General features: G+C 45.0%; 42 protein-coding genes, 1 pseudogene and 1 riboswitch (1 of these 44 running past the window's edge). Of the genes and pseudogenes, 19 read left to right on the top strand and 24 right to left on the bottom strand.

The features are described from left to right. Positions 1–680, bottom strand: partial view of a glutamine--fructose-6-phosphate transaminase (isomerizing) gene (gene glmS, locus R7Q38_RS17270; RefSeq protein WP_005379702.1) — the 5' portion only. Its footprint begins 1,153 nt before the window's first position; 680 of the gene's 1,833 nt are visible here — the first part of the coding sequence; its start codon is at positions 678–680; its stop codon lies off the left edge, out of view. A gap of 110 nt (positions 681–790) precedes the next feature. Then, positions 791–1,552, bottom strand: a complete 762-nt coding sequence (locus R7Q38_RS17275) for a DeoR/GlpR family DNA-binding transcription regulator (protein WP_005379701.1) — start codon at positions 1,550–1,552, stop codon at positions 791–793. Between the two features lie 433 nt (positions 1,553–1,985). Between R7Q38_RS17275 and pykF the strand changes: the two genes are divergently transcribed. Next, on the top strand, positions 1,986–3,398 hold the full coding sequence (gene pykF / locus R7Q38_RS17280) for a pyruvate kinase PykF (RefSeq protein WP_005392243.1): 1,413 nt from the start codon (positions 1,986–1,988) through the stop codon (positions 3,396–3,398). A gap of 157 nt (positions 3,399–3,555) precedes the next feature. Continuing rightward, positions 3,556–4,242 (top strand): GntR family transcriptional regulator, encoded by a 687-nt coding sequence (locus R7Q38_RS17285; protein WP_080659233.1) that lies wholly within the window; start codon positions 3,556–3,558, stop codon positions 4,240–4,242. Between the two features lie 55 nt (positions 4,243–4,297). On the opposite strand, the gene R7Q38_RS17290 is transcribed toward R7Q38_RS17285, so the two are convergent. The 8 genes from R7Q38_RS17290 to R7Q38_RS17325 form a co-directional block, all read right to left on the bottom strand. After that, complete coding sequence (locus R7Q38_RS17290) at positions 4,298–6,178, bottom strand: GGDEF domain-containing protein (RefSeq protein ID WP_206953635.1); 1,881 nt, start codon at positions 6,176–6,178, stop codon at positions 4,298–4,300. Between the two features lie 110 nt (positions 6,179–6,288). Then, positions 6,289–6,783 carry an acetolactate synthase small subunit gene (gene ilvN, locus R7Q38_RS17295; RefSeq protein WP_005379697.1) on the bottom strand — a complete coding sequence of 165 codons (495 nt, stop codon included), beginning with the start codon at positions 6,781–6,783 and terminating at the stop codon, positions 6,289–6,291. Between the two features lies 1 nt (position 6,784). Next, entirely contained in the window at positions 6,785–8,509 is a 1,725-nt protein-coding gene (locus tag R7Q38_RS17300) for an acetolactate synthase 3 large subunit (RefSeq protein ID WP_005379695.1), read from the bottom strand. Between the two features lie 449 nt (positions 8,510–8,958). Further along, positions 8,959–10,767, bottom strand: coding sequence for an AMP-dependent synthetase/ligase (locus R7Q38_RS17305; RefSeq protein ID WP_033906039.1), 1,809 nt, complete (start codon positions 10,765–10,767; stop codon positions 8,959–8,961). 293 nt (positions 10,768–11,060) lie between these two features. Continuing rightward, positions 11,061–12,020: a LysR family transcriptional regulator CalR gene (gene calR / locus R7Q38_RS17310; RefSeq protein ID WP_005379693.1), complete on the bottom strand. Its 960-nt coding sequence runs from the start codon at positions 12,018–12,020 to the stop codon at positions 11,061–11,063. 555 nt (positions 12,021–12,575) lie between these two features. Further along, positions 12,576–13,622: an MJ1255/VC2487 family glycosyltransferase gene (locus tag R7Q38_RS17315; protein WP_005379691.1), complete on the bottom strand. Its 1,047-nt coding sequence runs from the start codon at positions 13,620–13,622 to the stop codon at positions 12,576–12,578. A 3-nt stretch (positions 13,623–13,625) separates the two neighbouring features. After that, entirely contained in the window at positions 13,626–14,174 is a 549-nt protein-coding gene (locus tag R7Q38_RS17320; protein WP_033906038.1) for a phosphatase PAP2 family protein, read from the bottom strand. Between the two features lie 152 nt (positions 14,175–14,326). Further along, positions 14,327–15,124, bottom strand: coding sequence for an SH3 domain-containing protein (locus R7Q38_RS17325; protein ID WP_239938868.1), 798 nt, complete (start codon positions 15,122–15,124; stop codon positions 14,327–14,329). A 519-nt stretch (positions 15,125–15,643) separates the two neighbouring features. On the opposite strand from R7Q38_RS17325, the gene leuA reads away from it, so the two are divergent. The 5 genes from leuA (at position 15,644) to R7Q38_RS17350 (ending at position 21,608) form a co-directional block, all read left to right on the top strand. Then, complete coding sequence (leuA, locus tag R7Q38_RS17330) at positions 15,644–17,191, top strand: 2-isopropylmalate synthase (RefSeq protein ID WP_005379685.1); 1,548 nt, start codon at positions 15,644–15,646, stop codon at positions 17,189–17,191. An 82-nt stretch (positions 17,192–17,273) separates the two neighbouring features. After that, positions 17,274–18,365, top strand: coding sequence for a 3-isopropylmalate dehydrogenase (gene leuB / locus R7Q38_RS17335; RefSeq protein WP_005383068.1), 1,092 nt, complete (start codon positions 17,274–17,276; stop codon positions 18,363–18,365). A 110-nt stretch (positions 18,366–18,475) separates the two neighbouring features. Next, positions 18,476–19,876 (top strand): 3-isopropylmalate dehydratase large subunit, encoded by a 1,401-nt coding sequence (leuC, locus tag R7Q38_RS17340; RefSeq protein WP_167415662.1) that lies wholly within the window; start codon positions 18,476–18,478, stop codon positions 19,874–19,876. 11 nt (positions 19,877–19,887) lie between these two features. After that, entirely contained in the window at positions 19,888–20,490 is a 603-nt protein-coding gene (gene leuD, locus R7Q38_RS17345) for a 3-isopropylmalate dehydratase small subunit (RefSeq protein WP_042522424.1), read from the top strand. A 335-nt stretch (positions 20,491–20,825) separates the two neighbouring features. Then, the gene (locus R7Q38_RS17350; protein WP_318114303.1) at positions 20,826–21,608 is read left to right on the top strand and encodes a DUF547 domain-containing protein; all 783 of its coding nucleotides are present in this window, start codon (positions 20,826–20,828) and stop codon (positions 21,606–21,608) included. Between the two features lie 138 nt (positions 21,609–21,746). Here R7Q38_RS17350 and djlA read toward each other — a convergent pair whose 3' ends face one another. After that, entirely contained in the window at positions 21,747–22,601 is an 855-nt protein-coding gene (djlA, locus tag R7Q38_RS17355; protein ID WP_005383076.1) for a co-chaperone DjlA, read from the bottom strand. A gap of 266 nt (positions 22,602–22,867) precedes the next feature. Here djlA and lptD point away from each other — a divergent pair, with 266 nt between their 5' ends. The 6 genes from lptD (at position 22,868) to apaH (ending at position 29,628) form a co-directional block, all read left to right on the top strand. Then, the gene (lptD, locus tag R7Q38_RS17360; protein WP_239938866.1) at positions 22,868–25,213 is read left to right on the top strand and encodes an LPS assembly protein LptD; all 2,346 of its coding nucleotides are present in this window, start codon (positions 22,868–22,870) and stop codon (positions 25,211–25,213) included. 59 nt (positions 25,214–25,272) lie between these two features. Further along, positions 25,273–26,556 (top strand): peptidylprolyl isomerase SurA, encoded by a 1,284-nt coding sequence (gene surA / locus R7Q38_RS17365; protein WP_053306855.1) that lies wholly within the window; start codon positions 25,273–25,275, stop codon positions 26,554–26,556. Next, positions 26,546–27,544, top strand: a complete 999-nt coding sequence (gene pdxA / locus R7Q38_RS17370) for a 4-hydroxythreonine-4-phosphate dehydrogenase PdxA (protein WP_053306854.1) — start codon at positions 26,546–26,548, stop codon at positions 27,542–27,544. The genes surA and pdxA overlap by 11 nt, the downstream gene beginning before the upstream one ends. After that, positions 27,541–28,350 carry a 16S rRNA (adenine(1518)-N(6)/adenine(1519)-N(6))-dimethyltransferase RsmA gene (gene rsmA, locus R7Q38_RS17375; protein ID WP_005379669.1) on the top strand — a complete coding sequence of 270 codons (810 nt, stop codon included), beginning with the start codon at positions 27,541–27,543 and terminating at the stop codon, positions 28,348–28,350. Before pdxA ends, rsmA begins: the two co-directional genes overlap by 4 nt. 75 nt (positions 28,351–28,425) lie before the next feature. Continuing rightward, positions 28,426–28,806: a Co2+/Mg2+ efflux protein ApaG gene (gene apaG, locus R7Q38_RS17380; RefSeq protein ID WP_005379668.1), complete on the top strand. Its 381-nt coding sequence runs from the start codon at positions 28,426–28,428 to the stop codon at positions 28,804–28,806. A gap of 15 nt (positions 28,807–28,821) precedes the next feature. Beyond that, positions 28,822–29,628, top strand: coding sequence for a bis(5'-nucleosyl)-tetraphosphatase (symmetrical) ApaH (gene apaH, locus R7Q38_RS17385; protein ID WP_053306853.1), 807 nt, complete (start codon positions 28,822–28,824; stop codon positions 29,626–29,628). A gap of 257 nt (positions 29,629–29,885) precedes the next feature. Here apaH and folA read toward each other — a convergent pair whose 3' ends face one another. The 6 genes from folA to rplU form a co-directional block, all read right to left on the bottom strand. Beyond that, on the bottom strand, positions 29,886–30,365 hold the full coding sequence (folA, locus tag R7Q38_RS17390) for a type 3 dihydrofolate reductase (RefSeq protein WP_132936736.1): 480 nt from the start codon (positions 30,363–30,365) through the stop codon (positions 29,886–29,888). A gap of 9 nt (positions 30,366–30,374) precedes the next feature. Further along, the gene (locus tag R7Q38_RS17395; RefSeq protein WP_053306852.1) at positions 30,375–30,848 is read right to left on the bottom strand and encodes a threonine/serine exporter family protein; all 474 of its coding nucleotides are present in this window, start codon (positions 30,846–30,848) and stop codon (positions 30,375–30,377) included. Continuing rightward, entirely contained in the window at positions 30,848–31,648 is an 801-nt protein-coding gene (locus R7Q38_RS17400) for a threonine/serine exporter family protein (protein ID WP_005383089.1), read from the bottom strand. Before R7Q38_RS17400 ends, R7Q38_RS17395 begins: the two co-directional genes overlap by 1 nt. A gap of 195 nt (positions 31,649–31,843) precedes the next feature. Continuing rightward, entirely contained in the window at positions 31,844–33,019 is a 1,176-nt protein-coding gene (gene cgtA, locus R7Q38_RS17405) for an Obg family GTPase CgtA (protein WP_005383091.1), read from the bottom strand. Positions 33,020–33,231: 212 nt separating this feature from the next. Beyond that, complete coding sequence (gene rpmA, locus R7Q38_RS17410) at positions 33,232–33,489, bottom strand: 50S ribosomal protein L27 (protein WP_005383095.1); 258 nt, start codon at positions 33,487–33,489, stop codon at positions 33,232–33,234. A gap of 20 nt (positions 33,490–33,509) precedes the next feature. After that, a complete protein-coding gene (gene rplU / locus R7Q38_RS17415; RefSeq protein ID WP_005383096.1) occupies positions 33,510–33,821 on the bottom strand; it encodes a 50S ribosomal protein L21 in 312 nt (103 codons plus the stop codon). Positions 33,822–34,077: 256 nt separating this feature from the next. Between rplU and ispB the strand changes: the two genes are divergently transcribed. Beyond that, positions 34,078–35,049 (top strand): octaprenyl diphosphate synthase, encoded by a 972-nt coding sequence (gene ispB / locus R7Q38_RS17420; RefSeq protein ID WP_005383097.1) that lies wholly within the window; start codon positions 34,078–34,080, stop codon positions 35,047–35,049. Positions 35,050–35,142: 93 nt separating this feature from the next. Here ispB and R7Q38_RS17425 read toward each other — a convergent pair whose 3' ends face one another. Both R7Q38_RS17425 and mdh read right to left on the bottom strand, forming a co-directional pair. Then, positions 35,143–35,334 carry a hypothetical protein gene (locus R7Q38_RS17425; protein ID WP_005379661.1) on the bottom strand — a complete coding sequence of 64 codons (192 nt, stop codon included), beginning with the start codon at positions 35,332–35,334 and terminating at the stop codon, positions 35,143–35,145. Between the two features lie 113 nt (positions 35,335–35,447). Beyond that, the gene (mdh, locus tag R7Q38_RS17430; RefSeq protein WP_005379660.1) at positions 35,448–36,383 is read right to left on the bottom strand and encodes a malate dehydrogenase; all 936 of its coding nucleotides are present in this window, start codon (positions 36,381–36,383) and stop codon (positions 35,448–35,450) included. A 359-nt stretch (positions 36,384–36,742) separates the two neighbouring features. Here mdh and argR point away from each other — a divergent pair, with 359 nt between their 5' ends. The 4 genes from argR (at position 36,743) to R7Q38_RS17450 (ending at position 41,941) form a co-directional block, all read left to right on the top strand. Further along, entirely contained in the window at positions 36,743–37,213 is a 471-nt protein-coding gene (argR, locus tag R7Q38_RS17435; protein WP_005379659.1) for a transcriptional regulator ArgR, read from the top strand. 405 nt (positions 37,214–37,618) lie between these two features. Beyond that, positions 37,619–38,587 carry a TAXI family TRAP transporter solute-binding subunit gene (locus tag R7Q38_RS17440; RefSeq protein WP_005379657.1) on the top strand — a complete coding sequence of 323 codons (969 nt, stop codon included), beginning with the start codon at positions 37,619–37,621 and terminating at the stop codon, positions 38,585–38,587. 291 nt (positions 38,588–38,878) lie between these two features. Further along, entirely contained in the window at positions 38,879–41,458 is a 2,580-nt protein-coding gene (locus R7Q38_RS17445) for a TRAP transporter permease (RefSeq protein WP_005383099.1), read from the top strand. A 45-nt stretch (positions 41,459–41,503) separates the two neighbouring features. Beyond that, a complete protein-coding gene (locus R7Q38_RS17450) occupies positions 41,504–41,941 on the top strand; it encodes a universal stress protein (RefSeq protein WP_005379654.1) in 438 nt (145 codons plus the stop codon). Between the two features lie 63 nt (positions 41,942–42,004). Here the strand turns inward: R7Q38_RS17450 and R7Q38_RS17455 are convergent, their stop codons facing one another. Beyond that, the gene (locus tag R7Q38_RS17455) at positions 42,005–43,081 is read right to left on the bottom strand and encodes an alkene reductase (RefSeq protein ID WP_186584484.1); all 1,077 of its coding nucleotides are present in this window, start codon (positions 43,079–43,081) and stop codon (positions 42,005–42,007) included. 92 nt (positions 43,082–43,173) lie between these two features. Between R7Q38_RS17455 and R7Q38_RS17460 the strand changes: the two genes are divergently transcribed. Further along, positions 43,174–44,121, top strand: a complete 948-nt coding sequence (locus R7Q38_RS17460) for a LysR family transcriptional regulator (RefSeq protein ID WP_005379650.1) — start codon at positions 43,174–43,176, stop codon at positions 44,119–44,121. An 18-nt stretch (positions 44,122–44,139) separates the two neighbouring features. Here the strand turns inward: R7Q38_RS17460 and thiQ are convergent, their stop codons facing one another. The 4 genes and pseudogenes from thiQ to R7Q38_RS17480 form a co-directional block, all read right to left on the bottom strand. Next, on the bottom strand, positions 44,140–44,844 hold the full coding sequence (gene thiQ, locus R7Q38_RS17465) for a thiamine ABC transporter ATP-binding protein (RefSeq protein ID WP_005379648.1): 705 nt from the start codon (positions 44,842–44,844) through the stop codon (positions 44,140–44,142). Continuing rightward, positions 44,844–46,430, bottom strand: a complete 1,587-nt coding sequence (gene thiP / locus R7Q38_RS17470; protein ID WP_017820277.1) for a thiamine/thiamine pyrophosphate ABC transporter permease ThiP — start codon at positions 46,428–46,430, stop codon at positions 44,844–44,846. Before thiP ends, thiQ begins: the two co-directional genes overlap by 1 nt. A gap of 41 nt (positions 46,431–46,471) precedes the next feature. Beyond that, positions 46,472–47,464, bottom strand: coding sequence for a thiamine ABC transporter substrate binding subunit (gene thiB, locus R7Q38_RS17475; protein WP_104978741.1), 993 nt, complete (start codon positions 47,462–47,464; stop codon positions 46,472–46,474). Positions 47,465–47,536: 72 nt separating this feature from the next. Then, positions 47,537–47,673: riboswitch (TPP riboswitch) on the bottom strand. 37 nt (positions 47,674–47,710) lie between these two features. Next, positions 47,711–47,809: pseudogene (locus R7Q38_RS17480) on the bottom strand (aromatic acid decarboxylase); the annotation flags it as partial.

The following is a 47,809-nucleotide window of genomic DNA, read 5'->3' on the forward strand; positions in this document are numbered from 1 at the left end:
CCCGTTGCATCAAACACAGTGACTTCACGGCGAGTAATTTCTGCTACGTCACCTTCTTCTAGGTACATGAAACGGCGCGTAACGTTAAGTAATGCAAGTTGGTCAGACGCTAGGAAGTTTTCACCTACACCAAAACCGATCACGATCGGGCTGCCTGAACGCGCTACTACGATGCGTGAAGGATCTTTGCGATCCAACGCTACCGTGCCGTATGCGCCTTCAAGTTGTTTTGCTGTTTTTTGTACCGCTTCTAATAGCGTTTCTGAAGTACGAAGTTCCCACTCAACCATATGTGCGATAACTTCTGTATCCGTTTGCGATTCAAACACGTAGCCACGAGATTGAAGCAGCTCACGCAGCTCTTCATGGTTTTCGATGATGCCGTTATGGACCACTGCGATATCACCAGACATGTGTGGGTGAGCGTTGATTTCAGAAGGTTCACCGTGCGTCGCCCAACGAGTGTGCGCAATACCAGTTCCGCCGATCACTTTTGCTTCTTCTACTGCATCAGCCAATTCTTGTACTTTACCCAAGCGACGAACGCGCGTTAGGTTTGATTCGCCATCAACAACCGCAACGCCAGCAGAGTCGTAACCGCGGTACTCTAAGCGGCGTAGACCTTCAACCAAAATTTCTGCAACATCTCGTTGTGCTACTGCACCTACGATTCCACACATGTGTTTATCTCCGTTTGTAGTTTTGTCCTTCCCTAGCCATGATTTCAAATAGAGGCAGCAAGCAAAGGCCTTTATCCAGAGGGAAGTGAAATATGAAACTGATTACATTATTAGGCGCAAATGACTTTCACGCCATGTTGTTCAATCTGTACTTTATGCTCTGCTTGGATATCTGCATCGGTCACCAACACATCAACTTGATGCCAAGCGAGCTCTAAGTTTGGGATCTTACGGCCGATTTTTTCGGACTCGATCATTACGATCACTTCACGTGACGCTTCTGCCATTACCTTACTTAAGCCAACCAATTCATTAAATGTCGTGGTTCCACGCTCGAGATCGATGCCATCCGCACCGATGAATAGTTGGTCAAAGTCGTAAGCTCGTAATACAGATTCGGCTACTTTGCCTTGAAAGGACTCTGAGTGCGTATCCCAAGTACCGCCAGTCATCAGCAGTGTCGGTTCGCTCTCTAATTCATTAAGAGCGTTAGCAACATGCAACGAGTTGGTCATGACCACTAAGCCACGTTTATCATTCAACTGTTGAATCAGCGCGGCAGTCGTGCTGCCACTGTCGATCACGATGCGATTATGATCGCGAATCAATGATGCTGCTGCTTTTGCTAAGCTTAACTTTCGAGTCGAAACATTAGCGCCCAATTCTTCGTGAATGACTTCCTTTGGGATAGCAATCGCACCGCCATAGCGGCGTAGAAGTTGGCCGTTTTTCTCTAAAGAAGCTAAATCCTTTCTAATCGTGACCTCTGAGGTTTCGAATTTCTGAGCAAGTTCATCAACGCTGACTTCTCCTAGTTCAGAAACCAAGTTAGAAATGGCGTGTCTTCTTAATTGAGTGTTTCGTTTCGACATTTAAGTTTTTATTTTAAGTTTCGATGTGAAACTTATTATAGTCAAACCGAAACTTTCAAGTCCATTTATTTCGATCCAAAAAATTAATATTTCTCGATAAAACCTTGTCCTAAGACAATTCTTAAACAGTGATATTGGATTCATTCAGTGGTAGAATTCGCCACCGAAAAGAAAAAAAATTACAGAATTGAAGGCTATTTTTTTGCAACTTTCTGCATATAAAGTGGGATTAGTCACAAAAAGGTAACCAAAATCGCCGATCTTTTAGTCATAAAATGACTAAACTTGGTGAAAGACTTTCAGAATCTGAAGTTCTAATAATGAGACGAAAAATCGGTGGGTGACAGGTACTAAATGTCATCAAAAACGTCCTGACTTCAGAGTAAATAACCGACTTTCAAATTGTAACTATACTTACCGGAGAGTATCTTCCATGAAAAAGACCAAAATCGTATGTACGATTGGCCCTAAAACAGAATCTGTAGAGAAGCTAACTGAACTAGTTAACGCAGGCATGAACGTAATGCGCCTTAACTTCTCTCACGGTGACTACGAAGAACACGGCACTCGTATCGCGAACTTCCGTAAAGTAATGGAAGCTACTGGCAAACCACTAGCAATTCTTCTAGATACTAAAGGTCCAGAAATCCGCACTATCAAGCTAGAAGGCGGTAACGATGTTGATCTAGTAGCAGGTCAAGAATTCACTTTCACAACTGACACTTCAGTTGTAGGTAACAAAGATAAAGTTGCAGTAACTTACGCTGGTTTCGCAGCAGACCTAAACGTAGGTAACACTATCCTAGTAGACGACGGTCTAATCGAGATGGAAGTTATCTCTAAGACTGAAACTGAAGTTAAATGTAAAGTTCTTAACAACGGTGCACTAGGCGAAAACAAAGGTGTTAACCTTCCTGGCGTTTCTGTAAACCTACCTGCACTATCTGAAAAAGATAAGAACGACCTTAAATTTGGTTGTGAGCAAGGCGTTGACTTCGTAGCAGCTTCTTTCATCCGTAAAGCGTCTGACGTTCAAGAAATCCGTGAAGTACTTGCTGCAAACGGCGGCGAGAACATCCACATCATCTCTAAGATCGAAAACCAAGAAGGTGTTGATAACTTCGATGAGATCCTAGAACTTTCTGACGGCATCATGGTTGCTCGTGGCGACCTAGGTGTTGAAATCCCAGCTGAAGAAGTAATCTTCGCTCAGAAAATGATGATCGAGAAGTGTAACCGTGCACGTAAGATGGTTATCACAGCAACTCAAATGCTTGATTCTATGATCAACAACCCACGTCCTACTCGTGCGGAAGCAGGCGACGTTGCTAACGCGGTAATGGACGGTACTGACGCAGTAATGCTTTCTGGTGAAACGGCGAAAGGTAAATACCCTGTTGAAGCGGTAACTATCATGGCTCAAATCGCGAACCGTACTGACTCAGCGCTAAAAGCTGAACTAGGTTCTCGTCTAGACAGCCCACGCCTACGCATCACTGAAGCAGTATGTAAAGGTGCAGTAGACACAGCTGAGAAACTAGCTGCTCCACTTATCGTTGTTGCAACTGAAGGCGGTAAGTCTGCACGTTCAGTACGTAAGTACTTCCCAACTGCAAACATTCTAGCGCTAACAACTAACAAGAAAACTGCTGCACAGCTAGTTCTAACTAAAGGTGTTACTCCTGTAGTTGTTGATTCAATCGAAAGCACTGACGCATTCTACGTAGCGGGTAAAGAACTTGCTCTAGAATCAGGTCTAGGTAACAAAGGCGATATCGTTGTTATGGTTTCTGGCGCTCTAGTTGCTTCAGGTACTACGAACACAGCTTCTGTACACGTACTATAAGACTGAACTTTTAACACTTCAGTTTCTTGAGAAGGAGGGCTTATGCCCTCCTTTTTTATATGGCTTTCTTGCTCTCATAATAGGCTAATTGTATTATTCACCTCTATCAGAATTTCGTACTGTTTAATTTTATCGTCACGATTAAAGTTTCTATGAGGTGTATGTGTCTAGTCCCACTCTTACCGACAAAGTATTAAGAATGATCCGTCAGGATATTCTCGATGGCGAGCTTAAACCAGGTCAAAAACTCGTGGTTGCCGAACTCAAAGAGAAGTACAACGTAGGAGCGTCACCCATTCGAGAAGCATTGGTGCAATTATCTTGGAGCAAATACGTCAAACTCGAGCCGCAAAAAGGCTGCTGGGTTGCACCTGTATGTAAAGATGAGTTACATGACTTGTACGAAAGCCTGCAAATGGTCTCCGCATGCTTACTCAGTAAGGCAATTATGATTGGCGATGAAAAATGGGAACTGGATGTACTAACTGCTTATCACAAGTTATCCCGAGTAAAACCTGGCGAAAGCTTTTGTTGGAGGGAATGGGAAGAGCGCCAAAATCAGTTTCTTACTGCGCTGTTTGAAGGTGCTGGCTCTGTCAATATGTTTGGGTTTTTCCGCGATCTACTCACGCAAATTAAACGCTACCAATACTTCGCGATGCAGATTTTAGGCACAGGGAACCCTGGGCACTGTAATCTCGATGAGCAAGAAATACTGATGAAGGCATCGCTAGACAAAAAGAGTCAGGATGCTTTAGGTTATCTAGAGCGTTATTTGAGACAGTCAATACAGTGTATCGAAGCCGCCATCGACAACCAATGTCGCATACTGGCTAGCGAATAACGCTGAGACTAAAAAGCGGGGGTCTATCCCCCGTTTTTTCGTTTTTGTAAAAGCACTAAGCAATATCATCATAACTATGACATAGCGATACGCAGTTACGCCCTGCACTTTTTGACTCATACAAAGCAATATCAGCACATTTATACGTTCTTGTACGATCAGAGGTTAAATCACTATACCCAGCACTTACAGTAATGCCTCTATCACTACGCATTTGAACCGCGACACGTAGCCTGTTCAATACAATTTCAGCCTCTTCTAGTGTTGTATGCGGCATAATCACTGCAAATTCCTCACCACCGACACGAGATACAAAGTCTGTGCTGCGGACTTCTTCTAGGAGGGTTTCTGCGACACTACAAATCACCTTGTCTCCTTCGTCGTGGCCAAGCTCGTCATTAATACGTTTAAAGTGGTCAATATCAAACAACGCCAAACAAGCAGGAGGGCTATCAGGATAGCGTTCAATAATCCCCGCATATTGCGCCAATTGCTCTTCAAATTTTCGGCGGTTCCACAACCCCGTCAAGCCATCTTTTTCGCTTAGGTTTCGTAATTTTTCTTCTAACTCTTTTTGCCCAGAGATATCCACCAGCGACGTAATGTAATAACTCACTTTACCTGATTTGGTTAAATTCGCCTGAATACGCATTATTGCAGTAAAGACTTGATTAAACTTAGTTCGACAACGAATCTCCCCTTCCCATACGTGTTCACTCTTCAGTGTTTTCCAGATACTCAGGTTTGCTTCGAGATCTTCAGGTAGAAAAATTAAATGATGTGCACTCCAACCTTGGGCATGCTTGGTTGAGTAACCCATCATGTTTTCAAACTCTTGATTAACCATGATGATTCTATGTGAAGCATCCGAGATCATCACCGCAGTCATACCATCAAGAGCAGCTCGAGCCAACTTCGATTCCATACTATGACGCCGATAATGCAGAGCAAGGGCTGCCGTCGGCAAAGTGAAGCCGAGCACCAAACTTAGAACAAAAAACGCTTCTTGGATTAAGTCATCAATATCCCTCTGAGCTCGGGATAATAACTGCTCATTGGTAAGATCAATAACCAGATGAAGAGGTTCGCTAGAAACAAACTGGATGGTGCGATACGCGACCAAATTCGAACCATTGTAAGCATAGCCCGAATCTTTTGAATTTAAACTACGCCAAATGTTTGGGTACATCCGGCCAAAATTAAATTGAGAGCGAGCGGGAATTATATGGCCATACAAACGAGCTGATTTAGGGCTATCAATGTAAAATCCGTCACTCTTAATCAGCTCAATATGGAAATCAAGCACTGACGAATAGTTGAGTCGAGAGGATAAATAGTCAATATCAACATTAAGCACAAGATACCCTTCGCGCTTTCCGTTAAGCGAAATAGGCATCAAAATACGCAGTGACGGGCTATAGGGATAGACTAACTCGCCATACTCTCGTTCTAAACCTATCCCCCACGAAGCGATTTCGCCATCGTCTAAGTTCTTAGCGAATTGAAAGTAATCTCGCTCTGACTTATTTTGCAATTTGATCGCGGGCAACGCAGCGCCTGTTTCAATCTCATAATTAATCCTCACTTTTTCTCGACCAGAAACATCAAGAAAGCGAATTTGCTTATACAACTTTTGATTGATTGCGACCGAGATCCACATGTCTTCTAAGATGGAACGGTTCACCCGGTTAGGTTGGCGCAGATATTCATACAGACTTTGGCTGTGACCAAGTAGGTCACTGATCGTTTCGATTTGATCCTGAATATTGCTGTATTCACGGCCAGTATAGGCCAATTGATGTAACGCTTCTTGAGCGGTGTTCTCAACATTGTTTTCTAACAACGTCAGATATTTCTGATAGTAGTAAGCGGCAGTGAGTGCACTAAAAAATAGTGCTGTCGCCAATAAGGTGCCGACTCGCTTAGGTACTTTCACACGTCTAATGCCTATCATGCTTACTAAAACGACAATTATATCATTAATTGTTATTTTCTAAACAAAAAAGCCACTTAGATTAAGTGGCTTTTCTATATGCAATCAGAGAGTTAAGGTTTGAGGGCTCGCTCTCCTCGCGCAATGCCAACGACACCACTGCGAGCAACTTCGACAACTTCGGTCACTTCGGATATCGCTTGAATGAAGGCATCTAGCTTTTCACTCGTACCCGCAAGTTGTACGGTGTATTGGGAAGCCGTGACATCCACGATCTGGCCACGGAAGATGTCTGCCGTCCGCTTCACTTCTGCTCGCGCAAAACCACTGGCTTTCACTTTCACCATCATCAGTTCACGCTCAATGTGCTCATACTCGGTGACTTCTTGTACTTTCAGCACATCGATCAGTTTGTGTAACTGCTTCTGAATTTGTTCCAACTGCATCTCATCAGATGTCGTGGTAATGTTCATTCGCGACAGGGTTTCATCATCAGTCGGTGATACCGTCAAAGATTCAATGTTGTAACCACGTTGAGAGAACAAACCAACAACACGAGACAACGCACCCGGTTGGTTTTCCAATAGCAATGAAATAATGTGTCTCATATTAAGTTCTCTCCGTTTTGCTTAGCCACATTTTATCCATACCCTCACCTTTGATTTGCATCGGGTATACGTGTTCGGTTTCGTCTACGTTGATGTCCACAAACACCAGACGATCTTTCATATCCAACGCTTTTTGTAGCCCTTCTTCGAGCTGATCAGGCGTTTCGATACGAATACCGACGTGACCATAAGCTTCTGCAATCGCTGCAAAGTCAGGAACAGAACTCATGTAAGAATTAGAGTGACGACCTTGATAAATAATGTCTTGCCACTGTTTTACCATGCCTAAGAATCGGTTGTTCAGGTTGATGATCTTCACCGGAATGTCGTATTGCATGGCTGTCGACAATTCTTGAATATTCATCTGAATACTGCCGTCACCAGTCACAACCACGACCTCTTCTTGTGGCATGGCAAACTTCACGCCCATGCCAGCCGGAAGACCAAATCCCATGGTGCCAAGACCACCAGAGTTTATCCAACGGCGCGGCTTATTGAATGGGTAGTACAGCGCCGCAAACATCTGATGCTGGCCCACATCAGACGCCACATATGCGTCACCATTAGTTAGCTTGTGCAGCGTTTCAATTACTTGCTGTGGCTTGATTCGTTCTGGAGACGTTTCATAAGACAAGCAGTTGCGGTCACGCCATACTTGAATGTCGTCCCACCATGCGGTGATAGCATCTTGATCATTTCCACTACCTTGCTCTGCAAGCAGCCCGAGCATGGTTGTCAGCACTTTTTCCGCAGAACCTACGATCGGCAAATCCACTTTCACGTTTTTCGAGATCGATGACGGATCGATATCAATATGCATCACTTTTGCGTTTGGGCAGTACTTTTCAAGGTTGTTGGTTGTACGGTCATCAAAACGCACACCGATACCAAAAATAAGATCCGCTTCATGCATTGCCATATTAGCTTCGTAAGTGCCGTGCATACCCAACATGCCCAGTGAGTTTTTATGTGTACCCGGGAATGCCCCCAAGCCCATCAAAGTACTCACAACGGGTAGGTTCAGTTTGTCGGAAAGCTCTAAAATATGTTCATGGGCGCCAGAAATCACCGCACCACCACCGATATAAAGCACTGGTTTTTTCGCTTCTAATAGCGATTTAAGCGCTTTTTTAATCTGGCCTTTATGGCCCGAAGTTGTCGGCTTGTAAGAGCGCATTGAAAGCGTTTCTGGATATTGATAAGGCAGTTTGATTTGCGGGTTCATTACATCTTTTGGCAAATCAATCACAACTGGACCAGGTCGACCTGTAGTCGCGATATAAAACGCTTTTTTGATTGTTTCAGGAATATCTTCCGCTTTTTTTACTAAAAAGCTGTGTTTGACCACTGGGCGGGAGACACCGACGATGTCACACTCTTGGAAAGCATCATTACCAATTAGGCTATTCGGTACGTTACCCGAGATAACGATCATTGGGATAGAGTCCATATAAGCCGTGGCAATACCAGTAATGGTATTGGTCGCGCCCGGCCCCGAGCACACAAGTACGACACCCGGTTTACCGGTAGCTCGAGCGTAACCATCTGCCATATGAGTGGCGGCTTGCTCATGCCTTACAAGTACGTGTTTGATTTGATCGGTTTTGGCATGCAGTGCATCGTAGATATCCAAAACAGAGCCACCTGGGTAGCCAAAGATCTGCTCTACGTGCTCTTCTATCAGAGATTGAACCACCATCTCTGCGCCTGACAACATTGCTGTCATAATTGCTCTCCTTAGCCAGTTTCCTCACCGTAAGGTCAACGGATTGGTCTGGTTTTACATAGTCTAGGTCTTATTCGTAGCCTAATCGAAATACTTCCACGTTTTCGGCTATGTCTTGCGTTCGTCATAACATCCCGCAAGGTTACCCAACAAATGTAACGTTTTATTATCAAAGGGTCTAATGAGAGATTGATCTACTTTTTAAACAAGATACTAGTAATTAGAATGTTAGTAGGAATAGCAGCCACACATCTCCTATTTCACAGTACAACCTAAAAAGTTAACGCTCAAAAAAAGAACATTATTTCATAAGCTTTTAGCTATAGGGTGCGAAATAGCGTTATTTGACGAGAAAAACAGAAAAAATCAATACAAACAAAAATCCCCAGCAATGCGCGATCACATCACTGGGGATTTTTTCATCAATATAAAATCTAAGTCAGCTTAAGTTACTTTTTATCCGACTTTTCCTTATACATTTCTTCAATTTCATCTTGGTATTTGTCATTGATGACTTTACGACGAAGTTTTTGAGTTGGCGTTAACTCACCATCATCCATAGAGAAAGCTCTTGGTAACAGTTTAAACTTCTTCACTTGTTCAAACTTTGCCAACTCTTTTTGAAGATCGTTCACACGCTTCTCAAGCATTTCGACCACCTGGTGGTGCTTAATCAACTCAACGCGATCGTGATATTTGATATTCAGCTCTTTCGCGTACTCTTCTAGCGAGTCATAACAAGGCACGATAAGCGCAGAAACAAACTTACGAGTATCCGCAATGACTGCGATTTGCTCGATGAAGTGGTCTTTACCAATCGCACCTTCAATCATTTGTGGAGCGATGTATTTACCACCTGAAGTTTTCATCAACTCTTTGATACGATCGGTGATGAACAAGTTGCCATTTTCATCAATGTAACCAGCGTCGCCCGTTTTTAGGAAACCGTGCTCATCAAAGGTCTTTTCCGTCTCTTCTGGCATTTTGTAATAGCCACGCATCACCATTGGACCACGAACCAGAATCTCGTTGTTTTCGCCGATCTTAACCTGTGCGCCAGGCATCGACATACCAATAGAGTCGGGGTTAAAACATTTATCATCCCAACACGATACTGTCGCCGTGGTTTCAGTCATGCCGTAGCCCAACTTAACGTTGATACCAATCGCATGGAAGAATCGACCGATGGTTTCATCCAACTTTGCACCGCCACAAGGCATAAAGTTGATTTGCCCGCCAAGTAGCGCACGCAGTTTGCTCAGAACCAACTTATCCGCCAAAGCGTATGACTTACGCAGCAAGAGCGATGGCTGACGTTTTTCTTGATGACAAGCGGCCATTTTTGCGCCCATGTTGACTGCCCAAGTAAACATGATCTTACGGTGAATCGGCGCGCGAGACACTTTCTCGTGAATCGCAGAGAAGATCTTCTCATAGAAACGCGGTACGGCACACATCACGGTAGGTCGCACCTGGCTCAGTGCATCACGTACTTGCATGGTGTCTTGCAAATAGCAGTTGGTCGCCCCTTTGTACAATACATAAAAGGTCCAAGCGCGCTCAAATACGTGTGACAACGGAAGGAAACATAATGACACGTCACTTTGAGAAAGGCTCAAGCGCTGATCGTGCCCTTCCAATTGCGCCGCAATGTTTGCGTAGTCCAACATAACGCCTTTTGGCTGGCCTGTTGTACCCGAGGTGTAGATGAGCGTGAGTAGATCATCTTCTTTTGCCTGATCTAAACGCGCATCCAATTCAACTTGATATGTAGTGTCGCCTTTGGCAACAAATGCTTGCCAAGAGATAACGAAATCATGATCGCCAAGTTCTATATCATCAGACATCGCAACAATGAGCTCTAACTGTTCGCACTGGTCGAAAATGCTCACTGCTGCATCAAATTGAGGCTGTTCACCAACAAACAGAACTTTGACGTCTGCATTGTTAATGATGTACGCCGACTGGGCGGCAGTATTGGTTGGGTAAATAGGTACTGTCACGCTGCGTAATTGCAGTGCTGCGATATCAGCGATCGTCCATTGCGGCATGTTGTTCGAGAAAATGCCGATCTTATCTTGGACTCCTAATCCCTGAGCCAAAAGTGCAAGTGATAAAGCATCAACTTGCTGACCAAATTGCGTCCACGTAATACCTTGCCACTCCTCACCCACTTTATGCTTGAGTGCAACGCGTGTACCACCGTTCGCAATTTGTTCACGAATACGTTTAACGATATGAAAATCTAACTTGGCCATTCTTTTACTTACCTTTTGGCTTACAGGCGTAAGCTAATTGAGCGAACAAGTGTACTCACGGCTTGCTAAAACGCAACTGACCAGTATCAAACTTATCACTAATAAGAGACAACTATCACTTATACGTCGCGAACGTACCTCAAATTGCTGAATGATTACTCTATTTAACTTACTGTTTCGATTGTTGATTACGAAAACAAAAAGCCCCGAGAGACAAAAATCGCTCGGGGACCAATGAATTGTAAAAATTGATGATTACCAATATGGTCTAATCGAGAAGACCAAACGTCATCTTATTTTGCGGCAACGACTTCACCACAAGTGATCATCAGTTGATCGCGCAGCCAAATGTGGCCTTTATCTTTTTCGCTTGATTCATGCCAGCTTAAGAAGCCGCTGATTTCTTTGTTCGCAAATGGGAAATCAAGAATTTGCAGTTGATCGCTGTTTACCGCATTTTCCGCCATCCAACGTGGTGCAATAGTCACAAGCTCAGATTGACCCACCACGTATAGTAGGTTGCTTAAACTAGAACCTTCATACGCCGCTTGGCAATCCAGTTCACGGTACGCTTGCTCTGAGAAACTACGTTGGCCATGCACTTTCGATAACTTCGCATGCTTTTCGTTAAGCAGTTGCTCAGCCGTCACACCACCTTGAATGCGTGGGTGGGTTTTTGATGCGATAACCACTAATTCATCTTTGAAGATTTCAGTGCTTGAGAAACCTTGCTCATCAAAACGAGCGTAGTCGATCACGAAATCAATTTCTTGGTAGCGCATACGCTCAGACAACAAACGGTCAAATTCTGCATCTAGGTGAAGCTGAACGTTTGGTGCTTGTTGATTCACTTTTGCCATGATCTTCGGAGCAAAACGCATGTCACAAGGGCTGCAAATCGCAAGCTTGAATAAGCGAGTCGAAGATTCTGGTTGGAATACAGAGCTAGGAAGTTCATTGCGAATCAGCTGTAGTGCTTGGCGAATAGGGCCAAACAGTTGACGTGCTCGTTGCGTAGGCTGAATACCACGGCCTTGGCGCATGAATAGCTCGTCGTTAAACATCACTTTTAAGCGTGCCACGGCGTTACTTACCGCCGGCTGAGACATGCCTAGGTTATGTGCTGCACGAGTAATATTTTGCTCTTGCATTACAGCATCAAATACAGTCAGTAGGTTTAAATCTACACCACGCAAAGTGCTTTCCATACGGTAGCTAGCAATTGCGCTCATCGCGTCTTTCTTCTCTAACATTGAGTGCGCCTCTTTTGTAATCGTCAACTTTGTTCATTAAATTCATAACGAATAGAATCCCATCTCGCACAAAAGACGGCGGCTGGATTCGAATCATTTTACGAATAGATAACCTAACTTTTTATTATATTTATCGTCCGGATACTTCCGGCTCGAACTGTACTATCAACTAATCGATTGCGGTTTCGCAACTAGATTGATATTTAATCAGTAAATTTTAGCCAATTAGGTATTTATTCTTTAAATAACAAAAGCTTGATAAAAACATAAAAAACTATAAAACACGTAAAAATGCATTCTTTGAGGACGTATTTAGCAAATTGATAGGACAGGTGGTTAACACAAGCATACATTTAGCTCAGTTATTGGTTGAGATAAGAACAACATATAGCAGCTATATCTCTGATTGAATTTTGCACTTATCAGTCAAATTATCAGCAAATACACACTGAATAGAAATGAGAGAGGAAGAATAAAAATGCAGCCTTCCAAACAGAAAGGCTGCAACAAAATCGTATCAAAAATGGAAGGAACAATGTACTTAGAACAACGTACTTAAATGTTCGACACGTAACTTGGAAAATCAACCTGCTCCCACAGTTGTCTGGATAACTCTGCTTTTGAATCCCATGCACCTTGCAGTACCCAATGAACAATAGCCTGAGCAACATCTGGGTATTTCACACTTTCGGCTTGTTGCTCCTTTAGCCACTGGCGTACTGCGGAAATGTCTAAGCTCTCCATCGACATCGCAAGCCCTAAATCTTCTAAGGTCGCAACATTGCTCTGCTGCTCGAATTGACCCGCGAGTGGCTTTAGTAACAATTTTTTCCCCAAAGACAAGGCTTCTGAAGGAAGCTCAAACCCACCATTAGCAATGACACCACTACAGCGATGCAAATGATGCTGGAAGTTGCTGTGGCATAAAGGGCGCAGTTCTATGTTTTCTACCTGCTCACATTCGATCACATCCGGGTGATAACAGATAAACGCTTGTTGATTAAAGTGGAACAATAAGTCCGAGATATCTTCAATCGATTCGAACGGTAGATACACCAACACGAAGTCGTCGTTTTCTGCTTGGCTATCGACGGTATGCACTATCGGTGGTAACAAAGGTTGATCAAAATGATGCCAATGCAAACCAAGGTGATGTTGAGAAGGCGCAAAGTATTCAATGACGGATTTATCTAACCAACTTGCTCCCTTTAGTGGCACTGGATAACGGAAAGCATTTTGGTGGCTGATACCAATAGAAGGCTTATTTTGTTGTCTCGCTGCCCACGCAGTCACAGGTTCGAAATCATTAATGATAAGATCGTAGGACGACAGATCGAGTTGCTTAACTTCTTTGAAAAACTGCACCAAATTGTTATTCAATGCTGTTTTCGCGTAGTTTACAGAGCCTTTTTCGGTAATAAAGGTGAAGCCTCGGCGAGTCTGGTAATCGCCAAATGCTTCCATTGAAAAGTATTTTTCCGGCGCTCGCCCAGAAAACAAAAAGTCGACCTCAACATCGTGCTCTTTAAACGCATGACTCATCGCCCTTGCGCGTGCAATATGTCCGTTTCCTGTCCCTTGAACACCGTACAAGATTTTCATCAATTAGCCTCCTAACATCGCAATCGCTAATCCACCACAAAGACTGCCAAGCAGTGCACCAATGATGACATCGGTAAAAAAGTGCACACCCAATAAGATTCGCGCGGTTCCAATTAAACTTGCCCAAAAGAATGCAGCAACGCCTAGGCTCGGATAGAAATGGTCAATCAGCGTCGCCATGACAAACGCAGCGGCAGTGTGTCCTGAAGGAAGACTGTAGCGATCAGAGGGGGTAATAAAAGCAGGAAGGAGTGCATTAAGCTCTTCAGGGCGACGACGCTTAAAACTATTTTTCAGCGTCCAATAAATTGGTAGCTCGATAGCAAAAGCAAGTAAACCCGCCAGTAAAAACCAGACTCCTTGCTCCTTATCTAAATACCAAGCTAATAACCCCAACACCAAGTAAAGATGCCCGTCACCACTGTGGGAAACTCCTTTACTGATATTGGCGACTTGTTGATTAAAACGGTGCTTAAGACAAACACTAGAGAGCGCTAAATCAAACTTAGCAATGGTTGCAATTGGCTGTGTAATTGTCTCTATGGTTCTCATGTGACCTTTCCTTACTTTGACAACGCCTTTTTGTGAAAAGTAGGAGGTTTAGGTGACAACAGCATGACGGGAGTTTGGACAATTAATGACAAAGGCCAAATTAAGGTGTGCCCAACGATTTATCTATTGGGCATAACCATAAAAATAGAACATTAAGAAGGGTTTGATGGTTGCGGTTGAGGGGTGTCTATATACCAGACTTTTCTCTTCTTGCGGCAGGCGCGCAAAGAGCCTGTCGTCATGTCACCATCTTTTGTTAGCTCATAGCTCAGTGAGCGGCAAGTATAGTTTCCCGACAGTTCATGCTCTATACTCGTTTTCTCCGTTTTACTCGATTTAGGCTCTAGTAGAGGGTTAGGCTGAGTAGATAAAATGTCACGATTTATCACATTGCTGCGCGCATAATCCTTATGGACATAACCTTTTATCACTCCTTTCTGTTCAACGAGAAACCAAGGTTGATCAACCACTTTTGCTAGCACATTAAAGACTTCCCCTTTCGATAATACGCCAAGCTTTGCCCCTTCAAGACTCGGTTTGGAGCGTAGGTTTAATGTGGTCTTAGAGCGGTAAGAGACATCCATAAACTCTACTGGGTTTGAGGTATCGACACCTTCAGTGGTTGGTCGGAAAACTTCCGCTTGCTGTTTCTCACTAGGCTGGACACGGATCTTCCACCAAGAATACGTTTCCGGATCTTTACCTTTAAACTTATTTCGGCTGTCAGACTCAAGGGCAACAAGCATCTGATTCAAGAACGATTCGCGTCCTTCATAACTCAAAAATCGATCCATTTGATCATTGATGACCATGACGCTCTGTGAGTGATCATTCATAACAACGGGGGAAGCCACTTCCACATAGGTCTGCGATTGAAACAGCTGACAACCCGACAAGCTGACCAGAGTAAATACTATGGCTGAACGTCCAAATTGTTTTGTTAACCTCATTCTTTCCCTAACCCTTATATTTCTTTTACCTAGTGCAACTGCACTACTATAAATGGTCATTCAAAACTTTTGCCAAACAATTCGGACCTTTGTGTGACAAGTCGCAATCCCGATGCTTGTTTTGGTAATGAAACGTCGCAAACTTGATGAGAACTTACTTCTTCTAGCACGTTTCTATCGCATCATGCCGTTTCACTTAGTGCATCATTTTTCTCAAGCAAACGAAAAGACTCATCCGATATGAATAAAAAATCGACTTTAGGGTTGACGCGCTTCATGGAGTGCGGTACTAATTTGTTAACTTAATTATGTGGAAAGCTTAACAACTATGTCAGCTCATTTTTCTATCCTGCTTAGCCTCCTCCTGATCGTGACCAGTTCGCGCGGGTAGGCTGTGGAAGAAAAATAACCACACCAATTTCTAAGAACCCGCATGAGAATGCGGGTTTTTTTATATCTAAATACTGGAAGTAAACGATTCACTTGCGCGAAAGTGCAGAAATCAGGAAGGAAGCAAACATGAACGATCAGGTCATTATATTCGACACCACATTGCGTGATGGCGAGCAAGCGTTGTCAGCAAGCTTGACGGTTAAAGAAAAACTGCAGATTGCCTATGCGCTGGAAAGACTCGGCGTTGATGTTATCGAAGCTGGCTTCCCAATCTCTTCACCAGGTGATTTCGAGTCTGTACAAACCATCGCAAAAAACATAAAAAACAGTCGAGTTTGTGCCCTTTCGCGTGCCGTTGCGAAAGACATCGATGCTGCCGCTGAAGCATTAAAAGTGGCTGACCAATTCCGTATCCACACATTTTTAGCCACTTCCACCATTCACGTAGAAGACAAACTACGCCGCAGCTACGACGATGTACTAGAAATGGCAGTCAACGCCGTTAAACATGCACGTAACTACACTGATGATGTCGAGTTTTCTTGTGAAGATGCTGGTCGAACTCCAATCGACAACCTATGTCGCATGGTAGAAGCCGCCATCAATGCAGGTGCGAGTACAATCAACATTCCAGATACCGTTGGCTACACCGTACCAAGTGAGTTTGGTGGGATTATTGAAACCCTATTTAACCGCGTTCCGAACATTGATAAAGCGATCATCTCCGTTCACTGTCACGACGATTTGGGGATGTCAGTTGCCAACTCTATTGCCGCCGTTCAAGCTGGCGCACGTCAGATAGAAGGCACGATCAATGGCATTGGAGAGCGAGCGGGTAACTGTTCACTTGAAGAGATCGCAATGATCATCAAGACGCGTCAAGAGTTTTTGGGCGTTCACACTGGCATTAAGCATGATGAAATTCACCGCACCAGTAAGTTGGTTAGCCAGCTATGCAATATGCCTATTCAAAGCAACAAAGCAATTGTGGGTGCAAATGCGTTTAGCCACTCTTCAGGCATCCACCAAGATGGCATGTTGAAGAATAAGAATACCTACGAAATCATGACCCCTGAGTCTATTGGCCTAAAAAACCAAGCTCTGAACCTAACCAGCCGCAGCGGTCGCGCTGCCGTGAAGAGCCATATGGACACCATGGGTTACAACGAAGACGAGTACAACCTAGACGCACTGTATGCGGATTTCTTGAAACTTGCTGACCGCAAAGGCCAAGTGTTCGATTACGACCTAGAAGCCCTAATGCACTTCTCGAACTTGCGTGAAGAAGATGACTTCTACAAATTGAGCTACCTAAGCGTGCAGTCTGGCAGCGTAATGGCTACCACCAGCATCAAAATGCAATGCGGTGATGAAGAAATGTGTGAAGCAGCGGTCGGTAATGGCCCAGTTGATGCGCTGTACCAATGTATCTACCGCGTGACAGGCTACGACATCGTTCTGGATAAATTCGACCTAACCGCGAAAGGTGAAGGTGAAGATGGTTTGGGTCAAGCAGACATCATTGCCAACTACAAAGGTCGCAAATACCACGGTACGGGTGTTTCCACCGACATCGTTGAGGCTTCCGGCCAAGCATTATTGCACGTTATTAACAGCATTCATCGTGCAGATAAAATCGAAGAAATGAAGCAGAAAAAGATTGCGACTGTGTAATAACAACCGGGCTACACGGCTCAGGAAAGAACACGCTCGTTGAAATAATTAAGCTCAAAATTAGAAAACTTAAAGGATTAACATGACAGACAAATCGTACAAAATTGCCGTCCTACCCGGTGACGGCATTGGCCCGGAAGTAATGGCGCAGGCACATAAAGTATTGGATGCAATCGAAAAGAAACATGGTATTGCGTTTGAGCGTGACGAGCATGATGTCGGTGGTATCGCGATCGACAATCACGGTTGCCCACTTCCAGAGAGCACAATAAAAGCATGTGAAGAGTCTGATGCAGTCCTATTCGGCTCGGTTGGCGGCCCTAAGTGGGAGCACTTACCACCAAATGACCAACCTGAACGCGGTGCCCTACTGCCACTACGCAAACACTTCCAACTGTTCTGTAACTTACGTCCAGCGCAAATTCACTCAGGTCTTGAAGCTTTCTCACCGCTACGTGCAGACATCTCGGGTCGCGGCTTTGACATCGTGGTAGTCCGTGAACTGACGGGTGGTATCTACTTCGGCCAACCGAAAGGTCGTGAAGGTGAAGGCGCAACAGAAAAAGCATTTGATACTGAGGTGTACCACCGCTTTGAGATCGAACGTATTGCAAAAATCGCTTTTGAGTCTGCTCGTCTACGTCGCAAGAAAGTGTGCTCTATCGACAAAGCGAACGTTCTACAAAGCTCTATTTTATGGCGTGAAGTAGTCGAAGAAATCGCAAAAGACTACCCAGATGTCGAGTTGTCACACATGTACATTGATAACGCGACTATGCAGCTTATCAAAGACCCTGCTCAGTTCGACGTAATGCTGTGTTCAAACATCTTCGGCGACATCATTTCTGATGAATGCGCGATGATCACAGGCTCTATGGGTATGTTGCCATCAGCAAGTCTAAACGAAAGCAAATTCGGTCTGTACGAGCCAGCAGGCGGCAGTGCACCAGATATCGCAGGTAAGAACATCGCTAACCCTGTGGCACAAATCCTATCTGCTGCACTGATGCTGCGTTATAGCCTAGGTGAGGAAACAGCGGCACAAGACATCGAAACGGCAGTTTCAAAAGCACTATCAGCGGGTGAGCTAACGGGTGACCTTGCTGGTGACAACCCTGCACTTTCGACGTCTGAGATGGGCGATAAGATCGCTGAGTACATCTTAAACTCTTAATACAAAACAGATTCATAATAAATACTAAATCCTCTATCCACCAATGACTTACCTCTAAGTCATTGGTGCTAAAACAAAGCAACAAGGATAACGAGGAAAGGAAGCAAACAATGGGCAAAACATTATACGAAAAAGTCTACGACGCACACGTTGCCGTCGCAGCAGAAGGGGAAAACCCAATCTTGTACATCGACCGTCACTTGGTACATGAAGTGACGTCTCCGCAAGCATTTGACGGCTTGCGTGAAAAAGGTCGTAAAGTGCGTCAGGTCAGCAAAACTTTTGCCACCATGGACCACAACGTTTCGACAACCACCAAAGACATCAACGCATCGGGTGAGATGGCTCGTATCCAGATGGAAACGCTATCGAAAAACTGTGAAGAGTTTGGCGTTACGCTTTACGACATCAACCACAAATACCAAGGTATTGTGCATGTTATGGGCCCAGAGCTTGGTATTACCCTACCGGGCATGACCATTGTTTGTGGTGACTCGCACACTGCTACACACGGTGCATTCGGCTCGCTAGCTTTTGGTATTGGTACATCTGAAGTTGAGCACGTATTAGCGACTCAAACGCTAAAACAAGCGCGCGCTAAAACGATGAAGATCGAAGTGAAAGGCAAAGTAGCTCCGGGCATTACTGCGAAAGACATTGTGCTAGCAATCATCGGTGAAACCACAGCAGCAGGCGGTACCGGTTACGTAGTTGAATTCTGTGGTGAAGCGATCACTGACCTTTCAATGGAAGGTCGTATGACCGTATGTAATATGGCGATTGAGTTAGGTGCAAAAGCCGGTTTGATTGCACCAGATGAAACCACATTCGAATACATTAAAGGCCGTAAATTCTCCCCTCAAGGTGCGGACTTTGATGCAGCAGTAGAATACTGGAAGACGTTAAAAACTGACGATGATGCTCAGTTTGATGCCGTAGTAACGCTGAACGGTGCAGACATCAAACCACAAGTCACTTGGGGCACAAACCCAGGTCAAGTAATCGCGGTAGACCAGCCGATCCCAGCACCAGAGAGCTTTGCGGACCCAGTAGAAAAAGCCTCGGCAGAAAAAGCATTGGCTTACATGGGTCTAGAAGCGGGCAAGTCATTGTCTGATTACAACGTCGATAAAGTCTTCGTTGGTTCTTGTACTAACTCACGTATCGAAGACATGCGCGCAGCCGCTGAAGTAGCGAAAGGTCGCAAAGTCGCGTCTCACGTTCAAGCGCTCATCGTTCCTGGCTCTGAGCAAGTAAAAGCGCAAGCAGAAGCGGAAGGTTTGGACGTGATCTTTAAAGAAGCGGGCTTTGAATGGCGCCTACCAGGTTGTTCAATGTGTCTAGCAATGAACAACGACCGTTTAGGTCCACATGAACGTTGTGCGTCTACTTCAAACCGTAACTTTGAAGGCCGCCAAGGTCGTGATGGCCGTACCCACCTAGTGAGCCCTGCGATGGCAGCGGCGGCAGCAATTGCTGGTCACTTTGTAGATATTCGTGAACTAGACTAAGGAGCAAACAAATGTCAGGCTTTAAACAACACACAGGCTTAGTTGTTCCTCTAGATGCAGCGAACGTAGATACTGATGCCATCATTCCAAAGCAGTTCCTGCAAAAGGTCTCTCGCCTAGGGTTTGGTAAGCACCTATTTCATGACTGGCGCTTCCTAGACGATGCTGGCGAACAGCCAAACCCAGAGTTCGTGATGAACGCACCTCGCTACCAAGGTGCTTCTATCTTGCTCGCGCGTGAAAACTTCGGTTGTGGTTCTTCTCGTGAGCACGCACCATGGGCACTAGCGGATTACGGCATCAAAGCGATGATCGCACCAAGCTTTGCCGATATTTTTTACGGCAACTCGATCAACAACCAAATGGTACCAGTTCGCTTGACTGAGCAAGAAGTGGATGAAATCTTCCATTTTGTTGAGGCGAATGAAGGCGCAGAAGTGGAAGTAGACCTAGAAGCGAATGTGGTTCGCGCCAACGGCAAAGAGTACAGCTTTGAAATCGATTCGTTCCGTCGTCATTGCTTGCTAAACGGTTTGGACAACATTGGTCTAACCCTTCAGCACGAAGATAAGATTGCCGAGTACGAAGCGAATATTCCAAGCTTCTTGCGTTAAGACGCGTTAGTAAATACACAAATCAAGGGCTGGCAATTGTCGGCCCTTTTAATGTTTTGGGTAACTGTTCTCATATCGCTTTGCTTACAGAATACCGAACGCCTCTGTTGAAATTCGTCATCCTGAACAGCGACGAAGGAGTGTAATTCAGGATCTACTGCCAGAGCGCACTGTGCAGATTCATACTGTCTTTACTCAAGAGTTTGTGGGTATTAGATTCCTGATATCGCTTATGCTCCTCAGAATGACGGCGAATAAAGACCACTGATTACTGAAAGAAAACAAGCACTAAACTGGTCTACACTATCAACAATATCTCATTCAAAGGTATCTCTATGAAGCGTCTGTTATTGCTGTTGTGTGCTCTGGTTTCTTTCTCGACATTTTCCGCTCCAAAATCCGACTTATGGCCATATTGGAAACAATCGAATCAAGCCAACCAAACCCAAATTTCTCATCAAGAATGGCAACAACTACTCGATACTTATTTAGTTGAACAAGGCGAGAATACCTTGTTTCGTTACAGCCAAGTCTCCTCTGTCGATAAAACCAAGCTGAAACAATACATCCAGCGTTTGGCAAAACTAGACCCTCTACAATACAGCCAAGCAGAGCAATATGCCTATTGGGTAAACCTTTACAACGCCATCACGGTAGATCTTATTTTGGATAACTATCCAGTCGAATCAATCACCAAGCTAGGTGGTTTATTTAGCTTTGGTCCTTGGGGATACGATGTGGTCGTGGTCAACGGGAAGGATCTAACTTTAAACGATATTGAACATCGAATTTTGCGTCCAATTTGGAATGACCCAAGAACGCATTACGCGGTTAACTGTGCCAGCCTAGGATGCCCTAATCTGCAATCTCAAGCATTCACTGCTGACAACACGCAAACTCTACTGGATAGTGCCGCCAAAACATTTATCAACAGCAGCAAAGGCGTATCTATCCAAGGTAACACGGCACAGCTGTCTTCTATTTATGATTGGTTTGCAACGGACTTTGGTGGAGAAAAACAAATCTTCAAACACATCGCAAAGTACGCACCGCAATACAAAAACTTCTCTGGCAAAGTGAAATACAAATACGATTGGGACTTGAATCAAGCCAACTAAACTGGGGGGATGTGAGGTCAATTAGCATTAGGGACATAATAGGCCAAAAGCTAAAGACACCGGCAACTCAAAAACTAAGACATAAAAAAGGGCACTCAGTGCCCTTTTTAAATCCAATACTTGATAGAAAACGTCCGACTACTTGAAGCCTTTAACCTTCTTAATAAGATCGTAAGCGTTTTGAATCTCTTGAGATTTCTCTTTCGCGACGTTCATCATCTCTGGTGGTAAACCTTTAGCCATCAATTTGTCCGGGTGATGCTCGTTCATCAGTTTACGATAAGCACGCTTAACGGTTTTACTGTCTGCATCTGAAGACACATCCAGAATTTTGTACGCGTCGGCCAACTGATCCGCTTGTGAAGCTTGTTGCCAGCTACCACCTGAAGATTGGCCTTGATGCTGACCATGAAAACCGCCCTGGCTTTGGAAACGAAATGCGGCTTCTTGCATTTGCAAACGACGCTCTAATTGCTCAGAAGAGAAACCCAAACCACGTGCAATCTTGTGTAGTACATTTCGTTCACTCGGGTGGATCGAGCCATCTGCAAAGGCCGCCGAGATTTGCAGCTCTAAGAAAAATTGCAACAAGTCAAAGCGACCAGCTGTCGAAATTTTCACACGAACAAGAACATCTTCTAACGGAAAGTCGCTGTCTTTACCTTCACGAAACGCGTCTTGCGCTGCGCGACGCTGTTCGCCATGCAAATTCATGCGGTCCATCATGGCAGAAGCCAGTTGGATTTCCTCTTTGGTGACTTGGCCTTTCGCTTTTGCCACATGTCCCATTACCGCAAACGCCGCTTTAAAAAACTCTTCTTGGCGCTGAGCTTGACTTGGTCCTTTTCCAAAGCCGCCAGTAGAGAACCCGGCTTGACTCAAGCGACGTGCTTTATCGAATTGATGGCCAATAAATAAGCCAAAGAGTAAACCTAGCGGCCCGCCAAGTAACAAGCCAAAAAAGGCACCCAGAATTTTGCCAAAAATATGCATTATGTGTTCTCTATCAATGAATTTTTATCGACGACGGCGGTCTTATAGTGCCGGATGCAACGATTTCCTTTATGATAATGGAATTAGTTTTATTTCGGCTAGGCCATTTCGCCTGCTTATCTTTGCAGCTATTTTGTCGTCATTATGCCACAGTGAATCAATACGCTGGGATAAATGCGACTATAGTTGATTCATTTGGCTATTACGCTAGGGTACAACAAGCCCTATAGCCATCGAGTAGTAGTGACACAGGAAAGTTCAATTCAATGCAACATTTCTCCCGCACATTTTTAGCGGCCTCTATCAGCACCGCCTTGTTTGTACCCACCACTCAAGCTGAAGCGAATATCCATGATAGTGTGCAGGAAATGCCCGCCACAGATCAATGTTTGGTCGATACAAGTGGCGAGGAGGACGCTCTTAATACCCCAGTAGTGGTAGAAGCTGACACCCTGCAAGCCATCAATGGTGACAAAGCTCAGTACTCAGGTAATGTACAAGTCACCCAAGGCCAGAAGAAAATTACCGCAGATAGCGTAACGCTGCACCAACAAGACAACGTCGTGGTTGCCGAAGGCAACGTGACTTTCAATGACGGCCAAGTCAAAGCTCGATCTGATCGTGTTACTAACGACATTAATCAAGATACGTTTTCACTTGAGAACACCGATTATCAGTTCCTTTGCCAACAAGGCCGAGGCACTGCAGCCTATATCGCTCGCACAGGTCAGTCGGTTTATGAACTCGAAGACGGCTCTATCACATCGTGCCCTCAAGGCGATAATTCATGGCGATTGGTTGCGTCAGGCATCGATGTTGACCAAGATGAAGAGACAGCGACGCTGCACCACCCTCGATTTGAAGTGTTAGATGTGCCTGTTTTCTATGTGCCGTATCTAACCATGCCAATTGGAGATACGCGTAAAACGGGTTTCCTCTTCCCTTCTTTATCGTACGGTTCTAGTGATGGTATGGAAGTCGAGGTGCCATTCTATTGGAATATTGCGCCTCAATATGACATGACACTCACCACGCTCTATATGCAGCAACGTGGTACAAAACTCGATACTGATTTCCGCTACCTAACAGATGGTTGGGGAAATGGAGAAATCAAAGGCGAATACCTCAATAGTGATCGCAAATATCTGGACGAGTCTCGTTGGGGCTACCAAGTTAAACACGACGGTATCATCAATAAACAGTGGATAGTCAAAGTCGATTACTCAAAAGTGAGTGATATTGATTACTTCCTCGATCTCGACTCCGACATTGGTAACCGTGAAGATGGTCAACTGGTTCAAGAAGGACAAGTACAATATCGTTCTGACTTCTGGGATGCCTCGTTAACCGTTCGTGACTTCCAAATCTTATTGAAAGAAGAGAACCGCCCTTATCGCCTGCTTCCTCAGTTAGACTTGAACTACTACACGCCGTTGTGGGGAGACTACCTTAACTTTGACGTGAAGAGCCAAGTCAGCCGCTTCGATACGAGCGATGCTGCGCGACCAAATGCGACCCGTGTTCACATTGAACCAGGGCTTACATTACCACTCTCAAACTCATGGGCAACGTGGACAACAGAAGCGCGTGTGCTCTCTACGTATTACTCTCAAGACTTAACGGGTTTGACTGATGTAAACTTGCAAAACCAGTTGGATGATGAAGTTTCTCGTGTTATTCCTGAGTTCCGTACGCATGCGCAACTTTACTTAGAGCGAGATACAAGCTGGATCAAGGGCTACACACAAACACTGGAGCCTCAGCTGCAGTACTTGTACGTACCTGAAGAAGATCAAACCAACATCTACAACTACGATACCACCTTGCTACAAACCGACTACTACGGGCTATTCCGCAGTCGTAAGTACAGTGGCATTGATAAAATCGCCTCGGCGAACCAGTTAAGCTACGGTGCGAGTACTCGCTTCTTTGATGATGACTATAAAGAGCGTCTTAACGTTTCATTTGGTCAGATTTACTACTTCGATAAAAAGACCAAACTGAGCAACAGCCCAAATCTTCCGGATGAGACCACCAATTACTCATCATGGGCGATTGAAGCTGATTTCAACTACAACGATTACTTGTTCTATCACGGTGGAATTCAATACGATATTGATTTGAGCTCCATGCAGTTGGCAAACAGTACCTTGGAATACCAATTCAACGGCGGCTTTATTCAGAGTAACTATCGCTACGTTACGCGTGAATACATCGAAGATACGATCATTCTCGAAAACCTAGACACAATTACTCGTAAAGGTATTTCTCAAGCAGGTATTGTAGCGGCCTACGAGTTCAACCCGAACTGGTCTGCGAGTGGTCAATACTACTACGACCTCAATGAAAATGCGGACCTAGAATGGTTAGCGAGCCTACGTTACCAATCTGACTGTTGGTACATTGGCGTCACTTACTCAAACCAATTGCTTGGTTGGGAAGACCAAGCTATCGGCAGCACCGGGGCATCACCTGAATACGAAAATAACTTCAGCGTTAACTTCGGTATTCAAGGCTTTGCGACCAACCAGCGTGAAGACACTGCTGTCAAAGAACTGGATGGTTCTGACAACGCGATTAAGTACGGCCGCCCATTCTATCTGAACAATTAATCAAAATAGGCGTCTTAAATGAATAAGACGCCTATTCAAAAATACTGACGGAATTTTAAATGAAAATTTGGAAATCAATCTTATTCACGACCCTACTCTCTTGCGGAGCGGTTGCAGCACCAGTAGAGATCGATAAGGTTGCGGTCATCGTGAACGACGGTGTAGTTCTACAAAGCGACATCGAAACAGCGATGAAAACGCTGCAAGCCAACGCACGTCAAAGTGGAAAGAGCTTACCTTCTACCAGCGTATTAAAAGAACAAGTTGTTGAAAAACTTATTATTGACACGTTGCAAGGCCAAGAAGCAGACCGTATTGGTGTGCGTATTGACGACAACCGTTTAAACCAAGCGATTGCAGAGATCGCACGTAATAATGAGCAAACAGTAGAACAACTCGCCGCTTCTGTAGAAAGTGAAGGTTTAAGTTACCCAGAATTCCGCGAACAAATTCGTAAGGAAATCGCCGCATCAGAAGCCCGCAATGCACTGGTTCGTCGCCGTATTAATATCCTTCCAGCAGAGGTAGATAGCCTTGCTGAGCAACTATCACAAGAAACCAATGCGACTGTTCAATACAAAATTGGGCACATTCAACTGCGCTTCTCTGACGATAAAGAAAAATCTGCTGTAGAAGCAGAAGCTAAAGCGCTCGCGAAAAAGCTAAACGAAGGTGCAGATTTTACGGAGATGGCCTACACCTACTCTAAAGGTCCTAAAGCTTTACAAGGTGGTGATTGGGGCTGGATGCGTAAAGAAGAGATGCCAACCATCTTTGCTGATCAGATCAAGATGCAAAACAAAGGCAGCATTATTGGTCCATTCCGTAGTGGCGTTGGTTTCCACATCCTAAAAATAGAGGATGTAAAAGGCCTAGAAACGGTTGCGGTAACGGAAGTAAATGCGCGTCATATTTTGATTAAACCAACCGTGATTCTGAGCGACGAAGGGGCGAAGAAGCAACTGAATGAATTTGTACGCCGCATCAAAGCCGGTGAAGCAACGTTCGCTCAATTGGCAACACAATACAGTCAAGATCCTGGCTCGGCAGCACAAGACGGTGAACTAGGTTATCAAACACCAGATCTTTACGTGCCAGAATTCAAGCACCAAGTAGAAACTCTGCCAGTTGGCTCAATCAGCGAACCGTTCAAAACCGTTCACGGCTGGCATATCGTTGAAGTGTTGGATCGTCGCCAAGTTGACCGTACTGACTCAGCGATGAAGAACAAAGCTTACCGTATTCTATTTAACCGTAAATTTAATGAAGAAGCGGGCGCATGGATGCAAGAGCTACGCGCAAGTGCGTTTGTTGAAATCGTGGATGACAACAATGACAACTAATACAATTCGTAGAATTGTCGTAACCGCAGGGGAACCTGCGGGTATCGGCCCAGACTTAGTGCTTGCCCTATCGAAAGAAGATTGGGCGCACCAAATTGTCGTCTGTGCCGATAAGAATATGCTGACGGAGCGAGCCAAGCAGCTTGGCATCGAAGTCCAACTGTCTGATTACAATCCAGAAGAAACACCTAAAGCACAAAAATCGGGCACGCTTATCGTTGACCATATCCAAATATCGGAACCTGCGGTCGCAGGCGAGCTCAATGAAGCGAATGGCCACTATGTATTAAAAACGCTAGAAAGAGCGGCTTTAGGCTGTATGAATGATGAATTTGATGCTATTGTCACCGGCCCTGTTCATAAGGGGGTGATTAATCGCGCAGGTGTTGCATTCAGTGGTCATACTGAATTTTTCGCCGAGAAGTCACAAACGCCGCTAGTCGTAATGATGCTAGCAACGGAAGGACTACGCGTGGCTCTGGTTACAACACATATTCCTTTAGCTTATGTGTCCAAAGCAGTCACCGAAGAGCGATTAGAAAAAATCATCGATATTCTTCATAAAGACCTTGTAGAAAAGTTTGCTATCGCACAACCAAACATCTACGTTTGCGGGCTTAACCCTCATGCTGGCGAAGATGGCTGCTTAGGTCGTGAAGAGATCGAGACCATCACTCCGACACTGGAAAAAATTCGACAAGAAAAAGGTATCAACCTGATCGGCCCTCTGCCGGCTGATACCATTTTCAATGAAAAATATTTAAATGATGCTGATGCTGTTTTAGGCATGTACCATGATCAAGTATTGCCAGTATTAAAATACAAAGGCTTTGGTCGTTCAGTAAATATTACTCTTGGTCTACCTTTTATTAGAACATCGGTGGACCACGGTACTGCATTAGATCTGGCAGGGACAGGTCAAGCGGATACAGGGAGTTTCCGAACAGCGCTCACGCATGCGATAGATTTGGTAGAGAAGAAACAATGAGAAATGATGTCCATTTAGGACACAAAGCGCGTAAACGTTTTGGTCAAAACTTCCTGAACGATCCATACATTATTGATGGAATCGTATCAGCGATTAACCCAAAACCAGGTCAAAACCTGGTTGAAATCGGTCCTGGTCTTGGTGCAATCACTGAGCCGGTAGGTCGTGAAGTGGATAAGTTCACAGTTATCGAATTAGACCGCGATCTGGCAGAACGCCTACGTACTCACCCTGAACTGGCGGATAAGTTGACCATCCATGAGGGTGACGCTATGCGTTTTGACTTCACTCAATTAGTGAAGCCAAACAACAAGCTGCGCATTTTTGGTAACTTGCCATACAACATCTCTACACCATTGATGTTCCACCTTTTTGAGTTCCATAAAGACATTCAAGACATGCACTTTATGCTGCAAAAAGAAGTGGTAAACCGCTTAGCCGCCGGCCCTGGCAGCAAAGCTTACGGCCGTTTAACGGTAATGGCTCAGTACTACTGTAAAGTAGTACCGGTACTGGAAGTACCGCCAACGGCATTCGTTCCACCACCGAAAGTGGATTCTGCCGTTGTTCGTTTAGTGCCTTACGAAGAGCTGCCATGCCCGGCGAAAGATCTGCGTTTGCTCGATCGCGTTTGTCGTGAAGGCTTTAACCAACGTCGTAAAACAGTTCGTAACTGCTACAAATCGTTGTTAAGCACAGAAGTACTAGAAGAGCTAGGTGTTAATCCAAGCATGCGTCCAGAGAACCTGACGCTAGAACAATTCGTCGCAATGGCGAACTGGCTTGCGGATAACCCGCAGCACTAAGAACTCAAACAATAAGCCAAACCCTTGTAGGTTTGGCTTATTATTATTGGGATATTACGTTTCTGAGGAGTGCACATGGACGTCATTCAACCTTGCATCAAAATTCAAGTTCACACCAAATACATCGAAGAACAGTCCAACCCAGAGCTACAACGCTACGTTTTCGCTTATATCATCACCATCAAAAACCTTAGCCAACAAACCGTACAGTTAGTGAGCCGCCGCTGGCTAATCACAGACTCGAATGGCAAGCAAATGACGGTTGAAGGTGACGGAGTGGTAGGCCAGCAGCCCTTTATTCCAAGCAATGATGAATACACGTACAGTAGCGGAACCGCGTTAGAAACCCCTGTCGGCGTTATGCAAGGACACTACAAAATGCTGGATGAGAAAGGGCAAGAGTTCATCACCGAAATCGAACCATTTCGCTTGGCTGTTCCAAATGTTTTAAATTAGTAAATTGGAGATTCAGTGGCTACCTATATTGTTGGTGACATCCAAGGCTGTTTTGATGAATTGCAGCGATTACTAGAAAAAGTATCTTTCTCTGCGAAAAAAGACCAACTTTGGCTTGCTGGTGATTTGGTCGCCAGAGGGCCTAAATCACTAGAAACGTTACGCTTTGTGAAGTCACTTGGCGCAAGCGCAATCGTGGTGCTTGGTAATCACGACCTTCACCTTCTCGCAGTGGCTCACGGGATAAAAAAGGTCAAAGACAAAGATAGAACCGCACCTATTTTCACGGCCCCTGACAAAGAGGAACTACTGACATGGCTAGCTCAGCAACCTCTATTGGCCGAGCATGACGAGTTCGTGATGTGTCACGCTGGCATATCACCGCAGTGGAATCTAAAAACAGCGAGAAAGTGTGCCCGTGAAGTTGAGCGCATCATCCAAAGTGAAGAGCTGCCTTGGCTATTAAAAAACATGTACAGCAATCAACCTGATTCCTGGGATGACTCTCTACAGGGTTTGGACCGATACCGTTATATTATCAATGCTTTTACGCGGATGCGCTTTTGTTTCCCTGATGGTCGTTTGGATATGGATTGTAAATTGCCACCGCAACAAGTTTCCGGTAACGAACTTATTCCATGGTTTGAGGTGCCTAAACGTATCCACTTAAACAAAGCGGTGCTCTTTGGGCACTGGGCTGCACTGCAAGGTTATATGAACAACGAAGTCATCGGGCTAGATACTGGCTGTGTTTGGGGCGGAAGCCTAACCATGATCCGTTGGGAAGATAAGAAAATTTTTACTCAGGATGCGTTAAGTTAAACACTGAATAACAGTCGATAATCCATAGTAGGAGGAATACCTGTCACTTAACACCTCCTGTAGGGTCATTCCAACGAGCCTTAACGAGACTAGGAATCTAATATCCTCGCGCTGCGAATAGATAGAAATACCTTTGACAACAAAGTACTCGTATAGAGGCTCCTGAACCTCGCTCGTTCGTCGCTTTTCAGGATGACGGTAGGTTGGGATGACCGCTCGCTGCTATACGAACGGCATTACCCCGTTTTAATCTCGAATTACTTCTCTAACACCGTAAAACGCATGTTGTAGGCGTTCTTCTCATCGGCTTGATACATTTCTGAGTAAGTTTCCTTAAACTCGTCTCCCCAATCTGGGAACTGAGTATCACCATCAATGGCCGCTTCAATGTGTGTTACATACAGTTTATTGGCCATAGGCAGACAAGATGCGTAAATCGCACCACCACCAATGATCATCACTTCTTCCACGTCACCAGCCACGTCCAAAGCTTGCTCAATCGATGTTACGGTAGTGACGCCTTCGATCTTTAGTGTCTCATCACGGCTGATAACAATATTCAAGCGACCAGGTAAAGGGCGACCAATAGACTCATAGGTTTTGCGTCCCATCACAACCGGTTTTCCCATGGTACAACGCTTAAACCAAGCGAAATCGGCGGGAAGATGCCAAGGCATTTGATTGTCTTTGCCAATGATGCGATTGTCGGCCATCGCGGCAATCATACTAATGATCATGTTAGGTCCTTATACAATTGGTCTGCGGCGATAGAATAACAGCCCTGGAACCGCAAGACCAACAGCTAAACCTGCAATAATAAACATGGCCTTAAGAAAGTTTTCCATACAGGTTGCGACAAGCTCGGGTGAGTAGCCAACATGATTGATTTCTACCATAGCGATCATTGCTTTGTACGCAAACACACCCGGCACCATCGGGATCAAAGCAGCCACAGTAAACACTTTTGGATGCGCGAGAAAACGGTGAGACCAGTACACACCAATCATCCCAACTAACGTCGCGGCAAAAAAGGTTGCCCACTCAATAGGAATGCCAAACTGCATCATCAAGTAGCGGCTACCATGACCAATCGCACCACCAACAGCGCAATACACTAAAGCTCTTTGTGGCACGTTAAAAACCAATGCAAATCCTACGGCGGGAATCGCCGCAAAAAACATGTCATTCAACAGGCCAAACATCAATTCAAATAAACTCATTAGATTGCCCACCCCCAAATTCCAGTTACACTCATCGCAGCAACGATCCCCAAACATGTCGCCAACGTTAGTAAACTAGCCATCACAAATCGAGCAATGCCCATATTAATGTGGCCTTTCAACATATCTGCGACAGAGTTAATGAGTGGGAAACCAGGTACAAGCATTAATACTGACGATGCCATTGCTACGGTAGGTAGATTACCGATTTGGTAAATTTCCGCCTGTGCTGAAATTAAGGTAGTCACAAAAGCGGTCGCAGCAAAGTTCAATAGAGGGTTGAAATGACGATGACCAATTTCTTGGCGAACGATCATGCCACCAGCTGAAGCTAAAAAGGTCATGATGAAGACTCCCCAATCACCACCAGCTAGATGACTGAATGCCGCACAAGACAAGCCAATCATAAACACCACCAACCAGCGGTTATAACGCTCTGGACTGATAGCGTTCAGCTTTTTCTGCGCCATGGTTGCATCGAGCAGACCACGCTCCATCATGATACAGATTCGTTGAATTTGCGTAATAACGCGCATATTGATGCCACGATCAGCGCAGCTTCGGGTGGTGGTGATGCAATGCCCATCCATTACCGTCGTCACAACCAATGCATTAGCTGATAGTGCTACCGCAACTTCATTCACCCCACAAGCTAGGCCAATACGACGCATAATATCGCTCACAAGAGTACTTTCAGCACCATGAGCAAGTAGCATTTGTCCGGCTTGGGCGACAAGACGAGAAATCGATCGTTGAGTAGATACCGCCAACTCTCTAGGCGGTATGGTTTCTAGAGTCATAAATAAGTCTAATTCCTTTTAGGGTGTTACTCATTCATACGCGCGAGGGCCAAACTAACCCTCAAAAAACACGACGTATCGGTTATTGTGCCGTAAATCACATCACCTAAATATGATTTAGATACAAAAAAAGCCGCAATAAATAATTGCGGCTTAATGAATTATAGGCAAACAGGCATTGTTTGACCGTTCTGATTAGTCACGAACGTAGACAACGTGACCGTCATCTTCTTCATCGTCCCAGTCATCCCAATCGTCGTCGTCATCTTCAGTGATAACGTCTTTACCCGCCATCGCATCTTTATGGTAATCATCCCACATGAAGTTAACTTTATCTTCTTCAGCCACTTCTTCCTCTTCGCGAGGTAGGTTATCCATAAAGTCAGCCAGTTTGTAACAAAGCTCTTTAGTACCGTTACGATTGATCGCCGAGATCTTAAAGTACTCGTCTTCCCAACCTAGTGCGTCTAAGATTTCTTGGATCTTCTCATTCGCTTCTTCTTCAGGCATTAGATCAACTTTGTTGAACACTAACCAGCGCGGCTTACTTGCCAGTTTTTCGCTGTATTGTTCTAGTTCATCAATGATCGTCAATGCATTTTGCACCGGATCGGACTGATCAATTGGCATAATATCGATCATGTGCAGCAACACTCGACAACGCTCTAAGTGCTTCAAGAATCGAATACCAAGGCCAGCGCCATCTGCTGCACCCTCGATCAAACCAGGGATGTCTGCAACAACAAAACTTTTCTCTGGTACGACACTTACGACACCCAAGCTTGGGATCAAAGTCGTGAATGGGTAATCAGCGACTTTCGGTTTTGCTGCTGATACTGCGCGGATAAAGGTTGATTTACCAGCATTAGGTAGACCAAGCATACCCACATCAGCAAGAAGCAATAGCTCAAGGCGAATTTCGCGTACTTCACCCTTTGTACCCAATGTTCTCTGACGAGGCGCGCGGTTTACTGAAGATTTGAAACGCGTGTTACCTAGACCGTGCCAACCGCCTTTTGCGATCATCACTTTCTTACCGTGCTCAGCAACTTCCGCCACGATTTCATTTGTGTGGATATCCACAGCGCGCGTACCCACAGGTACACGAAGAACGATGTCTTTACCACGCTTACCTGTACAGTTACCACCGCGACCGTTTTCACCACGCTCAGCTTCGTAGAAGCGCTGGAAACGGTAATCAATCAGGGTATTTAGGTTTTCATCGGCTTGGATATAAACATCACCACCGTCACCGCCATCACCGCCATCAGGGCCACCTTTAGTGATGAATTTTTCACGCCAGAAACTGACAACGCCACTACCGCCATCACCAGCCTGAACTTTTACTACCGCTTCATCTACGAACTTCATCTTTTACTCCGACTACTTCGTGCGTGGATTAAATCTTACTATGTCATCCGACAATTTTAGCAGATGACAGATCTAAGCTCCCAGATTCAAATCGCTTAGGATCTTAGCGAGAAACTTCGATATGTCGACTGCCACAAATAAAAAACCCCGCCGATTCGGCAGGGCTTTTGAATTCAGCTTAAAGCTATTAAGTAATTTGGTTAAAAACCTAATTACTCAGCTTCGATGCTTACAAACTTACGGTTCTTAGGACCTTTCACTTCGAACTTCACTTTACCTTCAGTAAGAGCGAATAGAGTGTGGTCTTTACCGATACCTACGTTGTTACCAGCGTGGAACTTAGTACCACGTTGACGAACGATGATGTTACCTGCAAGTACAGATTCACCACCGAAACGCTTAACACCTAGACGTTTGCTTTCTGAATCGCGGCCGTTACGAGTAGAACCACCAGCTTTTTTGTGTGCCATTGTTAAACTCTCCTAATAGATTAAGCGTTGATACCAGTGATCTTCACTTCAGTGAACCACTGACGGTGACCCTGTTGCTTACGAGAGTGCTTACGACGACGGAACTTAACGATTTTAACTTTATCGCCACGACCGTGTTGTACAACTTCAGCAACAATTTTGCCGCCCTCTACAAGAGGAGCACCAACTTTGATGTCTTCGCCGTTAGCAACAAGAAGAACTTTATCAAATTCTACAGTTGCACCAGTTTCAACGTCTAATTTCTCTAAACGAAGAGTTTGACCTTCGCTTACACGGTGTTGTTTACCACCAGATTGGAAAACAGCGTACATATTTTACTCCGCTTTTTCCGCACAGCCTTTCTTGAGGGTGTGCGCTAAACTAATCATCAATAGGGCGCAGATTCTACAGAATAGATGCTCCTATGACAAGCCATATTTTGAAAAAATTGGCGAAAAGCTAATCGCCAAAGAAAAGTGCGGCAATCATGCCCTTTAGTAATGTATTAATCAACGTTTTTTAGTGTATTATTCGACAATTATATAAATCGAATAAGCCTTGCAGGGTCTAACTTCAGCCGGATATACGATGGATTTTAAAACTATCCAAGCGCTTACTGCCGATGACATGGCAAAAGTGAATGAAACAATTCAAGCCCAACTTAATTCTGATGTCTCTTTAATCAACCAGCTCGGTTTTTATATCGTGAGTGGTGGAGGCAAACGTCTAAGACCGCTTTTAGCGATACTGTCAGCCCGTGCACTTGGTTACCAAGGCAATGGTCATACAATGGCAGCTGCGTTTATTGAGTTCATCCATACAGCGACTTTGCTGCATGATGACGTGGTAGATGAATCAGACATGCGCCGTGGTAAAGCCACTGCGAATGCAGCATTTGGCAATGCGGCTAGCGTATTAGTTGGGGACTTTATCTATACACGCTCATTTCAGATGATGACGGAACTAGGATCCATGAAGATCCTTAAACTAATGAGCAATGCCGTAAACGTGATCGCCGAAGGTGAAGTACAGCAGTTGATGAACTGTAACGACCCTGACACGACAGAAGAAAGCTACATGCAAGTCATCTACTCTAAGACTGCGCGCTTATTTGAATCCGCAACTCAAATCGGTGCAATCTTAAATGATGCTCCTGAGCATGTGGAAATCGCAATGCAAAATTACGGTAAGTATCTAGGCACTGCGTTTCAGCTCATTGATGACGTCATGGATTACACTTCTGATGGCGAAGACATGGGTAAAAATGTGGGTGATGACTTGGCCGAAGGCAAGCCAACTTTACCTCTACTCCATGCTATGCGTAATACCACACCAGAAAACGCCATCATGATTCGTGAAGCGATTGAGAAAGCGAATGGCATGGATCGCTTAGAAGAAATTCTTGCGGTCATGAAAGAAGCAGGCTCTCTGGAATACACAACGCAAAAAGCTCTAGAAGAAGCAGACAAAGCAATCGCAGAACTATCAGTGTTGCCAGAGTCTGAATACAAACAAGCGCTTGTTACTCTGGCTCATGTCGCAGTACAACGCACGAAGTAATCAATAGCTACCCATAACGCAAGACTTATAGCAAAAAGGAAGAGCATACTCTTCCTTTTTTACGTTTGATACCTAATGACGACGCCCGAGGCGCTAGTAATATCTGTCACTACCGCCATGCAGTTGTGGATCATCTTCTATTTCATCAAAGCTAACGGCGAGTTGCTGTTCAGTCCCTTGTTTGGACAACAATACCGTCTCTGCTTCATGGTCGACCACTAATATCGTACCGACGCCTTGTTGGCACTCAACAACCATGCCTTTACGGATTCGACTCGCTTCCATCATCTTCTCCTTCACTACGTGGTTTTATTCGACCATTTTTACGAAGTTGAGAAATCAAGGATCAAAAAAGCCGATCAAAATGATCGGCTTTCTTCTTATATAGGCTTTCTAGATTACTTTGCGAATTCAACACCAATGTTGATGTCGCCATTTAGTGTTTCTAGCATACCGTCTAATGCAGACTTTTCGTAATCGCTGAGTTTGCCGTAGCTTAGTACTTCTTCAACGCCTTCTTTACCCAGTTTCACAGGTTGCGCAAAGTAAGTCGCGTGTTCGCCGTCGCCTTCAACGTAAGCGCACTCAACTACGCCTTCTTCACCTTGAAGAGCACGAACCAGAGACAGACCAAAGCGACATGCAGCTTGGCCCATTGATAGTGTTGCACTACCACCACCCGCTTTCGCTTCTACAACTTCAGTACCTGCATTTTGAATACGTTTCGTTAATGCTTCTACTTCTTCAGCTGTAAACTCAACACCTTCCACTTGAGACAGTAGAGGTAAGATCGTTACGCCAGAGTGACCACCAATTACTGGCACGCGAACGTCACCTGGATCTTTGTCTTTTAGCTCAGCAACAAACGTTTCTGAACGGATAACATCCAACGTTGTTACACCAAATAGACGACGCTTATCATAAACACCCGCTTTTTTAAGAACTTCAGCAGCAATTGGCACTGTTGTATTTACAGGGTTTGTGATGATACCAACACAAGCTTTCGGACAAACAACCGCAATCTTCTCCGCTAGCGATTTAACGATACCAGCGTTTACATTAAATAGATCCGCACGATCCATACCTGGCTTACGCGCAACACCAGCAGAAATTAGCACAACATCCGCGCCTTCTAGTGCTGGAGTAGGATCTTCACCAGCGTAACCTTTGATAGAAACTGGCGTAGGGATGTGGCTAAGATCAGCGGCCACACCAGGAGTTACTGGAGCAATATCATATAGGGCTAGATCAGAACCAGCAGGAAGACGGTTCTTAAGTAGAAGGGCCAGGGCTTGACCGATGCCACCAGCGGCACCAATAACGGCTACTTTCATGTAGTTCTCCTTGAGAGTATTTCTCTTATAAACGTATTCGTAGGGTAGTTTGTAACCAACTTAAATAAAGCTATCGGAATCACAACTTGATTACAATCAATTAACGCTAGCTTTGCGACCTCGCGCAACTCGCTGTTACCGTGCTACAAATGGGGCTTGGATTATTCTTTTATTCTGTTGAAATGACAAGGAATTCAAGAAAACAGATACAGCCCTACTTCAGCGCGCTAAAGAATTCTATGTGGTATATAGTTTACAGTGACGCATCTAACATAATCCTGGGACTCTTTGGCACCGCCTGAATATATATGCGAGAATATGCAAAATTGCTGACCCGTAATAAGAGATTTGTAATGACTATGCGCAATTCAGAAAAACAAGACAACTTAGTTCGCGCCTTTAAAGCCCTGTTAAAAGAAGAAAGCTTTGGCTCACAGGGCGAGATTGTTGACGCACTCAAACAGCAAGGGTTTGAGAGTATCAACCAATCTAAAGTCTCACGTATGCTGACTAAATTTGGCGCCGTCCGTACGCGCAATGCAAAAATGGAAATGGTTTACTGTCTTCCTGCTGAGCTAGGTGTCCCAACAGTCAGCAGCTCTCTGCGTGAACTGGTACTAGACATCGATCGTAATGCAGCGTTAGTGGTAATTCACACCGGCCCAGGTGCAGCACAGTTGATTGCTCGCTTGCTTGATTCACTCGGTAAATCCGAAGGTATTCTTGGCGTTGTCGCGGGTGACGATACCATTTTCATTACGCCAACCATGGCAATTACGACTGAGCAACTCTTCAAATCAGTGTGCGAGCTGTTCGAATATACTGGTTAAGTTCTATAAAGCTTCAATCAGCTAACTCATTGTGGGTTATAAAAGAAGTCTCATTTTGTAGCCCATAATTTATGTAAATTTTTTGCTTACTCCGCTCGTTCTTTAACCACCCATTTTGTGATTAACATCACGCAATTGATCTTTTTCATTTCAGTCACTAAACGTTAATTAAGTAATTGTTATAAAAAGAATTAAATCACAAATTGAATCCTATCCCCTGATACAAAATTCAGACTTATCAACTATAACATTTAACAATTGGATAATTTTCTGCCAATTTTTTGTTATGATTCGCTCGCTTTTTCAAACGATTGGATTGAAAAAGGTGCCGTTTCCAAATAGGAAACTCCAGAAGTGATTTATGGTTATTTCCGGGTAAATAATGAATATAAGGAAGGGAAATTCATGGCATTTAACAAACTTCTCAAAGTAGGCGCTATCGCTGCAGCCGTAATGGGCGCAGGCGCAGTTAACGCTCAAGAGTTTATTACCATCGGTACTGGCTCTGTGACAGGTGTTTACTACCCAACTGGTGGTGCTATCTGTAAGTTGGTAAATAAAGGTCGTAAAGACCACAACATCCGTTGTTCAGTAGAATCGACTGGTGGCTCAATTTACAACGTTAACACTATCCGTGCAGGCGAATTAGATTTTGGTATCGTGCAATCGGATTGGCAGTACCACGGCTACAACGGTACGAGCAAGTTTGAAGAACAAGGCCCGTACAAGAAGCTACGCGCAATGTTCTCTCTTCATACAGAACCTTTCAACATCATTGCGCGTGCAGATTCAGGTATTGAAAACGTTGAAGACCTGAAAGGTAAGCGTGTAAACATCGGTAACCCAGGCTCTGGTGACCGTGCAACGATGGGCGTTGTCATGGAAGCGATGGGGTGGACAAACGACAGCTTCAAATTGGCGTCTGAGCTAAAAGGCTCTGAACGCTCTCAGGCACTTTGTGATAACAAAATTGACGCCTTCATTTACATGGTCGGCCACCCGAACGGTTCAATCAAAGAAGCAACCACATCATGCGATGCGAAGCTAGTTTCAGCAACAGGCCCTAAAATCGATAAAATTGTTGCCGACAACCCATACTACGCCTTTAGCTCAGTACCGGCTGGTATGTACCGCGGTACAGACAAAGACGTAAACAGCTTTGGTGTTGCAGCAACAATGGTAACGACCTCTGATGTTTCAGACGATGTCGCTTACAACGTGGCAAAAGCTGTGTTTGAAAACTTTGATACCTTCAAACGTCTACACCCTGCATTCGCAAACTTGAAGAAAGAAGACATGGTGAAAGCTGGTCTTTCTATTCCTCTTCACCCAGGTGCAGAAAAATACTACAAAGAAATGGGTCTAATTAAGTAATTTCCTCAGACTCTACATACAGGCAGGAAAGAATATTTTCTGCCTGTTTGAGCATACAGGTTGTAGCACGTTCTAACTGTATGCTTCACTCGCCAGTTTTCTTCTGAAAACTGCGAGCTCATACCCAAGAAAACTTAAACGCCGCCTAACAGAGTATCCAACAATCAACACTTTGAGTTCAGGCAGCAAAATACTCGAAAGCAAACTTCGCTCCATTCACTACACTGATAGAGGCGAAGTGTGGTTCTCGATAAAAATCAGACAGGACCATCAATAATAAGGAAAAAGTACATGGCGACGAATCAAGCTCCGTCACAAGATGTGCAAGAAATGGTGGCTCAGGCAGACACAGGGGCACGTAGCCCTTCGGGAATGCAAGGACGAATCCTTTGGTTTGTTCCTCTGTGTTGGTCACTATTTCAATTATGGTACGCATCCCCGTTACCATTTATTTTCAATTTTGGCGTACTGAACGACACGGAAGCGCGATCTATCCACCTTACTTTCGCGATCTTTTTGGCTTTCACTGCTTATCCAGCGATGAAGAATTCTCCTCGCGATCATATCCCTCTTGTTGATTGGATACTCGCGTTGGCTGGCAGCTTTTCAGCAGCCTATATATACCTTTTTTATACCGAGCTAGCAGGACGCTCAGGCGCACCGACAACGGTTGATATCGTCGTTGCTGTTATCGGTATGATCCTCCTTTTAGAAGCAACACGCCGAGCTCTTGGTCCACCATTGATGGTCGTGGCTGCTGTTTTCCTTACTTACACCTTTGCAGGCCCTTACATGCCTGACGTTATCGCACACAAAGGGGCAAGCTTGAACAAGGCCATGTCTCACTTGTGGCTAACAACAGAAGGCGTATTTGGGGTTGCGCTAGGTGTTTCTACCTCTTTTGTCTTCTTGTTTGTATTGTTTGGAGCAATGCTGGAACGCGCTGGTGCTGGTGCTTACTTCATTAAAGTTGCCTTCTCGTTACTTGGCCATATGAAAGGTGGTCCAGCTAAAGCGGCCGTTGTTGCATCAGGTTTATCTGGTCTGGTTTCTGGCTCTTCAATCGCAAACGTAGTAACAACTGGCACCTTTACCATTCCACTGATGAAGCGTGTTGGCTTTCCCGGCACAAAAGCGGGTGCGGTAGAGGTAGCGGCTTCAACCAATGGTCAGTTAACACCGCCAATCATGGGTGCAGCAGCATTTTTGATGGTGGAATACGTCGGTATCTCCTACGTTGAGGTGATTAAAGCCGCCCTACTTCCAGCGCTAATCTCTTATATTGCTTTAATTTACATTGTTCACCTTGAAGCGTGTAAAGCAGGCATGACAGGCCTTCCTCGTCGCCACAACCCAACACTAGTACAAAGTCTGCTGTCCTTTACTGGTACAATCTTAGGATTGTGTGTGATCAGCGCATTGGTTTACTACGGAGTGGGTTGGACAAAGGACGTCTTTGGTGATGCCGCGACACCGATTGTTACCGTCGCACTATTAATCGCGTACGTTGGGTTGGTGAAAGTATCAGCAAATCACGTGCAAGATGGCGCAATTGAGATTGATGCAGAATTAACAGAAGTACCTGATCCTGGCCCAACCGTTAAGTCAGGCTTGCACTACCTACTCCCTATCGTCGTATTGGTTTGGTGTTTGACTGTCGAACGTTTCTCACCTGGCCTTTCGGCATTCTGGGCAACGGTATTCATGATTTTCATTTTGCTGACTCAACGTCCGTTGATTGCACTGCTGTCAAAGCAAGGTGACATGCTTCAGCAAACCAAAGATGGCTTTGTCGATCTTGCCGAGAGCTTAGTTTCTGGTGCGCGCAATATGATTGGTATCGGCGTTGCAACCGCGGCAGCGGGCACCGTTGTTGGTGTTGTTACACTAACGGGTATCGGCCTAGTGATGACCGACTTCGTCGAGTTTATCTCTGGTGGCAGCATCATTCTTATGCTGCTGTTTACCGCCATCATTAGCTTGGTTCTGGGGATGGGTCTGCCAACAACGGCGAACTACATCGTGGTCTCTACGCTAATGGCGCCGGTTATTGTTACGCTCGGCGCAGCGCATGGCTTAATTATTCCGTTGATAGCGGTGCACTTGTTCGTTTTCTACTTTGGTATTTTGGCCGACGATACCCCACCTGTAGGCCTTGCGGCTTTTGCAGCAGCAGCAATTGCGAAATCAGATCCAATTCGTACTGGTATCCAAGGTTTTACTTACGATATTCGAACCGCTATTTTGCCGTTCATGTTTGTGTTCAATACCCAGCTATTGTTAATGGGGATCGACTCTTGGTGGCATTTGGCACTCACAGTCATCTCATCGATCATTGCAATGCTGATATTCTCTGCGGCAACTCAAGGGTGGTGGTTCACGCGTAACAAGTGGTGGGAAACAGTCCTATTATTAGTACTGACATTTTCGTTTTTCCGTCCAGGTTTTTGGTGGGACATGCTGTACCCAGCGAAAGTTCTTTCTCCTGGCGTTGAGGTAGCTCAAATCACGGAAACACTAAATGTAGGAGAATCATTGGAGTTACGTGTTGCCGGTGAAAACCTTGAGGGCGACTACATTGAGAAAACGGTTCGTCTTCCATTCGAAGACAGTGCGACAACAGCAGACGCACGTATTTCATCTATGGGTCTGATGCTGACCGAAAGTGACAACAAAATGATTGTCGATATGGTTGAATTTGGTAGTCCAGCAGAGTCCGCAGGTATCGACTTTGATTGGGAAATCAAGTGGGTTATCCAGGATGCAGACCGTCCGATGAAAGAGTGGGTGTTTGTACCATGCTTAATGATTTTGCTGGTGCTTGCAATGAACCAAAAACGTCGTGCTCGTAAGGAACAATTGAGCGCATAACCGATTTGGCCCCGAGGATAAAGGGGCCTTAATGAGAGACATTGAATGTACAAACAAATTCTTGTTCCGGTTGATCTAAATGACCAAGGCTTTTCAGACCGAGCGGTTGAACTAGCGGTTTGGCAGGCAAAGCAAGCAAATGCTCAAATCCATCTTCTGACGGTACTACCTGGTATTCACATGTCGATGGTTGCCACATACTTTCCGAAAGATGCTGCGGCCAAAATGAAGCAAGACGTGAAGCAGCAACTAAAAACTTTCGCTAATGAGCATATTGCTGAAGATGTGGTTTACCAAGTGCATGTTGCTGAAGGCAAGGCCTACGCGACCATTCTTGATTATGCAGAACGTTTAGGCGCTGATCTCATCATTATGCCAAGTCACAAGCGCTCTAAAATCAATAAAGTAATGCTTGGCTCTGTCGCGAGTAAGGTTGTGGAATATTCTCCAATCAATGTGATGGTCGTAAAACCGCAAGGCTAAGTAAATACAGAAACGAAAAAGGACGCTAACATTAGCGTCCTTTTTATATTAAACAAGTAAGGGTTATGCCATCATTGGGTAATCGGTATAACCTTCTGCTCCACCCAAATAAAAGTGTTCTGGTTTCGCCTCATTAAGAGGTGCATTTTTCTTAAATCGCTCAACTAAATCTGGGTTTGCGATAAAGGGAACGCCAAATGCGACCACATCAACTTTGTTTTCTGCAATTGCTGTTGCCGCTTCTTGTGCACTGTAGCCCACGTTCGCCATTAAGTGACCTTGATAGTTTTCGCGTGCTGGCTTGAGAACATCTGCTTTTTGTACGCCTTTCAGATCCGCACGCATCACGTGCCAATAAGCAAGATCGAAAGAATTAAGTTGCTCTGCTAAGTAACGCACCAAGCCAACTGGATCACTGTCTTTCATGTCATTAAATCCATTTAGCGGAGATGTGCGCAGACCGACTCTTCCAGGTCCCCATACCTCAACGACTTCTTTCACTATCTCAAGTAAAAATCGAGCACGATTTTCAACCGAGCCACCGTATTCATCGGTACGTAAATTTGAACCGTCACGAAGGAAGTTATCAATAAGATAACCATTGGCGCCATGTATCTCGACCCCATCAAAGCCGGCTTTCTTGGCGTTTTCTGCACCTTGTTTAAACGCCGCAACAATGGAAGCTATCTCATCCACTTCGAGTGCTCGTGGTACCGTATATGCTTGCTTACCCGAAGGGGTATGGACTAATTCATCACGAATGGCCAATGCGCTCGCCGCTACAGGTGTTTTTCCTTCATTCAGATCAGGATGACAAGCTCGTCCCGCATGCCAAATTTGCAGTACAATCTTACCGCCTCTCTCATGAACCGCATCCGTTACCTTTTTCCAAGCTGCGATTTGCTCTTCGCTGTAAATGCCCGGCTCTGCCATGAAAGCAGACGTACCTTCCATCACCATGGTGCATTCAGCAATGATAAGTCCGGCACTCGCACGTTGAGCGTAGTATTCAACCATAAGGTCATTAGGAATATGGTCCGCACCAGCACGAGCTCGCGTTAAAGGCGCCATAATGGCACGGTTATCTAATGCTAATTGACCGAGTTCGATAGGAGAAAATAAGTCTACAGAGTTGGACATGTTGTTTACCTCAAATGACAATAACTTGATGGCTAAGGATGAGATGCCAGACTATAATCAGATTAATATTGAAACAATATGGATAATTGAAAGTGATTGTTCGCAATTTAGAAACAATTGACTTTAGAACGCTTTCTATCTTTGTCACAAGCTGTCGACTACTGAGCTTAACCAAGTGCGCGCTGGAGTTAAACCTACCAAAATCTACTGTTAGCAAAGCCATAACCAAACTCGAACAACACTTTGAAGCCAAACTCCTAGAGCGCACAACCCGAAAGTTAGTGATCACCGAAGCTGGCCAAATGGTTTTAGAGCGTGCTGCAAGCTTAGTTGAGGAATTCCACTCAATTGGCCATGACGTTCAGGAGATGGAACAACAGATCCAAGGCCGGCTGCGGATTTCCGCGCCACCAGCGTTGGATGCGTATATGGCGGAGCACATCTTTTTGCCATTTTTAAAACAATGGCCAAAAGTACAAATTGCGTTAGAAGCATCGAACGATTTTGTTGATCTGTTTTCACACGGCTTTGATATGGCAATTCGAGTCGGTCAGATAGTTGATGATCGATTGATCGCAAAAAAATTAGGCTATACCACTCGAGTCCTGGCTGCTAGCCCTGAGTATTTAGCTGAGTTCGGCGTACCTGAAACGCCAGAAGATCTGACAAAACACAACTGTTTGAGGTATCAATATGTTTCAGAAATAGGGCCTTGGACGCTGATCTCACACGATAATACCGTCAATGTTTCAATAACCAGTAACTTCTCAAGTACAACTGTAGAAGCAATATTGAAAGGCGCACTTAAAGGACTAGGCATCGCTAACTTACCTGTGCAGAACATGACGCAAGAGCTAGAAAGTGGCACCTTAGTCAGAGTGTTACCGCAATGGCACACGGTACCAATGCCTATTTATTTAGTCTATCGTCCTGGAGCAAACCGCCCACGGCGTGTACAAGCAATGATTGACCATATCATGAGCTTAAGATCTCAATTTGAATTTGGACCTCGGCATGGTTTGTGTTGCGGAGAAGCATAACCTAGCAACTATCAGGCACTAGCATGCTGCTCGGATAAATGCCGCAAGCTTCTCACTAGCATGCTGTTCACTCAATGCAGACATATCACCCGCGGCTTCCACTTTACCATCTGCCACAAACACAAAGTGGCTGGCAATCGCTTTGGCATCGCTTAAATGGTGCGTGACCATCAATACGGTTATTCCCCGCTCTGCTGCGAGTTTTTTTACCAAGCTCAGCATCTCTTCACGCAACACCGGATCAAGCGCCGAGAACGGCTCATCCAATAGCCACATGGGATGAGGCTGAACAAAACAACGCGCTAAGGCAACACGTTGACGCTGGCCACCAGAAAGATGCTCTGGCAAACGGTCGAGGTACTCTGCAACACCAACTTGCTGCGCGGCTTGTTCAATCTGACGATTTTGGTCCACCGTAAGCTTTAGCCCTGGGTGTAAGCCCAAACCGATGTTGTCACGCACCGATAAGTGAGCAAACAAATTGTGCTCTTGGAACAACATAGAGAACGGACGCAGATAAGGCTCTTTACGCACAATGGACTCACCATCAACACAAATATCACCACGGTCAGGATGGATGAATCCTGCCACCAACGCCAGCAAGGTTGACTTCCCTGCCCCACTTGGTCCCATCAGCGACACAATCTGTCCTTGCTCAATCGTTAAGTCAAAACGAAACAGTTCACGTTGGTAGGTGTACTGCACATCATCCAACACTAACATTACGCTCTCTCCTTCGTTTTCAATACTTTCTCAATCAAGGCAAAACAGCCCACACTCAACAACAATAAGGTCACCGATACCACCGCAGCCGCGTCCATCTGATAGCTGCCAAGCAGCTGGAATAAATACAGAGGTAAAGTGCGGAACTCTTGTCCGCCAAACAACGCAATAGCACTTAAATCGCCAATCGCAAACATAAAGCTGATCGCAAACGCATGTGCAAACGGCTTGCGTAGCGCCTGCCACTCCACCACTTTAAACCGTTGCCAGCCACGCATGCCTAAGCTGGCACATACATACTGATACTGTTGTTCAATGTGCAGCATTGGCTGCGCTAGCGTTTTGATCACGTAAGGCAAAGCCATCAAACCGTTCACCAAAATCACGACAAAAAATGCCAAGCTAAAAACATCGGTAAATGCGCGCAGTAGTAAGAATAAACCGGTGCTAATCACCAGACCTGGAGTCACCAAAATAACGGTGCCGATTAACTCTATCTGATCGGCTCGCGTGTTTTTGTACTGCAACCGCCAACGGCGACTGGTCAATAGTATGGACACCCCTGCAGCGACCGCAAGCGCGCTAGCGACACAGGCGACTTTGAGGGAGTTCAATAGCGCAGACCAAAAACGCTCATCGGTTAATACTGTCCAAACTTGTTGGTTGATGCCACTCAGTAACACCATCAATAACGGCGGTATTACCAGTAAAAAGGCACCTATGATCCAAAAGCTATCCCAAGCTTTTGACCACCCATGATCCTTCGTTAAATATTGCTGTACCGATGTGCTTCCAGCACTGATAGAAACAGGCCTTGTTAACTTCTGCACTCCAATAGCAAGCAGTCCACATAACAGCATCTGCCACAGCGCCAATAACGCCCCAGCTTGTAAATCAAAATCAAACTTAATCGCTTGGTAAATGGCCAATTCAATGGTGGTGGATTTTGGCCCGCCCCCCAACGCCATTACAGTGGCAAAACTGGTAAAGCACAACATAAACACCAACCCACAAACGTGGGGAAGCTGCTGCCTTAAACGCGGCCATTCTACCCAGCGAAACTTATCCCAATGGCTCATCCCAAGATGCGCGCAAAGCTTATGCTGCTCGGCAGGAATAGACTCCAAGGCTTGCAGAAGCAATCGTGCCGCGTAAGGTAAATTAAAGAACACATGGGCGAGTAAAATGCCGTTCAAACCGTAAATAGAGAATGGCAGTTTAGTGTCGAAACTTTGCAACCACTGCGCCAACAAACCACTGTTGCCATAAATCGCTAACAGCCCAAAAACACCAACCAAAACCGGCAAAACCAGTGTCGATGCAAACAGCTTAAGCAGTAATGATTTACCAATAAATTGGCGACGCGAAAGTGCGTGCGCTACTGGAATGGCAAAGCCAACACTGAGCAATGTGGAAAGAAACGCTTGGTAGAAACTGAACTTGGTGACATGTTGATAGTACGGGTCGCCCCATACCACAGACACATCAAGTGAAGGGGCTTGAACAATCAAAGCACCTAGGGCAGAAATAACAAAGGTCGCGATGATCATCGCGACCCCTAAACCTATTTTTGGAACAGAATTCAAAGGTAAAACCTATCTCATTCAGATGAGGATGGAAACGTCAGCTAAAACGTCAATGCGCTTTGCCATTCGCGAATCCAAGACTTACGCATTTTTGCCACTTCATCAGCACTAAAGCTCAACGACTTGCTTGGAACACTCAAAGTTTCAAAACCTTTAGGTAACTCAACGTCAGTGACTGGGTACATCCAGTTACCCGTTGGCATCGCCGATTGGAACTCATCACTTAAAATGAAACTCATAAATTGATCAGCAAGTTCTGAATTTTTTGCCCCTTTCACTTTGGCGGCTACTTCAACTTGCATGTAGTGGCCTTCAGCAAAATTCGCCGTAGCAAACTTCGAATCGTTTTCCGCAATTAAGTGGTACGCAGGTGAAGTGGTGTAAGAAAGCACTAAATCGGACTCACCATTGAGGAACATAGAATACGCCTCAGACCAACCTTTCGTGACCGTTACGGTTTTGCTCGCTAGCTTCTGCCACGCTTGCGTCACATCGTCGCCATAAATAGATTTCATCCATAGCATTAAGCCTTGGCCCGGCGTTGAAGTCCGCGGATCTTGGTAAATCACTTTCAGATCGTCGCGCGTTTCCACCAGCTCTTTCATGCTTTTCGGCGGATTAGCCAGTTTCTCTTTGTTGTACACAAACGCGAAGTAGCCGTAATCGTACGGTACAAACGTCGTGTCGCTCCAACCGTTTGGTAACACTGTATTGGACGTATCTACATTGTGCTCGGCAAGCAGACCGGTTTTCTTCGCTTCTGCCATCAGATTGTTATCCAAACCTAATACGATGTCCGCTTTGCTATTACCGCCTTCAAGACGAAGACGATTCAGAATCGACACACCATCGTCCAACGCTACGAAGTTAACGTCACAGCCACATTTTGCTTCAAAAGCTTGCTCGATTTTAGGACCCGGCCCCCAATCTGCGGCAAAAGAATCGTAGGTATAAATAGTTAATGGGTTTTCAGCAGCAAACGCTGAAGTTGAAGTAATTGCAGCTAGGGCAATCAGATTTAGAGTGGGTTTCACTGCTCGCTCTCCATGAGTATTTCAGAGAAATAAGTTGAGCGGCACAGGGTTTGAGGCGGCTATTAAGGACTTCCAATATCCAGACTCAATTCCTACGCCAGCATTATCTGGTTCAGGTAATACGGGTCCCTAGTTAAACACTTAGGTCTCAGCGCCCCAATGCATTGATTGACTCAATGCTAAATGGGTTTGCTCCCCGATGAGTTGGATGGATTGTAAAGGTATTTGAGTGGTTACACAATCAGCTCACGAGCGCTGGTCATAACCCCAACGAGGCACCAAACCTTGCTCAATACCTAAGTGGTCAAGAATTCTCGCCACCATAAAATCCACTAAGTCTTCAAT

The sequence above is a fragment of the Vibrio sp. Vb0598 genome (assembly GCF_033338935.1).
In the GTDB taxonomy this organism is placed as follows: domain Bacteria; phylum Pseudomonadota; class Gammaproteobacteria; order Enterobacterales; family Vibrionaceae; genus Vibrio; species Vibrio alginolyticus.

Excerpts from the sequence above, each read along its gene's own strand:
- pykF (WP_005392243.1), top strand. The coding sequence starts at position 1,986 with ATGAAAAAGACCAAAATCGTATGTACGATTGGCCCTAAAACAGAATCT.
- R7Q38_RS17445 (WP_005383099.1), top strand. The coding sequence starts at position 38,879 with ATGGCGACGAATCAAGCTCCGTCACAAGATGTGCAAGAAATGGTGGCT.
- R7Q38_RS17315 (WP_005379691.1), bottom strand. The coding sequence starts at position 13,622 with ATGAAAATCTTGTACGGTGTTCAAGGGACAGGAAACGGACATATTGCA.
- apaG (WP_005379668.1), top strand. The coding sequence starts at position 28,426 with ATGGACGTCATTCAACCTTGCATCAAAATTCAAGTTCACACCAAATAC.
- cgtA (WP_005383091.1), bottom strand. The coding sequence starts at position 33,019 with ATGAAGTTCGTAGATGAAGCGGTAGTAAAAGTTCAGGCTGGTGATGGC.
- lptD (WP_239938866.1), top strand. The coding sequence starts at position 22,868 with ATGCAACATTTCTCCCGCACATTTTTAGCGGCCTCTATCAGCACCGCC.
- ilvN (WP_005379697.1), bottom strand. The coding sequence starts at position 6,783 with ATGAGACACATTATTTCATTGCTATTGGAAAACCAACCGGGTGCGTTG.
- R7Q38_RS17350 (WP_318114303.1), top strand. The coding sequence starts at position 20,826 with ATGAAGCGTCTGTTATTGCTGTTGTGTGCTCTGGTTTCTTTCTCGACA.
- djlA (WP_005383076.1), bottom strand. The coding sequence starts at position 22,601 with ATGCATATTTTTGGCAAAATTCTGGGTGCCTTTTTTGGCTTGTTACTT.
- mdh (WP_005379660.1), bottom strand. The coding sequence starts at position 36,383 with ATGAAAGTAGCCGTTATTGGTGCCGCTGGTGGCATCGGTCAAGCCCTG.
- rpmA (WP_005383095.1), bottom strand. The coding sequence starts at position 33,489 with ATGGCACACAAAAAAGCTGGTGGTTCTACTCGTAACGGCCGCGATTCA.
- R7Q38_RS17325 (WP_239938868.1), bottom strand. The coding sequence starts at position 15,124 with ATGAGGTTAACAAAACAATTTGGACGTTCAGCCATAGTATTTACTCTG.
- R7Q38_RS17395 (WP_053306852.1), bottom strand. The coding sequence starts at position 30,848 with ATGAGTTTATTTGAATTGATGTTTGGCCTGTTGAATGACATGTTTTTT.
- leuB (WP_005383068.1), top strand. The coding sequence starts at position 17,274 with ATGACAGACAAATCGTACAAAATTGCCGTCCTACCCGGTGACGGCATT.
- folA (WP_132936736.1), bottom strand. The coding sequence starts at position 30,365 with ATGATCATTAGTATGATTGCCGCGATGGCCGACAATCGCATCATTGGC.
- R7Q38_RS17425 (WP_005379661.1), bottom strand. The coding sequence starts at position 35,334 with ATGGAAGCGAGTCGAATCCGTAAAGGCATGGTTGTTGAGTGCCAACAA.
- rsmA (WP_005379669.1), top strand. The coding sequence starts at position 27,541 with ATGAGAAATGATGTCCATTTAGGACACAAAGCGCGTAAACGTTTTGGT.
- R7Q38_RS17450 (WP_005379654.1), top strand. The coding sequence starts at position 41,504 with ATGTACAAACAAATTCTTGTTCCGGTTGATCTAAATGACCAAGGCTTT.
- rplU (WP_005383096.1), bottom strand. The coding sequence starts at position 33,821 with ATGTACGCTGTTTTCCAATCTGGTGGTAAACAACACCGTGTAAGCGAA.
- leuD (WP_042522424.1), top strand. The coding sequence starts at position 19,888 with ATGTCAGGCTTTAAACAACACACAGGCTTAGTTGTTCCTCTAGATGCA.
- argR (WP_005379659.1), top strand. The coding sequence starts at position 36,743 with ATGCGCAATTCAGAAAAACAAGACAACTTAGTTCGCGCCTTTAAAGCC.
- R7Q38_RS17440 (WP_005379657.1), top strand. The coding sequence starts at position 37,619 with ATGGCATTTAACAAACTTCTCAAAGTAGGCGCTATCGCTGCAGCCGTA.
- ispB (WP_005383097.1), top strand. The coding sequence starts at position 34,078 with ATGGATTTTAAAACTATCCAAGCGCTTACTGCCGATGACATGGCAAAA.
- R7Q38_RS17300 (WP_005379695.1), bottom strand. The coding sequence starts at position 8,509 with ATGACAGCAATGTTGTCAGGCGCAGAGATGGTGGTTCAATCTCTGATA.
- R7Q38_RS17455 (WP_186584484.1), bottom strand. The coding sequence starts at position 43,081 with ATGTCCAACTCTGTAGACTTATTTTCTCCTATCGAACTCGGTCAATTA.
- R7Q38_RS17275 (WP_005379701.1), bottom strand. The coding sequence starts at position 1,552 with ATGTCGAAACGAAACACTCAATTAAGAAGACACGCCATTTCTAACTTG.
- R7Q38_RS17320 (WP_033906038.1), bottom strand. The coding sequence starts at position 14,174 with ATGAGAACCATAGAGACAATTACACAGCCAATTGCAACCATTGCTAAG.
- R7Q38_RS17305 (WP_033906039.1), bottom strand. The coding sequence starts at position 10,767 with ATGGCCAAGTTAGATTTTCATATCGTTAAACGTATTCGTGAACAAATT.
- leuA (WP_005379685.1), top strand. The coding sequence starts at position 15,644 with ATGAACGATCAGGTCATTATATTCGACACCACATTGCGTGATGGCGAG.
- calR (WP_005379693.1), bottom strand. The coding sequence starts at position 12,020 with ATGTTAGAGAAGAAAGACGCGATGAGCGCAATTGCTAGCTACCGTATG.
- R7Q38_RS17400 (WP_005383089.1), bottom strand. The coding sequence starts at position 31,648 with ATGACTCTAGAAACCATACCGCCTAGAGAGTTGGCGGTATCTACTCAA.
- surA (WP_053306855.1), top strand. The coding sequence starts at position 25,273 with ATGAAAATTTGGAAATCAATCTTATTCACGACCCTACTCTCTTGCGGA.
- thiQ (WP_005379648.1), bottom strand. The coding sequence starts at position 44,844 with ATGTTAGTGTTGGATGATGTGCAGTACACCTACCAACGTGAACTGTTT.
- pdxA (WP_053306854.1), top strand. The coding sequence starts at position 26,546 with ATGACAACTAATACAATTCGTAGAATTGTCGTAACCGCAGGGGAACCT.
- leuC (WP_167415662.1), top strand. The coding sequence starts at position 18,476 with ATGGGCAAAACATTATACGAAAAAGTCTACGACGCACACGTTGCCGTC.